The organism is Cereibacter ovatus, assembly GCF_900207575.1.
Taxonomy (GTDB): domain Bacteria; phylum Pseudomonadota; class Alphaproteobacteria; order Rhodobacterales; family Rhodobacteraceae; genus Cereibacter_A; species Cereibacter_A ovatus.
Genome location: NZ_OAOQ01000003.1, coordinates 1 through 55301, shown reverse-complemented (window position 1 = coordinate 55301; position 55301 = coordinate 1). Strand labels below are relative to the sequence as shown.

The 55301-nt window shown below is 66.2% G+C and carries 56 protein-coding genes and 3 pseudogenes (1 of these 59 running past the window's edge); 32 read left to right on the top strand and 27 right to left on the bottom strand.

The window, feature by feature from the left end; genetic code table 11:
* Nucleotides 1-577, top strand: partial view of an ABC transporter permease gene (locus CRO07_RS04710; protein WP_097029537.1) — the 3' portion only. The gene continues 332 nt to the left of window position 1, outside the view; the window shows 577 of its 909 coding nt (coding positions 333-909); its start codon lies beyond the left edge, outside the window; its stop codon occupies nt 575-577.
* Nucleotides 578-827: 250 nt separating this feature from the next.
* Here the strand turns inward: CRO07_RS04710 and purF are convergent, their stop codons facing one another.
* From purF to alr, 7 genes are all read right to left on the bottom strand, one after another.
* Nucleotides 828-2324, bottom strand: a complete 1497-nt coding sequence (gene purF / locus CRO07_RS04705; protein ID WP_097029536.1) for an amidophosphoribosyltransferase — start codon at nt 2322-2324, stop codon at nt 828-830.
* A gap of 84 nt (nt 2325-2408) precedes the next feature.
* Nucleotides 2409-2999: a CvpA family protein gene (locus tag CRO07_RS04700; RefSeq protein WP_097029535.1), complete on the bottom strand. Its 591-nt coding sequence runs from the start codon at nt 2997-2999 to the stop codon at nt 2409-2411.
* Nucleotides 3000-3017: 18 nt separating this feature from the next.
* Nucleotides 3018-4376, bottom strand: a complete 1359-nt coding sequence (gene radA, locus CRO07_RS04695; protein ID WP_097029534.1) for a DNA repair protein RadA — start codon at nt 4374-4376, stop codon at nt 3018-3020.
* 37 nt (nt 4377-4413) lie between these two features.
* Entirely contained in the window at nt 4414-4839 is a 426-nt protein-coding gene (locus CRO07_RS04690) for a paraquat-inducible protein A (RefSeq protein WP_097029533.1), read from the bottom strand.
* Nucleotide 4840: 1 nt separating this feature from the next.
* Nucleotides 4841-5587: an ABC transporter ATP-binding protein gene (locus CRO07_RS04685; RefSeq protein ID WP_097029532.1), complete on the bottom strand. Its 747-nt coding sequence runs from the start codon at nt 5585-5587 to the stop codon at nt 4841-4843.
* Complete coding sequence (locus CRO07_RS04680; RefSeq protein ID WP_097029531.1) at nt 5584-6366, bottom strand: MlaE family ABC transporter permease; 783 nt, start codon at nt 6364-6366, stop codon at nt 5584-5586. Before CRO07_RS04680 ends, CRO07_RS04685 begins: the two co-directional genes overlap by 4 nt.
* Nucleotides 6363-7412 (bottom strand): alanine racemase, encoded by a 1050-nt coding sequence (gene alr / locus CRO07_RS04675; protein ID WP_097029530.1) that lies wholly within the window; start codon nt 7410-7412, stop codon nt 6363-6365. Before alr ends, CRO07_RS04680 begins: the two co-directional genes overlap by 4 nt.
* A 318-nt stretch (nt 7413-7730) precedes the next feature.
* Here alr and fabG point away from each other — a divergent pair, with 318 nt between their 5' ends.
* The 3 genes from fabG to CRO07_RS04660 all read left to right on the top strand — a co-directional run bounded on the left by fabG (nt 7731) and on the right by CRO07_RS04660 (nt 10760).
* On the top strand, nt 7731-8468 hold the full coding sequence (gene fabG / locus CRO07_RS04670) for a 3-oxoacyl-ACP reductase FabG (RefSeq protein ID WP_097029529.1): 738 nt from the start codon (nt 7731-7733) through the stop codon (nt 8466-8468).
* Nucleotides 8469-8644: 176 nt separating this feature from the next.
* Nucleotides 8645-8878 (top strand): acyl carrier protein, encoded by a 234-nt coding sequence (locus CRO07_RS04665; protein WP_002719616.1) that lies wholly within the window; start codon nt 8645-8647, stop codon nt 8876-8878.
* 511 nt (nt 8879-9389) lie between these two features.
* Nucleotides 9390-10760 carry a site-specific integrase gene (locus tag CRO07_RS04660; protein ID WP_097029528.1) on the top strand — a complete coding sequence of 457 codons (1371 nt, stop codon included), beginning with the start codon at nt 9390-9392 and terminating at the stop codon, nt 10758-10760.
* A 17-nt stretch (nt 10761-10777) separates the two neighbouring features.
* On the opposite strand, the gene CRO07_RS18610 is transcribed toward CRO07_RS04660, so the two are convergent.
* Both CRO07_RS18610 and CRO07_RS04650 read right to left on the bottom strand, forming a co-directional pair.
* On the bottom strand, nt 10778-10924 hold the full coding sequence (locus tag CRO07_RS18610; RefSeq protein ID WP_176504489.1) for a hypothetical protein: 147 nt from the start codon (nt 10922-10924) through the stop codon (nt 10778-10780).
* Nucleotides 10925-11124: 200 nt separating this feature from the next.
* Nucleotides 11125-11865: a hypothetical protein gene (locus CRO07_RS04650; RefSeq protein WP_097029526.1), complete on the bottom strand. Its 741-nt coding sequence runs from the start codon at nt 11863-11865 to the stop codon at nt 11125-11127.
* A 511-nt stretch (nt 11866-12376) separates the two neighbouring features.
* Between CRO07_RS04650 and fabF the strand changes: the two genes are divergently transcribed.
* The 21 genes from fabF to cysE all read left to right on the top strand — a co-directional run bounded on the left by fabF (nt 12377) and on the right by cysE (nt 29966).
* A complete protein-coding gene (gene fabF / locus CRO07_RS04645) occupies nt 12377-13639 on the top strand; it encodes a beta-ketoacyl-ACP synthase II (protein ID WP_097029525.1) in 1263 nt (420 codons plus the stop codon).
* Nucleotides 13639-14811 carry an endolytic transglycosylase MltG gene (mltG, locus tag CRO07_RS04640; protein ID WP_097029524.1) on the top strand — a complete coding sequence of 391 codons (1173 nt, stop codon included), beginning with the start codon at nt 13639-13641 and terminating at the stop codon, nt 14809-14811. Before fabF ends, mltG begins: the two co-directional genes overlap by 1 nt.
* A gap of 186 nt (nt 14812-14997) precedes the next feature.
* A complete protein-coding gene (locus tag CRO07_RS04635; RefSeq protein WP_097029523.1) occupies nt 14998-15315 on the top strand; it encodes a hypothetical protein in 318 nt (105 codons plus the stop codon).
* Nucleotides 15308-16606, top strand: a complete 1299-nt coding sequence (locus tag CRO07_RS04630; protein WP_097029804.1) for a DNA-packaging protein — start codon at nt 15308-15310, stop codon at nt 16604-16606. The genes CRO07_RS04635 and CRO07_RS04630 overlap by 8 nt, the downstream gene beginning before the upstream one ends.
* A gap of 95 nt (nt 16607-16701) precedes the next feature.
* Nucleotides 16702-17880: a phage portal protein gene (locus tag CRO07_RS04625; protein ID WP_097029522.1), complete on the top strand. Its 1179-nt coding sequence runs from the start codon at nt 16702-16704 to the stop codon at nt 17878-17880.
* A complete protein-coding gene (locus CRO07_RS04620) occupies nt 17880-18083 on the top strand; it encodes a hypothetical protein (RefSeq protein ID WP_097029521.1) in 204 nt (67 codons plus the stop codon). Before CRO07_RS04625 ends, CRO07_RS04620 begins: the two co-directional genes overlap by 1 nt.
* A gap of 12 nt (nt 18084-18095) precedes the next feature.
* Entirely contained in the window at nt 18096-18659 is a 564-nt protein-coding gene (locus CRO07_RS04615) for an HK97 family phage prohead protease (protein ID WP_097029520.1), read from the top strand.
* A 36-nt stretch (nt 18660-18695) separates the two neighbouring features.
* Entirely contained in the window at nt 18696-19892 is a 1197-nt protein-coding gene (locus CRO07_RS04610) for a phage major capsid protein (RefSeq protein ID WP_097029519.1), read from the top strand.
* Between the two features lie 90 nt (nt 19893-19982).
* Nucleotides 19983-20582 carry a head-tail connector protein gene (locus CRO07_RS04605; RefSeq protein WP_097029518.1) on the top strand — a complete coding sequence of 200 codons (600 nt, stop codon included), beginning with the start codon at nt 19983-19985 and terminating at the stop codon, nt 20580-20582.
* Nucleotides 20579-20914 carry a head-tail adaptor protein gene (locus CRO07_RS04600; RefSeq protein ID WP_097029517.1) on the top strand — a complete coding sequence of 112 codons (336 nt, stop codon included), beginning with the start codon at nt 20579-20581 and terminating at the stop codon, nt 20912-20914. Before CRO07_RS04605 ends, CRO07_RS04600 begins: the two co-directional genes overlap by 4 nt.
* Nucleotides 20911-21312, top strand: a complete 402-nt coding sequence (locus CRO07_RS04595) for a DUF3168 domain-containing protein (protein ID WP_097029516.1) — start codon at nt 20911-20913, stop codon at nt 21310-21312. The genes CRO07_RS04600 and CRO07_RS04595 overlap by 4 nt, the downstream gene beginning before the upstream one ends.
* A gap of 40 nt (nt 21313-21352) precedes the next feature.
* On the top strand, nt 21353-21766 hold the full coding sequence (locus CRO07_RS04590; protein WP_097029803.1) for a phage major tail protein, TP901-1 family: 414 nt from the start codon (nt 21353-21355) through the stop codon (nt 21764-21766).
* On the top strand, nt 21766-22083 hold the full coding sequence (locus CRO07_RS04585; protein WP_097029515.1) for a gene transfer agent family protein: 318 nt from the start codon (nt 21766-21768) through the stop codon (nt 22081-22083). The genes CRO07_RS04590 and CRO07_RS04585 overlap by 1 nt, the downstream gene beginning before the upstream one ends.
* The gene (locus CRO07_RS04580) at nt 22080-22280 is read left to right on the top strand and encodes a rcc01693 family protein (protein WP_097029514.1); all 201 of its coding nucleotides are present in this window, start codon (nt 22080-22082) and stop codon (nt 22278-22280) included. The genes CRO07_RS04585 and CRO07_RS04580 overlap by 4 nt, the downstream gene beginning before the upstream one ends.
* A complete protein-coding gene (locus CRO07_RS04575; RefSeq protein ID WP_097029513.1) occupies nt 22273-22926 on the top strand; it encodes a phage tail tape measure protein in 654 nt (217 codons plus the stop codon). The genes CRO07_RS04580 and CRO07_RS04575 overlap by 8 nt, the downstream gene beginning before the upstream one ends.
* A 10-nt stretch (nt 22927-22936) precedes the next feature.
* A complete protein-coding gene (locus CRO07_RS04570; protein ID WP_097029512.1) occupies nt 22937-23569 on the top strand; it encodes a DUF2460 domain-containing protein in 633 nt (210 codons plus the stop codon).
* A complete protein-coding gene (locus tag CRO07_RS04565) occupies nt 23569-24453 on the top strand; it encodes a DUF2163 domain-containing protein (protein WP_097029511.1) in 885 nt (294 codons plus the stop codon). Before CRO07_RS04570 ends, CRO07_RS04565 begins: the two co-directional genes overlap by 1 nt.
* On the top strand, nt 24450-24890 hold the full coding sequence (locus CRO07_RS04560; protein ID WP_097029510.1) for an NlpC/P60 family protein: 441 nt from the start codon (nt 24450-24452) through the stop codon (nt 24888-24890). The genes CRO07_RS04565 and CRO07_RS04560 overlap by 4 nt, the downstream gene beginning before the upstream one ends.
* The gene (locus tag CRO07_RS04555; RefSeq protein ID WP_097029509.1) at nt 24890-28795 is read left to right on the top strand and encodes a baseplate multidomain protein megatron; all 3906 of its coding nucleotides are present in this window, start codon (nt 24890-24892) and stop codon (nt 28793-28795) included. Before CRO07_RS04560 ends, CRO07_RS04555 begins: the two co-directional genes overlap by 1 nt.
* A gap of 3 nt (nt 28796-28798) precedes the next feature.
* Nucleotides 28799-29131: a DUF7742 family protein gene (locus CRO07_RS04550; protein ID WP_097029508.1), complete on the top strand. Its 333-nt coding sequence runs from the start codon at nt 28799-28801 to the stop codon at nt 29129-29131.
* Between the two features lie 28 nt (nt 29132-29159).
* Nucleotides 29160-29966, top strand: a complete 807-nt coding sequence (gene cysE, locus CRO07_RS04545) for a serine O-acetyltransferase (RefSeq protein WP_097029507.1) — start codon at nt 29160-29162, stop codon at nt 29964-29966.
* 39 nt (nt 29967-30005) lie between these two features.
* Here cysE and CRO07_RS04540 read toward each other — a convergent pair whose 3' ends face one another.
* The 6 genes from CRO07_RS04540 to CRO07_RS04515 form a co-directional block, all read right to left on the bottom strand.
* Complete coding sequence (locus CRO07_RS04540) at nt 30006-31304, bottom strand: pyruvate dehydrogenase complex dihydrolipoamide acetyltransferase (protein WP_097029506.1); 1299 nt, start codon at nt 31302-31304, stop codon at nt 30006-30008.
* Between the two features lie 10 nt (nt 31305-31314).
* Complete coding sequence (locus CRO07_RS04535; protein WP_097029505.1) at nt 31315-32661, bottom strand: pyruvate dehydrogenase complex E1 component subunit beta; 1347 nt, start codon at nt 32659-32661, stop codon at nt 31315-31317.
* A 12-nt stretch (nt 32662-32673) separates the two neighbouring features.
* Nucleotides 32674-33663 carry a pyruvate dehydrogenase (acetyl-transferring) E1 component subunit alpha gene (gene pdhA / locus CRO07_RS04530; protein WP_097029504.1) on the bottom strand — a complete coding sequence of 330 codons (990 nt, stop codon included), beginning with the start codon at nt 33661-33663 and terminating at the stop codon, nt 32674-32676.
* Between the two features lie 251 nt (nt 33664-33914).
* Nucleotides 33915-34217, bottom strand: coding sequence for an FtsB family cell division protein (locus CRO07_RS04525; RefSeq protein ID WP_097029503.1), 303 nt, complete (start codon nt 34215-34217; stop codon nt 33915-33917).
* A gap of 114 nt (nt 34218-34331) precedes the next feature.
* Nucleotides 34332-35261, bottom strand: coding sequence for a class I fructose-bisphosphate aldolase (locus CRO07_RS04520; RefSeq protein WP_097029502.1), 930 nt, complete (start codon nt 35259-35261; stop codon nt 34332-34334).
* Between the two features lie 103 nt (nt 35262-35364).
* On the bottom strand, nt 35365-36558 hold the full coding sequence (locus CRO07_RS04515) for a phosphoglycerate kinase (RefSeq protein ID WP_097029501.1): 1194 nt from the start codon (nt 36556-36558) through the stop codon (nt 35365-35367).
* A gap of 150 nt (nt 36559-36708) precedes the next feature.
* Here CRO07_RS04515 and CRO07_RS04510 point away from each other — a divergent pair, with 150 nt between their 5' ends.
* The gene (locus CRO07_RS04510) at nt 36709-37218 is read left to right on the top strand and encodes a peptidylprolyl isomerase (RefSeq protein ID WP_097029500.1); all 510 of its coding nucleotides are present in this window, start codon (nt 36709-36711) and stop codon (nt 37216-37218) included.
* A complete protein-coding gene (locus tag CRO07_RS04505; RefSeq protein ID WP_097029499.1) occupies nt 37208-37801 on the top strand; it encodes a peptidylprolyl isomerase in 594 nt (197 codons plus the stop codon). The genes CRO07_RS04510 and CRO07_RS04505 overlap by 11 nt, the downstream gene beginning before the upstream one ends.
* A gap of 173 nt (nt 37802-37974) precedes the next feature.
* On the opposite strand, the gene tyrS is transcribed toward CRO07_RS04505, so the two are convergent.
* Nucleotides 37975-39225: a tyrosine--tRNA ligase gene (tyrS, locus tag CRO07_RS04500; RefSeq protein WP_097029498.1), complete on the bottom strand. Its 1251-nt coding sequence runs from the start codon at nt 39223-39225 to the stop codon at nt 37975-37977.
* Nucleotides 39226-39301: 76 nt separating this feature from the next.
* Here tyrS and CRO07_RS04495 point away from each other — a divergent pair, with 76 nt between their 5' ends.
* The gene (locus tag CRO07_RS04495; RefSeq protein ID WP_097029497.1) at nt 39302-40411 is read left to right on the top strand and encodes an anhydro-N-acetylmuramic acid kinase; all 1110 of its coding nucleotides are present in this window, start codon (nt 39302-39304) and stop codon (nt 40409-40411) included.
* 88 nt (nt 40412-40499) lie between these two features.
* Here the strand turns inward: CRO07_RS04495 and eno are convergent, their stop codons facing one another.
* The 3 genes from eno to CRO07_RS04480 are packed head-to-tail and all read right to left on the bottom strand — an operon-like array spanning nt 40500 to nt 43131.
* Entirely contained in the window at nt 40500-41777 is a 1278-nt protein-coding gene (gene eno / locus CRO07_RS04490) for a phosphopyruvate hydratase (RefSeq protein WP_097029496.1), read from the bottom strand.
* 34 nt (nt 41778-41811) lie between these two features.
* The gene (locus CRO07_RS04485; protein ID WP_097029495.1) at nt 41812-42696 is read right to left on the bottom strand and encodes a DMT family transporter; all 885 of its coding nucleotides are present in this window, start codon (nt 42694-42696) and stop codon (nt 41812-41814) included.
* 21 nt (nt 42697-42717) lie between these two features.
* Nucleotides 42718-43131 carry a Fur family transcriptional regulator gene (locus CRO07_RS04480; RefSeq protein WP_097029494.1) on the bottom strand — a complete coding sequence of 138 codons (414 nt, stop codon included), beginning with the start codon at nt 43129-43131 and terminating at the stop codon, nt 42718-42720.
* A gap of 567 nt (nt 43132-43698) precedes the next feature.
* On the opposite strand from CRO07_RS04480, the gene CRO07_RS04475 reads away from it, so the two are divergent.
* Both CRO07_RS04475 and CRO07_RS04470 read left to right on the top strand, forming a co-directional pair.
* Nucleotides 43699-47349 carry a vitamin B12-dependent ribonucleotide reductase gene (locus CRO07_RS04475; RefSeq protein WP_097029493.1) on the top strand — a complete coding sequence of 1217 codons (3651 nt, stop codon included), beginning with the start codon at nt 43699-43701 and terminating at the stop codon, nt 47347-47349.
* A gap of 361 nt (nt 47350-47710) precedes the next feature.
* Nucleotides 47711-48205, top strand: coding sequence for a cell wall hydrolase (locus CRO07_RS04470; RefSeq protein WP_044248613.1), 495 nt, complete (start codon nt 47711-47713; stop codon nt 48203-48205).
* 716 nt (nt 48206-48921) lie between these two features.
* Here the strand turns inward: CRO07_RS04470 and CRO07_RS04460 are convergent.
* The 5 genes and pseudogenes from CRO07_RS04460 to CRO07_RS19040 all read right to left on the bottom strand — a co-directional run.
* Nucleotides 48922-49329 (bottom strand): DUF2703 domain-containing protein, encoded by a 408-nt coding sequence (locus CRO07_RS04460; RefSeq protein ID WP_097029492.1) that lies wholly within the window; start codon nt 49327-49329, stop codon nt 48922-48924.
* 50 nt (nt 49330-49379) lie between these two features.
* Complete coding sequence (locus tag CRO07_RS04455) at nt 49380-49607, bottom strand: thioredoxin family protein (protein WP_097029491.1); 228 nt, start codon at nt 49605-49607, stop codon at nt 49380-49382.
* A 14-nt stretch (nt 49608-49621) separates the two neighbouring features.
* Entirely contained in the window at nt 49622-50620 is a 999-nt protein-coding gene (locus CRO07_RS04450; RefSeq protein ID WP_097029490.1) for a permease, read from the bottom strand.
* Nucleotides 50617-50895 carry an ArsR/SmtB family transcription factor gene (locus tag CRO07_RS04445; RefSeq protein WP_176504499.1) on the bottom strand — a complete coding sequence of 93 codons (279 nt, stop codon included), beginning with the start codon at nt 50893-50895 and terminating at the stop codon, nt 50617-50619. Before CRO07_RS04445 ends, CRO07_RS04450 begins: the two co-directional genes overlap by 4 nt.
* 219 nt (nt 50896-51114) lie before the next feature.
* A pseudogene (locus tag CRO07_RS19040) lies at nt 51115-51189 on the bottom strand (hypothetical protein); the annotation flags it as partial.
* A gap of 31 nt (nt 51190-51220) precedes the next feature.
* Here CRO07_RS19040 and CRO07_RS04435 point away from each other — a divergent pair.
* Nucleotides 51221-52159 carry an alpha/beta hydrolase gene (locus CRO07_RS04435; protein WP_097029489.1) on the top strand — a complete coding sequence of 313 codons (939 nt, stop codon included), beginning with the start codon at nt 51221-51223 and terminating at the stop codon, nt 52157-52159.
* Nucleotides 52160-52269: 110 nt separating this feature from the next.
* Here the strand turns inward: CRO07_RS04435 and CRO07_RS04430 are convergent.
* Together CRO07_RS04430 and CRO07_RS04425 are read right to left on the bottom strand one after the other, a co-directional pair.
* A pseudogene (locus CRO07_RS04430) lies at nt 52270-52494 on the bottom strand (integrase core domain-containing protein); the annotation flags it as partial.
* A 197-nt stretch (nt 52495-52691) separates the two neighbouring features.
* Nucleotides 52692-52931 (bottom strand): annotated as a pseudogene (locus tag CRO07_RS04425) (IS3 family transposase); the annotation flags it as partial.
* Here CRO07_RS04425 and CRO07_RS04420 point away from each other — a divergent pair.
* Nucleotides 52921-53484 carry a hypothetical protein gene (locus tag CRO07_RS04420; protein ID WP_235840944.1) on the top strand — a complete coding sequence of 188 codons (564 nt, stop codon included), beginning with the start codon at nt 52921-52923 and terminating at the stop codon, nt 53482-53484. The pseudogene CRO07_RS04425 and the gene CRO07_RS04420 sit on opposite strands and share 11 nt — an antisense overlap.
* 331 nt (nt 53485-53815) lie before the next feature.
* Here the strand turns inward: CRO07_RS04420 and CRO07_RS04415 are convergent, their stop codons facing one another.
* Nucleotides 53816-54847 (bottom strand): AAA family ATPase, encoded by a 1032-nt coding sequence (locus CRO07_RS04415; RefSeq protein WP_097029488.1) that lies wholly within the window; start codon nt 54845-54847, stop codon nt 53816-53818.
* Between the last annotated feature and the right edge of the window lie 454 nt (nt 54848-55301).

The window sequence follows — 55301 nt, the reverse complement described above, 5'->3', positions numbered from 1 at the left end:
GGTCGCGACTGTTCTCGGGACGGTGGCGGCGCTTGGCCTGTCGCGCCCCGAGATGCCGTTCCGCCGTGCGATCATGGCGGTCCTGATCTCGCCCATGATCGTGCCGATCATCATCACCGCGACGGGCCTGTTCTTCTTCTATTCCTCGACCGGACTGGCTGGCAGCTACCCCGGCATCATCCTGGCCCATGCGACACTGGGCATTCCCTTCGTCATCATCACGGTGACGGCAACGCTGATCGGTTTCGACCGATCGCTGACCCGTGCCGCGGCCTCGCTGGGCGCCAGCCCGACGACCACCTTCTTCAAGGTCACCATGCCGCTGATTCTGCCCGGCGTGATCTCGGGGGCGCTGTTTGCCTTCGTGACGTCGTTCGACGAGGTGGTGGTGGTTCTGTTCGTCGCCGCCCATGACCAGCAGACCATTCCGCGTCAGATGTGGAACGGCATCCGTGAACAGATCAGCCCGGCGATCCTGTCGGTTGCCACGATCCTTGTCATCGTCTCGGTGGCCCTGCTTGCCACGGTCGAGATTCTGCGCCGCCGGTCCGAGCGGCTGCGCGGTGTGACCGGCTGACCCTGTCTTCGCGGCGGATCGAACGGCGCAGGTGGCTTGTGGCGCGTGCCACAGCCACCTGTAAGGTTCCCGCCAGCCTTTGCCGGGCCATCACAGGTACGACTTTCGCGGGTCTGTCCCAAGTTCGGACTGCGGCGGATCATCAGCGACACCATGAAAAAAAGGCGTCATGTTCAGGACATGACGCCTTTTCCTTGTCTCGGCGGATGGGCCGCCAGCCCCGGATTGCAACGGCGGCCAGCCTGTCCTGTCAGCGGCCGGCGCGTTGCCGGCTTTCGCCAGACCGGGTGGCGCTACGCATCTCGAACCCCTGTTCGATCTTGTCCGACGGCGCCACGGGATAATCGCCCGAGAAGCAGGCGTCGCAGTATCGGGGCGCCTCGGGGTCGCGGCCCGCAGCTTCGCCCACTGCCCGATACAGCCCGTCAAGCGAGATGAAGCGCAGCGAGTCGACGCCGATCCATTCGCGCATCTGATCTTCGGTCATGTTGGCGGCCAGAAGTTTCGCGCGCTCGGGCGTGTCCACGCCATAAAAGCAGGGCCAGGCCGTCGGCGGCGAGGCGATGCGGAAATGCACCTCGGCGGCGCCCGCATCCAGGATCATGTCCTTGATCTTGCGCGAGGTGGTTCCCCGCACCACGGAATCGTCGACCAGGATCACCCGCTTGCCCTTGATCAGCGCCCGGTTCACGTTCAGCTTCAGCCGCACGCCCATGTTGCGGATCTGCTCGGTCGGCTCGATGAAGGTCCGCCCCATGTATTGGTTGCGGATGATCCCCATCGCATAGGGGATGCCGGACTGCTGCGAAAAGCCGATGGCGGCGGGGGTTCCGCTGTCGGGAACCGGGCAGACAAGATCGGCATCGACCGGCGCTTCTTTCGCCAGTTCCACGCCGATCTGGCGCCGCGTTTCATAGACCGAGCGGCCGCCAAGGATCGAGTCGGGGCGCGAGAAATAGACATGTTCGAAGATGCAGAACCGCGGGGCGCGGCGGTCGAACGGCTGAAAGCTTTCGATGCCGCGGGTCTCGTCGATCACCACCATCTCGCCCGGCTCGACTTCGCGCACGAATTCGGCGCCGATGATGTCCAGCCCGCAGGTTTCCGACGACAGCGCCCAGCCGTCGCCGATCCTGCCGATCACCAGCGGGCGCACGCCCAAAGGATCGCGCACGCCGATCAGCTTGGTGCGGGTCATCGCCACGACCGAGAACGCGCCCTCGACCCGGCGCAGCGCGTCCTTCATCCGTTCGGGGATGTTCTTCTGGATCGACCGCGCCATCAGGTGGATGATGCATTCGCTGTCGGACGAGGACTGGAAGATCGAGCCGCGTTCGATCAGTTCGCGGCGCAGAGCCGCGGCATTGGTCAGGTTGCCGTTATGCGCGATCGCAGCGCCGCCCATGGCGAATTCGCCGAAGAAGGGCTGCACGTCGCGGATCGCGGTCGCGCCCTTCGATCCGGCGGTGGAATAGCGCACATGGCCGATGGCGATCGAGCCGGGCAGGGTGGCCATCACCGAGGCGTCGGTGAAGTTGTCGCGGACATAGCCGAAGCGGCGGGCCGAGTTGAAACCGTGTTCGGGGTGATAAGAGACGATGCCACCCGCCTCTTGTCCCCGGTGTTGAAGCGCGTGCATTCCAAGGGCAACGAAGTTGGCCGCGTCGGTGACGCCGATGACGCCGAAAACGCCGCACTCTTCCTTCAACTTGTCTGCGTCGAAGGGGTGGCTAAGGAAAGGGCGCATATGGGGGATCCGAATCCGAGGGCGAATTGGCCCCTCATGTAGAGGCTTGTCGCGCCGCTGTCACCCTCACAAAGCCGTCACGGATCAGTTCGGTGTCGGGGTCACCGGGGCGGGCTCGGCCGGGGCGGTGCAGGTGCTGACCAGTTGTTCGTAACGTGCGACGATCCAGCCCGGCGCATCCGATGGGATCGAGGCGTCGATGTTCTGCTGGAACGAAGCGAACACCTTGGCCGCGCGCGAGTTATCGACCATCGGGATGGTGTCCGAGGCCACAGCGCGGTCATAGACGATCAGCGCCACCGCCACGAGAACGACCCCGCGCAGCACGCCGAACAGGAAGCCAAGGCTTTGATCCAGCCCCCCCAGCGCCGAATTGCGAATCGCCGAGGAAAACAGCGGCGTGAACAGCGACAGCAGCACAAGGCCCAGCGCAAAGACCACGGCGAAGGCCGCGATGATCGACAGCTCGCAGCTGTCGCCAAGGAAATCGCCCAGGACCGGGATTTCCTTGATCAGCGGTTGCGCGGCGGGCGCGAACACGAAGGCCGCGACGGCGGCGCCGATCCAGCCCGCGATCGCCATGACCTCGCGCACAAGGCCGCGCGAATAGGCGAGGATCGCCGACAGCACGATGACGGCCGCAACCACGGCGTCGATGATGGTGAAGCCTTCCATGTGCCTGCTCCTTCGGCCTTAACCTGCCCCGAACATTTCACCCACGAATGCCGCAAGGTCGGGCATCTGACGCACCCGCATCCCTTCCGCCTGCCCGGTTTTCGAGCGGCTCGGGGCGACTGCCTGCGAGAAACCAAGTTTCGATGCCTCTTTCAAGCGGCTTTCGGTCTGGGTCACCGGGCGCAGCGCGCCCGACAGGCTGATCTCGCCGAAAAGCACCATGTCGGGCGGAATTGCCACATCCTCGCGCGCGGAAACCAGCGCGGCGGCCACGGCAAGATCGGCGGCCGGTTCGTTGACGCGCATCCCGCCGGCGACGTTCAGGAACACGTCAAGGCCCGCGAAGGGGATGGCGCAGCGCGCTTCCAGCACCGCAAGAATGGTTGACAGCCGGCCAGAGTCGAGCCCTACCACCGTCCGGCGCGGCGTGCCCAGCGGCGAGGGGGCGACAAGGGCCTGAATTTCGGTCAGGACCGGGCGGGTGCCCTCGACCCCGGCAAAGACGGCCGAGCCGGGCGCCGGCGTGTCGCGATCCGACAGGAACAGCGCCGAGGGGTTCGCGACCTGCGACAGGCCCGCGCCGGTCATCTCGAACACGCCGATCTCGTCGGCGGGGCCGAAGCGGTTCTTGACCGCGCGCAGGATGCGGAACTGGTGGCCGCGCTCGCCTTCGAAATACAGCACCGTATCGACCATGTGTTCGACGACGCGGGGGCCGGCGATCTGGCCTTCCTTGGTGACATGGCCGACAAGGATCACCGCGACGCCGCGGCGCTTGGCGAAGGTGACCAGCTCATGCGCCGAGGCGCGGACCTGCGCCACCGAGCCGGGGGCGGAGTCCACCGTATCCAGCCACATGGTCTGGATCGAGTCGATGATCGCAAGGCCCGGGCGTTCGGCATCCAGCGTGGTCAGGATGTCGCGCAGGTTGGTTTCCGCCCCCAGAGCCACGGGCGCCTGCCCAAGGCCAAGCCGCTGGGCGCGCATCCGGACCTGCGCCGAGGCTTCCTCGCCCGAGATGTAGAGGCATTTCACCCCGCGGTTGGCGAAGCTGGCGGCGGCTTGCAGCAGCAGGGTGGATTTGCCGATGCCCGGATCGCCGCCGACAAGGATCGCCGAGGCGGGGACAAGGCCGCCGCCCAGCACGCGGTCCAGTTCGTCCATCCCCGACGAGGTGCGCGGCGGCGGGGCCTCTTCGGTCGCAAGGTCCGACAGCGCAATGGTGCGGCCCTTGGCCCCCAGCGCCTTGGGGCCAGAGGACAGGGGCGCCTCTTCCGCGATCGAGTTCCAGGCGCCGCAGGCATCGCAGCGGCCGGCCCATTTGCGATGGACGGCGCCGCAGGCCGTGCAGGTGAAGGTCGGGGAGGGTTTCGCCATGCCGCCTTTTGCCCGCTTGGGCCGAGCGGCGCAAGCGTCAGCGCCGCGGCGTCAGCAGCGAGATCGCAAGCGAGCCAAGGATGCAGCCGGTGAACAGCCACAGGCCCCACGCGGTTTCGACCGTGGCAAGGCCCACGCCCTTGATGATCACGATATAAAGCGCGATCAGGAAGATGTCGGCCATGGCCAGCTTGCCCAGCAGATGCAGCGCGGGCAGCGTTCTGGACGACAGAAGCCGTGCATGCAGCAGCGCCAGACCGATGGTTTTCAGGTAGGGTGCGAACAGCGCGAAGACCGTGACCAGAAGCGCAAGGGCGACATCCGTCCCCCACAGCGCCTGAAGTCCCGACATCACCGAGATTTCCGACAGGCCGAACAGCGGCAGCACGCCCGCGCGTATCAGCGGCGCGAACCACGAGATCGGGAAAAGGACCAGCAGCGCAAGATTGGCCGCGCGCAGCATGTCAGCGCAGCGCCTCGATCGGGCCTTCGGCGCGGCCGTGGATGAACTGCTGCACATAAGGGTCGGGGGTGGTGTCCAGTTCGGCCACCGGCCCGGTCCAGCGGATCTTGCCGCGGTGAAGCATGGCCACATGGTCGGCAATGGCGCGGACCGAGGTCATGTCATGGGTGATGGTCATGGCGGTCGCGCCCATTTCGGTCACGATTTCGCGGATCAGGTCGTTGATGACGCCGGCCATGATCGGATCGAGCCCCGCGGTGGGTTCGTCGAAAAAGATCACCTCGGGTTCGGCGGCAATGGCGCGGGCAAGGCCCACGCGCTTTTGCATGCCCCCCGACAGTTCGGCCGGGTAAAGGTCGGCCACCTGCGGGCCAAGGCCCACGCGGCGCAGCTTTTCCAGCGCGATGGCGCGGGCCTCGTCGCGGGGGCGCTTTTGCGCACCGCGCAGCAGGCGGAAGGCCACGTTTTCCCACACGCGCAGCGAATCAAACAGGGCGCCACCCTGAAACAGCATCCCGAAGCGGGCAAGAAAGCTGTCGCGTTCGGCCTGTTCGACATCCTGACCGTCCAGCAGGATGCGGCCCCCATCGGGGTGGACCAGTCCCAGGATGCATTTCAGCAGCACCGATTTGCCGGTGCCCGAGCCGCCGATGATGACCATCGAGCTGTTGCTGTCCACCTTCAGGTCGATGCCGCGCAGGACATGGTTCTGGCCGAAGGATTTGGTGACGCCGGAAAGCTCGATCATGAGGTGAAGAAGATCTCTGTCAGCAGGTAGTTGGCGGCGAAGATCAGAACCGAGGCCGCAACCACCGCCGATTTCGTCGCCCGTCCCACGCCTTGTGCGCCGCGGCCCGAGTTCATGCCATGATAGCAGCCCATCAGCGCCACGATGAAGCCGAAGGCCGCCCCCTTCACAAGGCCCGAGCCGACGTCCCAGAATTCAAGGAAATCCACCGTGTTCTTCAGATAGGTGGCCGAGTTGAAATCCAGCCGGTTCACCCCCACCGCCCAGCCGCCGGCGATGCCGATGGAATCGCCCACCGCCACCAGCACCGGCACTGCAATCGTGGCCGCCAGCACGCGGGGCACGGCAAGGTATTTCAGCGGATGGGTCGAAAGCGTCACCAGCGCGTCGATCTGTTCGGTGACCTTCATCGTGCCGATCTCGGCCGCGATGGATGAGGCGACACGCGCCGCCACCATCAGCCCGCCCAGCACCGGGCCCAGTTCGCGCGTCATGCCGATCGCCACGATCGAGGGCACCACCGCTTCGGCCGAAAACCGCGCGCCGCCGGCGTAGATCTGAAGCGCCAGTGCGCCGCCGGTGAACAATGCGGTCAGGCCCACCACCGGCAGCGACAGCCAGCCGATCTGGATCAGCGCGTGCAGGAACTCTTTCGGGTAGAACGGCGGGCGGAACAGGTGGCCCACCACGGCTGCGGCAAACAGCGCGATCCGGCCGACCGCGGCCAGCGCCGTGAAGCTGGCGCGGCCGACGACGGCAAGGGGGGCGGTGACGGTCACGCCGACAGCGCGCCGTAGCGGCGCTGATAACGGCGGCCGAGGCTGGTCAGGATCTCGTATCCGATGGTTCCGGCGATGTCGGCCAGATCGTCGGGCGTCTGGTGCGGGCCAAGGATATCGAGCGTTTCAGGCACTTCGGGCAAGTGGCTGACATCGACGGTGATCAGGTCCATCGACACGCGGCCCACCAGCGGGCAGGGCACCCGGCCAGCCCAGAGAGTGGCCTTGCCCGACAGCGTGCGGTGCAACCCGTCGGCATAGCCCGCCGCGACCGTGGCGATGGTCGAGGTGTGTTCGGCGGTCCAGCTGTTGGAATAGCCCACGGTTTCGCCCACCTCGACCTCGCGCAGTTGCACCACCGGCAGCGACAGGCGCACGACGGGACGGGCGGCATCGAATGGGCGGCCGCCGTAAAGGCCGATGCCGGGGCGGGTCAGTTCAAAGTGATAGTCCGGGCCCAGAAGCAGCCCGCCGGTGGCGGAAAGCGAGCGCGGGATGCCGGTGCCGTCAGTCATGGCGCGGAAGGCGCGCAGCTGGTGGTCGTTCATCGGGTGGTCGGGTTCGTCCGAACAGGCAAGATGGCTCATCAGCAGTTCGGCACCGGCCTCGATCGCCATGGGCGCCACCGCTTCCCATTCGGCCTGTTCAAGGCCAAGGCGGTTCATGCCGGTATCAAGCTGGATGCCGAACGGGTGGTTGCCCAGTGCTTCGAAATGCCGGGTCAGCTGCTCGATCGAGTTCAGCATCGGTGTCAGGTCGAAATCGCGGATCAGCGCGGTATCGCCCGCCATATGGCCGGAAAATACGCAGATCTGCGGCCCTGATCCCAGCGCGCGACGAACCTCGGCGCCTTCCTCGGCGGCGGCGACAAAGAAGCGGCGGGCACCGGCGCGGGCGAGCGCATGGGCGACCTTGGTCGCGCCGAGGCCGTAGGAATCCGCCTTGACCACGGCGCCGGTCTGGCACTCGGGGGCGGTCATGCTGTCCAGCGCGCGCCAGTTGGCGGCGATGGCGTCGAGGTCGATGGTGAGGAGTGCGGTTGCCATGGCGGTGTTTTCCCCGCCCCGCGCGCAAGGTCAAGGGGATATAAGGCGAAGGCGCGGGGGGAAGGCCGTGCCGCGCGGGGTTCCGCCGGACCGCGGGGCGGATACGGGCATGATCGCGCGTTGGCTTGCAGCCGGGGGCAGGTCGGCGGACCGCCGGGATATGCGGTGCCGCTGTCCGTTCAGCCCCGTGGCGCATAGGGGGGGCGGTCTGTCAGTCAATCCTGTCGCATCCGGTGCCCGCGCGAAAGCGCCACGCGCGGGTGGCGCGGTGTTGCGGGCGCTGTTAAAGGGCAGGGAACGCAGAACGAGGAGACGGACATGTTCGATCTGACAGGGAAAGCGGCGCTGGTCACGGGCGCTTCGGGCGGCATCGGCGGCGGCATCGCGCGGGCGCTGCACGCGGCGGGCGCCACGGTCGCGCTGTCGGGGACGCGGACCGGCCCGCTTGAGGAATTGGCGGCCGAGTTGGGAAGCCGGGCGCATGTCATCGCCTGCAACCTTTCGGATGCGGTCTCGGTTGAGGCGCTGCCGAAGCTGGCGGCCGAGGCGATGGGGTCGGTCGACATTCTGGTCAACAATGCCGGGATCACCCGCGACCAGCTTGCCATGCGGATGTCGGATGAGGACTGGGCGCAGGTGATCGACGTCAACCTGACCTCGACCTTCCGGCTGTGCCGGGGGGTGTTGCGCGGGATGATGAAGGCACGCTGGGGGCGGATCATCAACGTGACATCGATCGTGGGGGCGACGGGCAATCCGGGGCAGACGAATTACGCGGCCTCGAAGGCCGGGGTGGTGGCGATGTCGAAAAGCCTTGCCGCCGAAGTGGCCAGCCGTGGCATCACGGTGAACGCCGTGGCGCCGGGCTTCATCGCCACCGCCATGACCGACAAGCTGAACGACGAGCAGAAGGGCCGCATCATGGGCCAGATCCCGATGGGGCGGATGGGTGAGCCGGGTGACATCGCCGCGGCGGTGCTGTATCTGGCCAGCCCCGAGGCGGGCTATGTTACCGGCGCCACGCTGCATGTGAACGGCGGCATGGCGATGCTGTGAAACCTGCGCGGGATGCGGCACTTTCGGCAAGGGAAAGCGTTTGCCTTGGGCAGAGAGCCTTGCTATAGGCCCGTCAGAACTGCCGGGGGTCTGGGCCTTCGGTGCGACCGAACCAGTTGCCTGAAGGGCAAGGGACAACGAGCCGGGAACCCTCCCGCAACGAATGAGGAAGTGACATGAGCGACATCGCTGATCGCGTGAAGAAGATCGTCGTCGAGCATCTGGGCGTCGAAGAGGAAAAAGTGACCGAGAACGCCTCGTTCATCGATGACCTCGGCGCGGACAGCCTCGACACGGTCGAGCTTGTGATGGCCTTCGAGGAAGAGTTCGGCATCGAGATCCCGGACGACGCCGCCGAAACCATCCAGACCTTCGGCGACGCGGTGAAGTTCATCTCGGAAGCCGCCTGAGCTTTCGACCTGCCGATACAGCCGAAACGCCTTTGGCGTTAGGATCATGAAACCCCCGCAAGCCATCGCTTGCGGGGGTTTTGCTTTGCGCCCGTGGTTGCAAGGTCGGCGGGCGTGCGCAGGTGGTGCCGCCCAGCGGTTTTGCTTTGCGCCCGTGGTTGCAAGAGGGGGCAAGGGTTTACGGCGCCGCGATCCGGTTTGTGCTGGGGGACGTTCCGGATCGGGGGGCTGCTGTCGGGGGTGAGGGTGGCGTCAGGTGGGGTGGCGTCAGGTGGAGATGCCGTCCGCGGGGGCATCGAACCCCCGCGGACGGCCCTGCCGGGGAAGGCCGGGCGTGTGTCGCGCCGAAGGGTGCGGCTTTGGCGCGGTGCCGAAACGGTGCCACCCTTGCCGTTTTCCGTGGCAACGCCGGCCGAGGGGGCAGGATAGGGTGGACTAGAGCCAATAAATCAAGGAGAAGAGCCCCTTAGCGTCCTTCGGGGTCCACATTTGGGACCACAGGAGGACCACGATGGGGATGAACTTGACGCTGAAGCATGTGAAGCAGGTCGGGCCGGGCCGCTACGAGTTCCGCAGAAGGGTGCCCGAAGCTGTCCGGGAGGCCATCGGCAAGGGCGAGTTCAAGCGGGTCTTTGAGGCTTCCTCCCCCGCCGCCGTCGCGCGGGAACATGCGCGGGTCTCGGCCGAGTTTGATCGACTGGTCGCTTCGGCCGGTGCAGCCCTCAGGGATACCTCCCCCCGGACCCCGCGGGAGACCGCGCAGGTGAACCGGAAGCGGGCCGAGGAGTTGCTTGCGGGCGTCCGCGGCCCCGAGGACGAAGAGGCGAAGCGGGACCTTCTGGCCGATCTGCTGGCCGAGGAAGGGGCAGACCCCGCCCTTTATCGGGCCGTCAGGATGCCCGAGGAGCCACTTCCCCAGCACACGCTTGAGGATGCCCGGAAGCTTTACCTTGCGGAGCATATCCGGGCAGACGGGAAGGAGCATCGGAAGGAGGAGTTGAGCCTTGATCGGGTCTTTGACCGGCTGCGGGCTGCCCTTGGCGCGGAGGTGGTTCGCACCACTGGCCTCGGGGCGCTGCGGAGGGAGGACGCCAAGAAGGTCCGGGATTACCTCATGCGCCTCCCCAAGCGCGGCGGCGGCACCATCTCGCCCGCGACGGTGCATCGGGACTGGAAGCTGATCGTCGCCGTGGTGAACTTCGGCCTGCGCGAGTTCGACCTGATGGGGAAGGCGGCGAACCCCTTCGCCTCCATGCCCATTCCGGGCGCCACCTCCGGGGTCACCGTCTCGGCAGCCGAGCGGCGGGACGCTATGCCCGACGAGGTGGCCGCGAAGGTGCTTGAGAGGCTTCCCCCGGTGCTGGCGCTGATCTGGCGCATCCTTGCCGGAACGGGATGCAGGCCTGCAGAAGTGACCGGCCTCAGGGTCGAGGACGTGAAGCTGGACCACTCCATTCCGCATGTCTGCATCTTCCCGAACGAGGTGCGGAGCCTCAAGACCCGCTCAAGCCACCGCAGGGTGCCGCTCATCGGGGACGCGCTGGAAGCCGCACGGGAGGCCGTGGAGGCAGCCGGGGGTTCCGCCTACCTGTTCGCCACCTACGCCACCCCTCAAGGCCCGCTGGCGGTCTCATCGACGCTCATGCGGACGGTGCGGGAGGAGCGGCAGAACCCGCGGCAGACGGTGCATTCCCTGCGCCACAGGATGAAGGACCGGCTCAGGGACGCCGGGGTGGACAAGGCCGCTCAGGACCTCGTTCTAGGCCACGCTGCGGACTCGGTTGGGGAAGCCTATGGTGGAGCCGAGGGGCGGCTGAGGGTGGCCCACAGGGCGCTCTCCGCGGCTCTCCGAGGGGATGCCGAGGGCCAGCGCGAAGGCTGACCCGAGGGGTTCCATTGTCAGCGGTTCCGACTGAGCTTGAGGAAGCCCAGCCGCACGGCCAGCCGGAAAGGCATCTGCCCCGCGCCGATCTGGGACAGGTTGACAACGAGGCCAGAGGCGGAGCGGGTGAACGGAATGCCCGCCTCCGCCAATGCCGCGGCCACGCTTCCGGGGTCCTCCCCCTCATTCAGCCTCCGGTTTCCCGGCAGGAACCACGGGAGGCTTCCCCTCTGGCCGGCGCGCAAAGGTGCCCCTTCGGCTTCTTCTGGGGGCAGACCCCCACCCCACCGGGGGGTGCCGCGCACTTCCTATACCTATCTCCGGGTCTCACATTTTTGCGGTGGAATATTCCCGACCTCGTGGCTCACGCCGCCTCTAGATTGCGGAGGATTTTTTCAAGGGAACCCGGAAGGTTCCCGTAGGTGGTGCGGATGGCGAACTCGATCATGTCGAACGTCTTGGTGTCCTTCGCCGCCCGCTTCAGGGCCAGCTTGGTGACCACCCGCGACAGTTCCTTCTTGTCGGTGGGCGGTTCGGTGAACCCCCCGGCTGCACCGCTGGACTGGGCCTTGGGCTTGGCATAGCTGGGCGTCCCGATGCCGGGGCCGAAGCGTTCCTCATAGGCGTCCAGCTTCGCGCGGCACGCGGCCCGGTCACCCTCGGGCGTCGTCGGGTGGTCCGCTCGGGCGCGCATCGCCTTGGCCTTGCGGATGTCCTTCTCGGTGGGCGTCTCGTAGACCCGAGGCTTGGGCTTGGCAGCCTCCGCTTGGGCTTCCTTCCATTTGGCATGAAGGCCCCGGACGGTGCGCACCTTGGGGTTGGCCACACGGACACAGGAGAACCGCTCAAGGTCGGTGGCGGCCCAGACAGCGGCGGCCCGGTCGTTGGCGCATACCTCGAATTGCAAGTTGCAATCCGCAATCCATTGACTGAACAGGGCGTCGGCCCCCTTCGGGAACAGCTTCCGGCCTTGCAGGAGGGCGGCCCCATAGCGGAGCCACCCGTCCATCGTTCTGCCCTCCCCCTCGGCCACCATGCGGAGACCCTCGCGGGCCTCTTCGGCAATCCGATGGGCGGCGGTGAGGGTTGGGAAATGTGCGGTCATGCAGCGTCCTTGTTGGTAGTGGATGCCACCAACATAGCCGAAGACACCGGAAATTTCCATTGTTTTTCAAAGCGCTAGGAAAAGCCTTCCCTGTCATTGCAGGGGATGTTGCACCCAATGCAAAGGCCGATGTCTCAAGGCGTTAGCGCGGCGGGTGACGCGATCTGGTGACGTGTGGTGACGCAGGACAACCTCCACACGAGACCGCGGGTGATTCGAGGTCATGCTTGACGATGCCGCCCAGCGGGTCCACAAATGCGGCCACAGGAGGACCACAAGGGACGCTAGAGCGGCTCCTAACGCCTTGATTTGGAACCACATCGCCCAGCCCGAAGAACGCCGCAGCGTCGACCGAGGGGGTTCGATACCCCCGAGGACGGCACCTCCGGACATGTGCCGCCCGTATGGGCGAAGCGCCGCAAAGCCGCGGCGGCGCTTGTTGCGAAGGGCTTTTCCGGCGTGTAAGACCCGTTCCGACAAGCCCGGGCAGGGCTGACATAGGAGGCATCGCATGCGTCGAGTGGTTGTCACGGGGCTGGGTATGGTCACGCCGCTGGCTTGTGGGGTCGAAAAGACCTGGGAACGGCTGTTGGCCGGACAGTCCGGCGCGGGTCCGATCACCCGGTTCGATGCCTCGAATGTCACCACCAAATATGCCTGCGAGATCCCGGTTGGCGACGGCAGCGACGGCACGTTCAATGCCGACGACTGGATGGAGCCGAAGGATCGTCGCAAGGTCGATGACTTCATCCTTTACGGCATGGCCGCGGCCGAGCAGGCGGTGCGGGATTCGGGCTGGGTGCCCGCGACCGAGGAAGACCGCTGCCGCACCGGCGTGATGATCGGATCGGGTATCGGCGGGTTGTCAGCGATCGCGGATACTGCCGTTCTGATCAAGGAGAAGGGGCCGAAGCGGGTGTCGCCGTTCTTCATCCCCTCGGCGCTGATCAACCTTGTGTCGGGGCAGGTCTCGATCCGGTTCGGCTACAAGGGGCCGAACCATGCCGTCGTCACCGCCTGTTCGACCGGCGCCCATGCCATTGGCGATGCGGCGCGGCTGATCCAGTGGGGTGATGCGGATGTGATGCTGGCGGGCGGCGCCGAAAGCCCGATCAGCGAGATCGGGATTGCGGGTTTCAACGCCTGCAAGGCGCTGTCGACCAAACGGGCGGACGATCCCAGGGCGGCCTCGCGGCCGTGGGATGCCGACCGCGACGGATTCGTGATGGGCGAGGGCGCCGGCGTTCTGATGCTTGAGGAATACGAACACGCCAAGGCCCGCGGTGCGAAGATCTATGCCGAGGTGCTGGGGTATGGTCTGTCGGGTGATGCCTATCACATCACCGCCCCGGCCGAGGATGGCGATGGCGGGTTCCGCTCGATGACGATGGCATTGCAGCGCGCAGGGCTGGAGCCGGCGGCCATCGACTACATCAACGCGCATGGCACCTCGACCATGGCCGATGTGATCGAGCTGGGTGCGGTCGAGCGGCTTTTGGGCGAGGCGGCGGCGACTGCCACCATGTCGTCGACCAAGTCGAGCATCGGGCATCTGCTGGGCGCTGCGGGCGCGGTCGAGGCGATCTTCTGCGTGCTGGCGATCCGCGATCAGGTGGCGCCGCCGACGATCAACCTTGAAACGCCTGCGGTCGAGGCGACGCTGGATCTGGCGCCGAACGTGGCGCGCAAACGCAAGATCGACGTGGCGCTGTCGAACTCGTTCGGCTTTGGCGGCACCAATGCCTCGCTGGTGCTGGGCCGGGTGACGTCGTGATGTGGCGGGCCATCGCCTCCAACGCGCTGACGCTGTTCATCGTGGTGCTGGTGGCGGTGGCGGGTCTGCTGGCCTGGGGCCGGCAGCAGTTCACAGGGCCGGGACCGCTGGCCGAGTCGGTCTGTGTGCGGGTCGAGCGGGGGGATTCGCTGTCCGCCGTCAGCCGGAAGCTGGAAAGTCAGGGGGCGATTTCGGACGCGCGCATCTTTCGCATTGGTGCGGATTATTCCGACAAGGCGGGCGGGCTGAAATTCGGCAGCTATCTGGTGCCGGAAGGTGCCTCGATGGCGCGGATCCTGGAGATCCTGACCGCGGGGGGGCAGTCCACCTGTGGCAGCGAGGTCATCTATCGCATCGGTGTGGTGACGGCCGAGGTGATCCTGCGCGACTATGATGCCGCCGAAGGCCGCTATGTCGAGGTGGCGAAGTTCGTGCCGGGAACAGACGAGGTTCCCGCCGCCTATTCCGACGCGGCCGACGATCTGCGCTGGCGGGTGACGCTGGCCGAGGGCGTGACAAGCTGGCAGGTGGTGGACAGTCTGCGCAAGGCCGATTTTCTTGATGGCGAGATTGCCGCTGTGCCGGACGAAGGCACGCTGGCGCCCGACAGCTATGAGGTGGCGCAGGGCGATGACCGCGCGGCGTTGCTGGCCGAGATGCAGGCGCGGCAGGCGCGGATTCTGGCCGAGCTGTGGAAGGCGCGGGCAGCCGGGGTTCCTTATGCATCACCGCAAGAGGCGCTGATCATGGCGAGCATCGTCGAGAAGGAAACCGGCCTTCCGGCCGAGCGGCCGCAGGTCGCAAGCGTGTTCGTCAACCGGCTGGCGCGGGGGATGCGGCTTCAGACCGATCCGACGGTGATCTACGGCCTGACGGAAGGCAAGGGTGCGCTGGGCCGCGGTTTGCGTCAAAGCGAGTTGCGGCGGCGCACGCCTTTCAACACCTATGTCATCGACGGGCTTCCGCCGACACCGATCGCCAATCCGGGGCGGTTGTCGATCGAGGCTGCGTTGAATCCTGCGCCGACGGAATATCTGTATTTCGTGGCTGACGGCAGCGGCGGGCACGCCTTTGCCAGCACGCTGGCCGAGCACAACCGCAACGTGGCTGCCTGGCGCAAGATCGAGGCCGCGCGTGGCGCGACGCCCCCGGTGGGGATTCAGGGTGACTGAGTTCTTGACAAAAGGTTAAGGATGAGGCCGGCAAGCCTTTGATGCGATTGGTTTTTCCGCTTGACTTTGCGAGCGGTCCAAAGTATCACTTGTGACAAGCTGGAAGAGGTGGGCAAGCGGCACGGGGCAACCTGGGGCCGCTTTTTCATTGTCCAGCCGGGCCGGTAGAGGCGGAAACAGCAACGCATGACGATCGTCAACACACCCTCGCCAGTGGATCTGCTGGCGGAAACGGAAGAGCTTTACCGAGAGGCGGCCGAAGATCTGGTCCGCGCGCGGCGCAAGCTTTCGGAGGGGCGGGTCGAGGAGGTCAAGGCCGCCGTGCAGGCGGTGAAGGATCTCAAGGCCGCGCTGCAACTTGTGATGGATGAGAGGGCTCGGATTGAAAAGCTACGCAGAACCGCGGGAGGCATCGTCCATGACTTCGCCCTCGATTTCGACACGGCTCGCGCTGAGGTCGGGCGCCGGCTGGCTCGCCTCCGCGACGCCGGATGTGGTGGATGAGTTCCTGGGCGGGCTGAGCAGCAACGCACTGCTGGCGCTGCCCTGGATGTTCGAGTTCTGGGCGCTGCCGCACCAGTTGGCCCCGGAAGGCGCGTGGAAGACCTGGGTGGTGATGGGCGGCCGCGGCGCGGGCAAGACCCGCGCGGGCGCCGAATGGGTGCGCGCCGAGGTGGAAGGCTCGCGCCCTGGCGATCCGGGGCGGTCGCGCCATGTGGCGCTGGTGGGCGAGACCATCGATCAGGCGCGCGAGGTGATGGTGTTCGGCGAAAGCGGCATCCTTGCCTGTTCGGCGCCCGACCGTCGCCCGGAATGGGAAGCGGGGCGGCGGCGGCTGGTCTGGCCGAATGGGGCGGTGGCGCAGGTTTTCTCGGCGCATGATCCGGAAAGTCTGCGGGGGCCGCAGTTCGATGCGGCCTGGGCGGACGAGCTGGCGAAATGGGGCCGGGCGGAAGAGGCGTGGGACATGCTGCAATTCGCGCTGCGTTCGGGCGAGGAGCCGCGGCAGGTGGTGACGACGACGCCGCGCAACGTGCCGGTTCTGCGCCACATTCTGGACAATCCCTCGACTGTGGTGACGCATGCGCCGACCGAGGCGAACCGTGCCTATCTGGCGAAGTCCTTTCTTGAAGAGGTCCATGCCCGCTATGACGGCACCCGCCTTGGGCGGCAGGAGCTGGAGGGCGTGTTGCTGGAGGACGCCGAGGGCGCGCTGTGGACGACCGCGGGGCTGGAGGCGTTGCGGATCGACGCGCCGGGCCGGCTGAGCAGGATCGTCGTGGCGGTCGATCCGCCGGTGACGGGGAATGATACGTCTGACGAATGTGGGATCGTGGTGGTGGGCGCCCTGACTGAAGGGGCGCCGCAGGAATGGCGCGCGGTGGTGTTGGAGGATGCCTCGGTCAGTGCGGCATCGCCCGACCGTTGGGCGCGGGCGGCGCTGGATGCGGTGCGCCGGCATGGTGCGGACCGGCTGGTGGCCGAGGTCAATCAGGGCGGCGATCTGGTCGAGGCGGTGATCCGGCAGATCGATCCGCTGGTGCCGTTCCGGGGGGTTCATGCCTCGCGCGGGAAGGTGGCGCGGGCCGAGCCGGTCGCGGCGCTGTATGAGCAGGGGCGGGTCGCGCATCTGCGGGGGCTGGGCGCTTTGGAAGACCAGATGTGCCGGATGACCGCGCGGGGATTTGACGGGCGCGGTTCGCCCGACCGGGTGGATGCGCTGGTCTGGGCGCTGACGGATCTGATGATCGAGCCGTCGCGGGCGTGGGTGAACCCGCGGATGCGGATGCTCTGACAGAGTTTTGTCATCGATGGCGGAGAAGCTCTGCGGCCCTTCGGGCGGGCCGCGGAACGGCGGCGGCATGTCCGCGCGACAAGGGAGTTCAGGAGATGCTGTTCGATTTCATGCGGAAGTCCGGGGTGGCCCCCGAGGCTGTGCCCGAGCGCAAGGCCTCGGCCACGGGGCCGCTGGTGGGGTGGAGCACGGGCCGCGTGGCCTGGAGCCCGCGCGATACGGTTTCGCTGACGCGGAACGGGTTTCTGGGCAATCCGATCGCTTTCCGGTCGGTCCGGCTGATCGCCGAGGCGGCGGCGGCGCTGCCTTTGGTTTTGCAGGACAGCGGGCGGCGCTATGAAACCCATCCGGTGCTGGATCTGGTGACGCGGCCGAACCCGGTTCAGGGCCGGGCCGAGCTGTTCGAGGCGCTTTACGCCCAGCTTTTGCTGAGCGGCAACGCCTATCTTGAGGCGGTGCCGGGGGCGGGGCGGCTGCCGGGCGAGGTGCATCTGCTGCGGTCGGACCGGATGAGCATCGTGCCGGGGCCGGATGGTTGGCCGGTGGCCTATGACTATACCGTGGGGCCGCGCAAATTGCGGTTCGACATGACCGCCGGCAGCCCGATCTGCCATATCCGCAGCTTTCATCCGCAGGACGACCATTACGGCTTTTCGCCGCTTCAGGCGGCGGCGGTGGCGCTGGATGTGCATGTGGCGGCCTCGGCCTGGTCAAAGGCGCTTCTGGACAATGCGGCGCGGCCGTCGGGCGCCATTGTCTATCACGGGGCGGATGGGCAGGCGTCACTGAGTGCCGAGCAATATGACCGGCTGGTGGGCGAGATCGAGGCCAACCATCAGGGCGCGCGCAATGCCGGGCGGCCGATGCTGCTGGAGGGGGGGTTGGACTGGAAGCCGATGGGGTTCTCGCCTTCCGATATGGAGTTTCAGCAGACGAAAGAGGCCGCAGCGCGCGAGATTGCCATCGCCTTCGGCGTGCCGCCGATGCTGCTGGGGATCCCGGGCGAGGCGACCTATGCGAACTATCAGGAAGCGCACCGGGCGTTCTACCGGCTGACGGTTCTGCCGCTGGCGGCGAAGGTGGTGGCGGCGGTGTCGCACTGGCTGTCGGGGTTCACGGGCGATCCGGTGGAATTGCGGCCCGATCTGGATCAGGTGCCGGCACTTGCGGCTGAACGGGATCAGCAATGGGCGCGCGTCGCCGCTGCGGATTTCCTGACCGAGGCCGAAAAGCGGATGCTGCTGGGTCTGCCCCGCCTGCCGGAGCAGGAGTGATGGCTGGCGGCATGGCGGTTCTGTTGGGCTGCTGCCTGTGGGTGCCCTGGCCTTGCACGGGCCTTGGGCGGGGGTTCGACTTTGACGGCTGGGCGGGGCGTGTGGGCCGCGCGCTTGACCGTCTGGGGCAGCACATGGGGGTCTGGCTGGTCGCTCTGGTGCTGCTGTTGCTGTGGCAGGTGGGTCGGGCTTTGTTCAGGTGATGGAGTGATCGGATGAGGATGAAGGACGGCTTCGGTGCGCCGGAGCACAAGTTTCACCGGCCCGAGGCGGGATTGGTCCTGTCAGAGGGCGAGGTGATCGAAGGCTATGCCTCGGTTTTCGGGCGGGCCGATCAGGGTGGCGATTTGGTGGCGCCGGGCGCCTATGCCACATCGCTGGCTGCGCTGACCGCGCAGGGGCGGCGGGTCAAGATGCTGTGGCAGCACGATCCGGCCGAGGTGATCGGCGTCTGGGACGAGGTGCGCGAGGATGCCACCGGGCTTTGGGTCCGTGGGCGCATTCTGCCCGAGATCGCACGCGGCCGGGAAGCGGCGGCGCTTGTGGCGGCGGGGGCGCTGGACGGGCTGTCGATCGGCTATCGCACCATCCGCGCTGCGCGTGACGGATCGGGCCACCGGGTGCTGTCCGAGATCGAGTTGTGGGAGGTGTCGCTTGTCACCTTCCCGATGTTGCCGGAAGCGCGTGTCGCCTCGAAGGGCGAGGCGCAGGATGACCGGGCGTGGCAGGCCATCGCCCGGATCTTTGACGAGGCCCGCCAGAGCTTTGCCCGGGGCTGAGGCCCCGATCCCCGTTTCAAACCAGAGGAAGACAAGATGACCGAGACGCGTTCCCGGGCCGGGACAGGCATGTCCGCAAGCCCGGATCCGGCCGCCGAGGCGAAGACTGCCGTGGCGGGTTTCCTGAGGGAAATCAGTGCCTTTCAGGAAGAAGTGAAGACCATGTTTCAACAACAGGAAGAGCGTTTGACCATGCTGGACCGCAAAACCATGATCTACGGGCGCCCGGCGCTTGCGGCGACTGCCGAACTGGATGTGCCGCATCGCAAGGCGTTTGGCGCCTATCTGCGCACAGGCGATGACGACGGGCTGCGGGGGCTGGTGCTTGAGGGCAAGGCCATGACCACGGCGGTTGCCTCGGACGGGGGCTATCTGGTCGATCCGCAGACATCGGACACGATCCGGTCCATGCTGCTGTCGACTGCCTCGATCCGGCAGATCGCCTCGGTCGTCAATGTCGAGGCCACGAGCTTCGAAGTGCTGATCGACCGCAGCGAGATCGGCTCGGGCTGGGCGACCGAGGTGGCCGCGGTGGCGGAAAGTGCGACGCCTGTCATCGAGAGGATCTCGATCCGGCTGCATGAGCTGTCGGCGATGCCGAAGGCAAGCCAGCGGTTGCTGGACGATGCCGCCTTCGATGTCGAAAGCTGGCTGGCCGGCAAGATCGCCACGCGCTTCATGCGGGCCGAAAGCGGGGCCTTTGTCAGCGGCGATGGTGTCGACAAGCCGCGCGGCTTCCTGACGCCGGCGAAGGTGGCCAATGCGTCGTGGTCCTGGGGCAGCCTGGGCTATGTCGCCTCGGGGGCGGCGGGCGATTTCCCGGTCTCGAATGCGGCGGATTGCATCGTGACGCTGGTCTATGCGCTGGGCGCGGATTATCGCGCTAACGGCAGCTTCGTGATGAACTCGAAAACCGCGGGCACGATCCGGAAGATGAAGGATGCGGACGGGCGCTTCCTGTGGTCGGACGGGTTGGCCGCGGCAGAGCCGGCGCGCCTGATGGGCTATCCGGTGCTGCTGTGCGAGGACATGCCCGACATCGCTGCGGGGGCCTATCCGATCGCCTTTGGCGATTTCGCGGCCGGCTATACCGTGGCCGAGCGGCCGGATGTGCGCGTGCTGCGTGACCCCTTCTCGGCCAAGCCGCATGTCCTGTTTTACGCGACCAAGCGCGTGGGCGGCGATGTGACCGACTATGCGGCGATCAAGCTGCTGAAGATCGCGCTGTCCTGACGGGAACCTTCACGGGCCGCCCCCGATCCGGGGGCGGCCGGCGCATGCCGGGGGGCCGGCCTGCGCCTTGCGACGATATCGGAGTTTCCCATGATGTTGATCGAGCAGACGGCCGTTCCGGTCGAGGCATTGCCGGTGCAGGCGCTGAAGGATCATCTGCGCCTTGGCAGCGGTTTCGCCGAGGACAGTTTGCAGGACAGCCTGATCGCGACCTTCCTGCGGGCGGCGATGACGACCATCGAAGGGCGGACGGGCAAGGTTCTGCTGCCGCGGCGCTATCTTCTGGTGTTGGAGGATTGGCGCAGCGACGAGGCGCAGGCGCTGCCGGTGGCGCCGGTCGCTTCGGTGCTGTCGGTGTCGCTTTTCACGGTGGACGATCGCGAGATCCCGTTGGCCGCATCTGGCTGGCGGCTGGTGCGGGACCGGCATCGGCCGAAAATCGTGCCGACCGCTTCGGTGTTGCCGACCGTGCCACAGGGGGGGCGGATCGAGATCCGGTTCGAGGCAGGCTTTGGCCCCGACTGGGCGTCGGTTCCGGCAGATCTGGCGCAGGCGGTGATGCTGCTGGCCGCGGATTACTACGAGAACCGCTATGAACCGGGCCTTGCGGGGGCGGGGCTGCCCTGGCCGGTGGTGGGGTTGATCGAACGCTGGCGGACGGTGCGGGTTCTGGGCGGGGGCGCAGCATGAGAGAGATGCTGAACCGCCGCCTGCTGCTTGAGGCCCCGATGCGGGCCGACGACGGGGCGGGCGGCGCCGTGTGCGACTGGGCGTTGCTGGGCACACTCTGGGCGCGGATCGAGCCGGGAACCGGGCGCGAAGTGGCGGGTGAGGAATATCCCATGGGCTCGGTTCCGCTGCGGATTACGGTTCGGGCGGCGCCGATCGGATCGATGGCGCGCCCCGAGGCGGGCCAGCGGTTCCGCGAGGGGCCGCGTTGCTATGCCATTCTGGCCGTGACCGAAAAGGATGTCGCGGGGCGCTATCTGTCGTGCTTTGCCCGCGATGAGGTGCCGGCATGAGCTACGGGGCAGCGGCCGCGCTTCAGGCGGCGGTGTTCCAGCGCCTTGAGGCGGCGCCGGCGCTGACGGGGGTGTCGATCCATGACGATGTGCCCCACGGCGGCGGGCAGGGCACCTGGGTGCTGATCGGCCCCGAGGATGTGCGCGATGCCTCGGACGGGACGGGGGGCGGGGCCGAGCATCGGTTTACCGTCAGCGTGATTTCGGATGCGGCGGGGTTTCTGGCGGCAAAGCGGATCGCGGTGGCGATATCGGACGCGCTGGTGGGGGCTGATCTGGCGCTGGGCCGGGGGCGGCTGGTGGCGCTTGGGTTCATGCGCGCCACGGCCCGGCGGCTGGGCGGCCGGGGCGGCGCGCGCCGGATCGATCTGACCTTCCGCGCCCGGATCGAGGACTGAACCCGACCGCGGTCGGACAAGGACAAAGGTGGAGAACGAGATGGCTGTGCAGAGCGGCAAGGACTTGCTGGTGAAGCTGGATCTGAACGGAGGCGGGCAGTTCGAAACGATGGCGGGGCTTCGGGCCACGCGGATCAGTTTCAACGCCGAAACGGTGGATGTCACCTCGTTGGAAAGTCAGGGGGGCTGGCGCGAGCTTTTGGCCGGCGCGGGGGTCAAGTCGGCCTCGATCTCGGGGTCGGGGGTCTTTCGCGATGCGGCGACCGACGAAAAGGCGCGGGCGATCTTCTTTTCCGGTCAGGCGCCGCGCTTTCAGGTGGTCATTCCCGGTTTCGGGGTGGTCGAGGGGCCGTTCCTGATCTCGTCCATCGAATATGCCGGCAGCCATAATGGCGAGGCAACGTATGAGATCACGCTCGCCTCGGCGGGGCTTTTGTCGTTCACGGCGCTGTGATGGCGAACCCCTGGGCAGGAGAGGTGGCGATCTGGCTGGATGGCCAGCGCCATACCGGCAAGCTGACGCTGGGCGCCTTGGCCGAACTGGAGGCCACGCTGGGCGCGGGTAGCCTTGTCGAGATCGCCGAGCGGTTCGAAAGCGGGCGGTTTTCGGCCCGCGATGTGCTGGCGGTGCTGGTGGCGGGGTTGCGCGGCGGCGGGTGGCAGGGCTCGGCCGAGGTGTTGCGCACGGCCGAGATCGGTGGTGGGCCGGTCGGTGCGGCCCGCGCGGCGGCCGAGCTTCTGGCGCGGGCGTTTGCGCTGCCCGACGAATGAGCGGTCTCGACTGGCCCGCGCTGATGCGGGTGGGGCTGAACCGGCTTGGGCTTCAGCCCGATGCGTTCTGGCGGCTGACCCCGGTGGAACTGAGGATCATGCTGGGGGCGGGCGCGGTGCCGCCCCTGACGCGGGCGCGGCTGGAAGAACTGGTGCGCGCCTATCCGGATGCAGGGAAAGGGCGGGATGATGGCTGACATCGAGGCGCTGGAGGATCAGGTGGCGGCGCTGGAGGCGACGCTGGGCAGCACCGCGGGCGTGACCGCGGGCTTCGAGGCGGAACTGGCGCGGATGCGCGAGTCGATGATCTTTACCGGCCGCGAGGTGGACCGGCTGTCGAGCGGTGTCGGCACCGGGCTGCGTCGCGCGTTCGACGGGGTGGTGTTTGACGGGATGAAGCTGTCGGACGCGCTGGAGGGGCTGGCGCAGTCGATTTCTCGCACCGTTTATTCGATCGCGATGAAGCCGGTTCAGGATGCTGTCTCGGGCTTTGTTGCCAATGGCATCAACTCGGTTCTGGGGGGGCTGTTTTCGTTCGGGACGGGGGCTGCGTTCTCGCAGGGGCGGGTGATGCCGTTTGCCAAGGGCGGCGTGGTCGCGGCGGCGACCTCGTTTCCGATGCGCGGCGCCACGGGGTTGATGGGCGAGGCGGGGCCCGAGGCGATCCTGCCGCTTGCGCGCGGTGCGGACGGGCGGCTGGGCGTGCAGGCCGGAGGCGGCGGCAAGGCGGTGAATGTGACGATGAATGTCTCGACCCCCGATGTGAAAGGGTTCGAGCGAAGCCGGGGCCAGATTGCTGCCCAGATGAGCCGGGCGCTGTCGCGCGGGCAGCGGAACGGCTGAGGGGGCGAAGATGGCGTTTCACGAAGTCCGTTTCCCGGCGAGCCTGAGTTTCGGTTCGGCGGGCGGCCCGGAACGGCGCACCGAAATTGTTACGCTGGTCAACGGGTTCGAAGAAAGAAACAGCCTGTGGGCTCATTCGCGGCGGCGCTATGATGCGGGTGTCTCGTTGAGTTCGCTGGATGATCTTGAGGCGCTGATCGCCTTTTTCGAGGCGCGGTCGGGCCAGCTTTACGCATTCCGGTGGAAGGACTGGTCGGACTATCGGTCTTGTGCGGCATCCGCTGTGCCGGGGCCGATGGATCAGCTTTTGGGTGAGGGGGATGGCGAGACGCGGGTGTTTGCGTTGCGCAAGACCTATCGCTCGGGCGGCGAAAGCTATGTGCGGCCGATCGTGAAGCCGGTGGCCGGCACGGTGACAGTGGCGCTGGGCGGGATCGCGCAGGTCGAGGCGGTGAGTTGGTCGGTGGACACGGCGACGGGTCTTGTGACCTTTGCCACCGCGCCTGCGCGGGGCGTGCCGGTGACGGCGGGGTTCGAGTTCGACGTGCCGGTGCGGTTCGATACCGACCGCATCCAGATCTCGCTGGCGTCGTTCCAGACCGGCGAGGTTCCCAGTGTTCCGGTGGTGGAGGTGCGGGTCTGATGGGCGCGGCAGAGTTTCATGCGCATCTGAAGACGGGCGCCACCACGGTCTGCCGGTGCTGGGCGGTCAGCCGCCGTGACGGGCGGGTGTTCGGCTTTACCGATCACGATCTGGATCTGGAGTTTGGCGGCATCTCATTCCGGGCCCGTACCGGGCTGAGTGCCTCGGCGCTTCAGCAGACCACGGGTTTGGCGGTCGACAATGCCGAGGCGGTGGGCGCCTTGTCGGATGCGGCGGTGACCGAGGAGGATCTGGTGGCCGGCCGCTTCGATGGCGCGGCGGTGGAAGCCTGGCTGGTGAACTGGGTGCGGGTCGAGGATCGTATCCTTCAGTTCCGCGGCAGCCTTGGCGAGATATCTCATGCCGGGGGCAGTTTCCGTGCCGAGTTGCGCGGCCTGACCGAGGCGCTGAACCAACCGCAGGGGCGCGTGTTCCAACGCGACTGTCAGGCGGCTCTGGGGGACCGCAAGTGCGGCTTTGACGTGATGCGCGAAGGATATTCGGCCGAAGCGCCGGTCGATGAGGTCGAGGGGGGCCAGACTTTCCGTTTTGCTGCCTTTGGTGACTTTGCCGAAGGCTGGTTCGATCATGGTCGCCTTGTCGTTTTGTCTGGCGCGGCGGTCGGGCTTGTGGGTGTTGTCAAATCCGACAGGCTGTCCGCGGGTGTCCGCATCCTGGATTTGTGGCAGGCGCTGGGCCCCGGAATCCGGACAGGCGATCTGGTCCGGTTCGAGGCGGGGTGTGACCGGCGGCTGGACACGTGCCGGGTGAAGTTCTGCAATATCAAAAACTTTCGTGGGTTTCCGCATGTTCCCGGCGAGGATTGGCTGGGGGCTTATCCTACCTCTGCAACCAGAAACGACGGCGGGAGTCTGGCGAAATGAGGGGCGCTGATGTGGTGGCAGAGGCGCGGCGCTGGATCGGAACGCCCTATGTGCATCAGGCCTCGGTGAGGGGGGCGGGCACGGATTGTCTTGGGCTGTTGCGCGGGGTGTGGCGTGCCGTTTGCGGCGCCGAGCCCGAGGCCGCCCCGCCCTATACGCCCGACTGGTCCGAGCCCGCGGGCGATGAGGTGCTGATGGCGGCCTGCCGGCGCTGGCTGGTGGCCAAGCCGTTGCAGGACGCGGCCGCGGGCGATGTCCTGTTGTTCCGGATGCGGCCCGAGGCTGTGGCCAAGCATCTGGGGATACAGGCGGAGGTCGGCCCCGAGGCCGGGTTCATCCATGCCTTCAGCGGGCATGGGGTGATCGAAAGCCCGTTGTCAGAGCCATGGGCGCGGCGCATCGCGGCGCGCTTTGCATTTCCGGAAAGGACCGTCTGATGGCGACTTTACTGCTGGCGGCTGCCGGCTCGGCGATCGGGGCGAGCTTTGGCGGCACGCTTCTTGGCCTGTCGGGGGGCGTCATCGGTCGTGCGATCGGGGCGACCATCGGGCAGGTGATCGATCAGCGGCTGATGGGGCCGGGATCGCAGACCGTGCAGACCGGCCGTATCGAACGGTTCCGGCTGATGGGCGCGGGCGAGGGCGCGGCGGTGCCGCAGCTTTGGGGGCGAAACCGGGTGGCGGGACAGGTGATCTGGGCCTCGCGTTTCCTTGAGAGCCAAAGCGAAAGCAGCAGCGGCGGCAAGGGTGGCGGTGGTGCCAAGACGACCGTGGTCAGTTATTCCTATTCCGTCAGCGTGGCCTTCGCCCTGTGCGAGGGCGAGATCCTGCGGGTGGGTCGCATCTGGGCCGATGGCACCGAGATTTCCCGCCGCAAGCTGAACATGCGGGTCTATCGTGGCACCGAGGACCAGCTTCCTGATCCGAAGATCGAGGCGGTCGAGGGCACGGGTCAGGCGCCCGCCTATCGCGGGATCGCCTATGTGGTGTTCGAGGATCTGGAACTGGAAGGCTTCGGCAACCGCGTGCCGCAATTCTCGTTCGAGGTGTTGCGGTCGGCGCAGGGGACGCTTGCCGTGCGGATCACCAGTCTTCAGGATGTGGTCAAGGGGGTGGCGCTGGTGCCCGGCTGTGGGGAATATGCCTTGGCGACCAGCCGGCTGGCTTACAGATACGGGCCGGGCGAGAGCGGCTCGGCCAATGAACATGCGCCCTCGGGGCAGAGCGATCTTGTCACCTCGCTGTCGCAACTGACCGGAGAGCTGCCGGCGTGCCGGTCGGTCTCGCTGGTGGTGTCGTGGTTCGGAAACGACCTGCGCTGCGGCAGTTGCGAAATCCGGCCGAAGGTCGAGCAGGTGAAGTTCGATGCTGCGCGGATGCCGTGGCGTGTGTCCGGCGTTGCGCGCGTGGCGGCGCAGCCCATCGCGCGCGTCGACGGCCGGCCTGTCTACGGGGGAACGCCGGCCGATGCCGCGGTGGTCGAGGCGATCCGGGCGCTGCGAGAGCGCGACCAGAGCGTGATGTTCTATCCTTTCATCCTGATGGAGCAGTTGGCCGGAAACGGGCGTCCCGATCCGTGGTCGGGGGCTGCGGATCAGCCGGTTCTGCCGTGGCGGGGGCGGATCACCGTGTCGGTGGCCCCGGGCGTGGCAGGCAGCCCCGACCGCAGCGAGGCGGCGGCGGCCGAGGTCGAGGCGTTCTTCGGTGCGGCAGAGCCCTCGGATTTCAGCATCGATGGCGATCAGTTGCGCTATGACGGACCCGAGGACTGGCGGTTCCGCCGGTTCATCCTGCATCAGGCGTGGCTTTGCCGTCTGGCGGGCGGGGTCGAGGCGTTCTGCATCGGATCGGAACTGCGCGGGCTGACGCAGATCCGCGGTGCGGGGGACAGCTATCCGGCGGTTGCGGCGCTGAAACGATTGGCGGCGGATGTGCGCGCCATTCTGGGGGCCGGAACGAAGATCGGCTATGCGGCGGACTGGTCTGAATGGTTCGGCCACCATGTCGGGGGCGATGTCCGGTTCCATCTGGACCCGCTTTGGTCGGATCCCAACATCGATTTCGTCGGCATCGACAATTACATGCCGCTGTCGGACTGGCGTGATGGCGAGGCCCATGCCGATGCAGGTTGGGGGTCGATCCACAATCTCGACTATCTGAAGGCCAATATCGCCGGGGGCGAGGGGTTCGACTGGTATTACGCCAGCCCCGAGGATGCCGAGGCCCAACGGCGGCGGCCGATCGAGGATGGCGCCCATGGAGAGCCGTGGATCTACCGTCCGAAGGATCTGAAAAGCTGGTGGTCTCTGCCCCATCACGAACGTATCGCAGGTGTTCGGCAGGCGCAGCCGACCGATTGGGTGCCGAAGTCGAAACCGATCTGGTTCACCGAATACGGCTGTGCCGCCATCGACAAGGCCACGAACCAGCCACACTTGTTCGTCGATCCGAAAAGTTCGGAATCGGCGCGGCCCCGGGGATCGTCTGGAAGCCGCGATGACGCCATTGCGATGAACTATCTGCGCGCCATGGCGGAATACTGGGGGGATGGGCGCAACAATCCGGTCTCTCCGCTTTATGGCGGCCCCATGGTGGACATGGAAAATGCGCATGTCTGGTGCTGGGATGCGCGACCCTTCCCTGAATTTCCGGCGCTGACGGATGTCTGGGGCGATGGCGGTAATTATGTGCACGGCCATTGGCTGAACGGTCGTGCGGCCTCGCAGCCGCTGGCGGCGGTGGTGGCCGAGATCTGTGAGCGGTCCGGTGTGACGGCCGTTGATGTGTCGGGGTTGCATGGTCTTGTGCGTGGTTATGGCGTGGCCGAAGTCGGGTCGGCGCGCGCGGCACTTCAGCCTTTGATGCTCGCCTGTGGGTTCGAGGCGCTGGAACGCGATGGCCTTCTGGTATTTCGGATGCGCGACGGGCGGGCGCATGTTGCGCTGACGCGCGAGGGGCTGGTGGAAAGCAGCGAGCTTGACGGCGCGGTGGAAGTTCTGCGCGCGGCCGAGGCCGAGACAGCAGGCCGGGTGCGGCTGGGCTATCTTGAGGCCGAGGGCGACTATGCCGCGCGGCAGGTCGAGGCAGCCTTTCCCGACGAGGCGACATTCTCGGTTTCGCAGTCCGAGGTGCCGCTTGTTCTGACCGGGGCCGAAGCGCGGGGCACGGTGGAACGTTGGCTGGCCGAGGCGCGGGTGGCGCGCGACACGGTGCGTTTTGCGTTGCCGCGCTCGGCCTTGTCGCTGGGTGCGGGGGATGTGGTCGAGATGGATGGCCGTCGCTGGCGCATCGATCGGTTGGAACAGGCGGATGCGCAACTGGCCGAGGCTGTCCGGGTCGAGCCTGCGCTTTACCGCCCCGCAAACATTGCCGACACGCCGCCCGCGGCGCGCAGCTTTGCCGCGCCGGTGCCGGTCTATCCGGTGTTTCTGGACCTGCCGCTGTTGACCGGCGCCGAGATCGCCCATGCGCCGCATCTGGCTGTGGCGGCCTCGCCCTGGCCGGGGCAGGTCGCATTGTGGCGAGCCCATGAGGAGGCGGGCTATCGGCTGAACCGCCTGCTGCCGGTCGGGGCCACGCTGGGGGTGACGCTTTCGCCCCTGCGGGCGGCGCCTTCGGGAAGGTGGGATATGGGCGATGCGCTGCGGGTGCGGATGCAGGGGATGGCGTTGTCGTCGGCCTCGGATACTGCGGTGTTGAACGGTGCGAATGTGATGGCGATTGGCGACGGATCGCCCGACAGATGGGAGGTGTTCCAGTTTGCCGGGGCGGAACTGGTCGGCCCGCGCGAATGGGCGCTGACGCGCCGTCTGCGCGGTCAGGCAGGGACCGACGCCCTGATCCCTGACGTCTGGCCCGAGGGCAGTCTTGTCGTGCTGTTGAACCGGGCGCTGGTGCAGGTGGACATGCCGCTGGGCGACCGGGGACTTGTCCGCCATTTCCGCATCGGCGCTGCCGGCCTTGGCTATGACGACCCGCAGGTTGTGCATCTGACCGAGTCGTTTGCCGGTGCAGGTCTGCGTCCCTATGCGCCGGTTCATCTGCGTGCAGTGCGCCAAGGCGGCGATCTGGCGGTTGGCTGGGTCCGTCGCACGCGGCTGGATGGCGACAGTTGGGAAGCGCGCGAGGTGCCTCTGGGCGAGGCAAGCGAGATGTATCTGGTGCAGGTTCGGGTGGGCGGGCAGGTGGTCCGTCGCGCCGAGGTTGCCGGGCCGCTGTGGACCTATCCCGCCGCCGAGCAGGCCCGGGATGGCACGCAAGCGGCGGCCTTCACCATCGAGGTGGCGCAAGTCTCGGAAAGCTATGGACCGGGGCTGTTCCGCAGTCTGGACATCGACGGTTAAGCCATGCGGACGGTGCTGCTGGCGGATCTGGTGACGGTGGCGCGGACACTTGCCGCGCTGCCGGGGCAGGAAAGGGCCGCCTGTCTGGGGCGTCTGGTGGAACAGGCGCATTCGGCGCACAAGGTCTCGAAGCGGCTGGGCCATTCGCATCCTGCATGGGGCGACGGCAGTCTGGGTTCTGCCGCATCCGGGCTGCCGCGACGGCGCGAGCCGCTGGGCCTTGATGCCGATTTTCTGGACGCTCTGGCGTTGATCGCGCTGATGTTGGCGTGTCGGGCAAGGAAGCGGTCAGACAAACACCCCCTTTCGCTGTCACAAACGTCGACTATGTGCTAATTTGAAACACCATCACGAAGGATCAGCCATGGCCGAGCCCAAACCCCGCGTTTCGACCGTAGATCCGGTCTGGCAGCGTATAGTCGAAGAGGGTCATGCCGCCATTCTGACCGAACCGCTGCTGGGCGGTCTTGTTCACTCCAGCCTTCTGCATCACCCCTCGATGGAGCGGGCGCTGGCTTATCGATTCTCGTTGAAGCTTGCCTCGGGCGAGATGAGTGAGCAGATTCTGCGCGAGATCGCCGATGATGCTTATGCCTCTGACCCGGATCTGGGGCAGATGGCGCGGGCAGACATGGTGGCGGTCTATGATCGTGACCCGGCGTGTCATCGGTTCATTCAGCCGATTCTGTTCTTCAAGGGCTATCAGGCAGTTCAGGCCTATCGGGTCGGCCATTGGCTTTGGACGACCGGACGGCAGGATCTGGCCTATTTCGTCCAGATGCGTGTGTCCGAGGTATTCGGGGTCGATATCCATCCTGCGGCGCGGATCGGGCGTGGCATCATGATCGACCATGCCCATTCCATCGTGATCGGCGAAACCGCGGTGGTGGGGGACAATGTCTCGATGTTGCATTCGGTGACGCTGGGCGGCACCGGCAAAGCGGATGGCGACCGCCACCCCAAGATCGGCAACGGGGTGATGATCGGGGCCGGGGCGAAGGTTCTTGGCAATATCCATGTCGGCCATTGCAGCCGGATCGCCGCGGGTTCGGTCGTGCTGCACGACGTGCCGCCCTGCACCACGGTTGCAGGTGTGCCCGCGCGGGTCGTGGGCGAGGCGGGATGCGCGCAGCCCTCGGTCAAGATGGACCAGTTGCTTTCCGACGGCTGAACGCGAAAGGGGCGGCCGAAGCCGCCCCATCGCGTCCCGTCACGCCAGCATGGCGAGCGGGTTTTCCAGATTGTCACAGATCGCGCGCAGGAACTCGGCGCCCAGTGCGCCGTCGATCACCCGGTGATCGACCGACAGTGTCATCGACATCACAGTGGCCACCGCGATCTGGCCATCGCTGCCCACCACGGGTGTCTTGATCCCGGCCCCCACAGCCAGTATCGAGCCATGCGGCGGGTTGATGACCGCGTCAAAATTCTCGACCCCGAACATGCCCAGATTCGAGATCGCGAAACTGCCGCCCTGATATTCCTGCGGCGCAAGCTTGCGCGTCCGGGCGCGGGCGGCCAGATCCTTCATCTCGGATGACAGCGCCGACAGCGTTTTCGCCTGTGCGTCGCGCAGGACTGGCGTGAACAGCCCCCCCTCGACCGCGACGGCCACTGCGACATCGGACGGCTTCAGCCGCAGGATGCGGTCGCCCGCCCAGACGGCATTGGCATCCGGCACCTGCTGAAGCGCCAAAGCACAGGCCTTGATGATGAAATCATTGACCGAAAGCTTGACCCCGCGGCCTTCAAGCGAGGCATTCAACTGGCTGCGGAACGCCATCAGCGCATCCAGCCGCACCGAGCGGCGCAGATAGAAATGCGGGATCGTCTGCTTGGCTTCGGTCAGGCGGGCGGCAATGGTGCGCCGCATCCCGTCAAGCGCGATCTCATCGAACGCGCGATCGGAATAGAGCCTGGCAACCGTCTCGGCCGAGGCGCCGGTTGACGCTGTCGCCAAGGCAGGTTGCGCCGCGGGGGCCGGTGCGGCCACGGGTGCGCGGGCCGGTTGTGCGGTGGGCGCCTGCGGGGCCGCGCCCTCGACATCGGCCCGCACGATGCGGCCGCGCGGACCCGATCCTGTCACGGTCGACAGATCCAACCCTTTTTCCTTCGCGATGCGTCGCGCCAGTGGCGAGGCGAAGACGCGACCACCCGCCTCTTTGGGCGCCATGGTCGGCGCTGGTGCCGGTGCAGCGGTCGGGGTGGGGGCCGCGCTTGCGGGTTGCGTGGCAGGTGCCGCCGGTTTGGGCGCCTCGGCGGTTTCATCTTCTGCAACCATCAGCGCGATGGGGGTGTTGACCTTCACCCCCGCGGTGCCTTCGGCGATCAGGATCCTGCCAAGGATACCTTCATCCACGGCCTCGAATTCCATCGTGGCCTTGTCGGTCTCGATCTCGGCGATCACGTCGCCGGCGCGGACCGCATCCCCTTCTTTTTTCAGCCATTTCGCCAGCGTCCCCTCTTCCATCGTCGGAGACAGCGCGGGCATCAGGATCTCGGTTGCCATCGGGATCTCCTTAGCGGTAGCAGACGGATTTCGCGGCTTCGACAACCTCGGCCGTGGTGACCAGCGCGTGCTTTTCCAGGTTGGCCGCATAAGGCATCGGCACATCCTTGCCCGTCAGGTTCAGCACCGGCGCATCCAGCCAGTCAAAGGCCCGCTGCATGATCGTTGCCGCCAGATGATTGCCGATGGACCCCACCGGCCAGCCTTCTTCCACCGTGATGCAGCGGTTGGTCTTTTTCACGGAGTCGATCACCGTGTCGTAATCGATGGGGCGCAGGGTGCGCAGGTCGATCACCTCGGCCGAGATGCCCTCTTTCGCCAGCCGGTCGGCGGCTTCCAGCGCGTAGGTCATGCCGATGCCGAACGAGACGATGGTCAGGTCGGTGCCTTCGCGCCAGATCCGGGCCTTGCCGAAGGGGATGGTGAAATCTTCCAGAACCGGAACCTCGAACGAGCGGCCGTAAAGGATCTCGTTTTCAAGGAAGATCACCGGGTTCGGATCGCGGATCGCCTGTTTCAGCAAGCCCTTCGCGTCCGATGCGGAATAGGGCATCACCACTTTCAGGCCGGGGATCTGGGCATACCAGGCGGCGTAATCCTGGCTGTGCTGGGCGCCGACGCGGGCGGCGGCACCGTTCGGGCCGCGGAAGACGATGGGGCAGCCCATCTGCCCGCCCGACATGTAAAGCGTCTTGGCGGCCGAGTTGATGATCTGGTCGATGGCCTGCATCGCGAAGTTGAAGGTCATGAACTCGACAATGGGGCGCAGGCCACCAAAGGCCGCGCCGACCGCCATGCCGGCAAAGCCGTGCTCGGTGATCGGGGTGTCGACCACGCGCTTGGTGCCGAATTCGTCCAGCAGGCCCTGACTGATCTTGTAGGCGCCCTGATACTCGCCCACCTCTTCGCCCATCAGGAACACGGCCTTGTCGGTGCGCATTTCTTCGGCCATGGCCTCGCGCAGCGCCTCGCGGACGGTCATGGTCTTCATCGCCGTGCCCTCGGGCCAGTCGGGCGAGAGGTCACGCGGCGCGGGTGTCCGATCAATGGCTTTGGCCTGCGCGGCTTCGATACGGGGCGCAGGCTTTGGCGCAGGCGAGGGGACGGCGGTTTCGCCGTCTTCCACCAGCACCGCGATGGGGGTGTTGACCTTTACCCCTGCGGTGCCCTCGGCGATCAACAGCTTGCCGACGGTGCCTTCATCGACGGCCTCGAATTCCATTGTGGCCTTGTCGGTCTCGATCTCGGCGATGATCTGGCCGGATTTCACCGCGTCGCCTTCCTTCACCAGCCACTTGGCCAGCGTGCCTTCCTCCATCGTGGGCGACAGGGCGGGCATCAGAACTTCGGTTGCCATGGTCTTGTCCCCTCAGGCGTAAATGTCGGTCCAAAGCTCTTCGAGCGCGGGCTCGGGGCTTTCCTTGGCGAAGTCGGCAGCCTCGTTCACGATGGCCTTGATGTCGCGGTCGATGGCCTTCAGGTCGTCGTCGGTGGCGAGGTTGCCCTGCATCAGCAGATCGCGCACATGTTCGATGGCGTCCTTTTCGTCGCGCATCCGCTGGACTTCTTCACGCGTGCGGTATTTCGCAGGGTCCGACATCGAATGGCCGCGGTAACGATAGGTCATCATTTCCAGGATATAGGGCCCCTGTCCGGCTCGGCAGGCGGCAACCGCCTTTTCGCCCGCAGCCTTCACCGCCAGCACGTCCATGCCATCCACCGCCTCACCCTTGATGCCATAGGCGGCGCCGCGTTCCCACAGCGAGGGCGACCGGGTCGAGCGTTTCACGCTGGTGCCCATCGCATACTGGTTGTTTTCGATCACGAAGACGACCGGCAGACTCCAGAGTTTGGCCATGTTGTAGGTTTCGTAGACCTGGCCCTGATTGGCCGCGCCATCGCCGAAATAGGCGAAGGTCACGTTGTCGTTGCCGAGATATTTGTCGGCGAAGGCAAGGCCCGCGCCCAATGGCACCTGCGCGCCGACGATGCCGTGGCCGCCGTAGAAATGTTTCTCTTTCGAGAACATGTGCATCGAGCCGCCCTTGCCCTTGGAATAGCCGCCCTCGCGCCCGGTCAGTTCGGCCATGACGCCCTTGGCGTCCATCCCGCAGGCCAGCATGTGGCCATGGTCACGATACGATGTGATGCGTTTGTCGCCGTCCTTGGCGGCGGCCTCAAGGCCGACGACGACGGCTTCCTGCCCGATGTAGAGATGGCAGAACCCGCCGATCAGGCCCATGCCGTAAAGCTGGCCGGCCTTTTCCTCGAAGCGGCGGATGAGCAGCATCTCGCGGTAATAGCGCAGAAGGTCGTCCTTCGATGCGTTGGAGTGTTCGGGCGATTTTCTGGTGGCCATTGCGGCGCCTCCCGTCGCGACAAGTAGTTCAAAGTTAAACTACCCTTAGCTTATCGCGGCGCTGGGGGCGAGAGCAAATGTTTTGCCGGAGGGGGGCGGGTTCTTCGGGCCCCGTTGGGGCCGTCATCGCCCGCCGCTGCCGCGGAGGGGATCGGATGATGTCCGGCCAGAGAGCGGCCGGGTGTGGATATTTGGACCAGAGTGAATGGGCAGAGGGGGCGCCCGGGATCGGCGGGCGAGAAGGGATCGGATCAGCGGATCACGATCTCGTCGGCGCGGACATAGCCCAGGACCGAGCGTGCCTGTTCATCGAGCAGGTCGAGGTCGAGGTATTCGTCTGACAGGCGACGGGTCTTGTTGCGCATGTCATCCAGTTCGGTGGCAAGCTGGTCGCGTTCGGCTTGGAGGGCCTTGGCTTCGGCCTCGATCTGGACCTGACGGAACACGCCGTAATCGCCCTGCACCGCCGCAAAGGTGAAATAGGCGCCCAAGGTGAAGGCCAGCGCGAAATAGAGGCTGGCGCCGATGGCGGGACGGGAGGTTGGGACGGTCATGCTCTGCCTTTTGCGCCCCTCGTTCGGTGGGGGCGGTGGTCTGAGGATGCCAGAATTGCAGGGCTTTGGGAATCGGGAATATGGCCCTTCCCGGTGCGGGAAGGGCCGGCGGTATCAGGCGCGGCCCTTGTAGATGTCGACCAGTTTGGCCAGCATGGCGAGGGCATCCTCGCGCGAGCGTTGGAAGCTGTTGCGGCCGATGATCGAGCCGTTGCCGCCGCCGTCGCGGATCGCGCGGGCGTCGTCATAGACCGAATCCTCGCCCTTCTTTGCGCCGCCCGAGAACACCACCACGCGGCGGCCGGCGAAGGCTGCATCCATGCAGTGTTTCACCCGTGCGGCCTGGGTTGCGATGTCGATCTGTTGCGCTTCGTAGACCTTTTTCGCCTCACCCAGCATCAGGTGATCGGTGGAGAGTTTGATCTTGATGATATGCGCGCCGATCAGGGCCGCGATCTGTGCGGCATAGGCGGCCACGTCGATGGCGGTTTCGCCGTCCCTGGTGATCGCCTCGCCGCGCGGATAGGACCAGATCACCGTGGCCACGCCCTTGGCGGCGGCCTCTTTGCGCATTTCGACGATTTCCTCATACATGTCGAGTTGCGCGTCCGAGCCGGGGTAGATCGTGAAGCCGATCGCCGCGCAGCCCAGCCGCAGCGCATCGTCGACCGAGGCCGTCACCGCCTGGTTCTTGCCGGCGGTGTCGCTCATCAGCGAGTTGGCCGAGTTCACCTTGAGGATCGTCGGGATCTGGCCTGCATAGGTGTCGGCGCCGGCTTCCAGCATTCCCAGCGGCGCGGCATAGGCATTGAGGCCGGCATCGATCGCCAGTTGATAATGGTAGTGGGGGTCATAGCCTGCGGGGTTCGGCGCGAAGGTGCGGGCGGGGCCGTGTTCAAAGCCCTGATCGACTGGCAGGATGATCATCTTGCCGGTGCCGCCCAGCTTGCCTTCCATCAGCATCCGGCACAGGTTGGCCTTCACGCCGGGCGTCTCGCCTTCGTAGTTGGCAAGGATCTTCTGAACTGCTCTGCTCGCGCGCATCCCGCTGGTCCTTTCGATTGGGTCGGAAAGGGTCTAGACCGGCAGGATGCGCTTCGCAATTCTGGTGGCGCTAACACCGCGCCACCACGGGGAAATCCGCCGTTCAGACGTTCAGGGCCGCCACGCCGGGCAGCTCTTTGCCTTCCATCCATTCGAGGAAGGCACCGCCCGCCGTCGAGATGTAGGAAAAGCCTTCGGCCGCGCCGGCCTTGTTCAGCGCCGCGACCGTGTCGCCGCCGCCCGCGACCGAGATCAGTTGCCCGGCCTTGGTCAGTTGCGCAACCTGAAGTGCTGCGGCGTTGGTGGCGGCATCGAAGGGCTCGATCTCGAAGGCGCCAAGCGGGCCGTTCCAGATCAGCGTCCTGGCCGAGGCAAAGACCTCGGACAGGGCCGCGACCGTTTTCGGCCCGGCGTCGAGGATCATCGCATCGGCGGGGCAGGCGGCGGCGTCCACGGTTTCGTTCGCGGCATTGGCCTTGAACTCGCGCGCAACCACCACGTCGATCGGCAGATGGATGGTGCAGCCCGCAGCCTTGGCCTTGCCGACGATCTCGAGCGCCGTGCCAGCCATGTCGCGTTCGGCCAGCGACTTGCCGACTTCGATGCCCTGGGCGACGAGGAAGGTGTTGGCCATGCCGCCGCCGATCACCAGATGGTCGACCCGGCCCACGAGGTTGCCCAGAAGATCCAGCTTGGTCGAGACCTTGGCACCGCCCACCACGGCCACGACGGGGCGTTCGGGCTTGCCAAGTGCGGCATCCAGCGCCTTGAGTTCGGCCTCCATCAGGCGACCGGCGGCGGCGGGCAGAAGGCGCGCGATGCCTTCGGTCGAGGCATGGGCCCGGTGCGCGGCCGAGAAGGCGTCGTTCACATAGACATCGCCCAGCTTCGCCATCGCGGCCGCAAGGTCGGCATCGTTCTTTTCCTCGCCCGCGTGAAAGCGGGTGTTTTCCAGCAGCAGCACCTCGGCTGCGCCCATTGCGGCGATGGCGGTCGCGGCGGCCTCGCCCACGCAATCGGCGGCAAAGCCGACCGTCACGCCCGGCATCGCCTTCTGCATCGCCGGCAGGACCAGGCGCAGGCTCATGTCAGGATTGACCTTGCCCTTGGGGCGGCCGAAATGGGCCAGCAGCACCGGCTTGCCGCCCTTGGCCAGGATGTCCTGCACCGTCGGCACGATCTTTTCGATCCGGGTCGCGTCGGTCACTTCGCCGTTTTCCATCGGCACGTTCACATCCACCCGCACCAGCACGACCTTGCCCGCCAGTTCGATATCGTCGAGTGTTTTCCAGCCCATTCCGGTCCCTCATGTTGGCAAGTTTCCCGCTTCCAAGCCGATCCCCGGCGTTGCGTCAACCGGCGTTCGGCCGCAGGCGGGGCAAATCAGACCTTTTCCTGAGGGCCTGGCCCCACTAGGTTGCCCGCAACCGGAAAAGAGGAGGGCCCCATGGCCGAGATCAAGGATCCCGAAAACACCATCATCATGACGCTGAAGGACGGCGAGGTGGTGATCGAGCTTCTGCCCGACGTGGCGCCGAAGCACTCTGCGCGGATGAAGGAACTGGCCCGCGCCAAGGCCTATGACAATGTGGTGTTTCACCGCGTGATCGAGGGCTTCATGGCCCAGACCGGCGATGTGGCCAATGGCAATGCGGAAAAAGGCTTCAACCTGCGGCGCGCAGGCACGGGCGGGTCGGATCTGCCGGACCTGCCGGCCGAATTCTCGAAGGTGGCGCATGCACGCGGCACGCTGGGGGCGGCGCGGTCGCAAAACCCGCATTCGGCCAACAGCCAGTTCTTCATCAACTTCCGTGACAACGATTTCCTGAATGGCCAGTATACCGTCTATGGCCGGGTGATCGCGGGGATGGAATTCGTCGACAAGATCGTGCGCGGCGAGCCGCCGGCGAATCCCGACAGGATGATCTCGGTTCGGGTGGCCGCCGATGTCGTCTGAACGGTTCTTCCTTGCGGGGCTGATGTCGGTCGGCGTCGCGGTTCTGGGGGGGTATGCGCTGTCGCAGTCGGCGGTGTTCGCGCAGGACTTCGAGGATGGTCCGGGGCCGAATCTGGTGATCGAGGTTGCCGGAAAGGCGCAGGGGCAGGTGGTGATCGATCTGTTGCCTGACGTGGCACCGAAGCATGTCGAGCGGATGGTCACGCTTGCCCGGGAAGGCGCCTATGACGGGGTGGTGTTTCATCGCGTGATCGAGGGCTTCATGGCCCAGACCGGCGATGTCGAATTCGGCAAGGGTGATGCGACGGGCCGCGCGGGGATGGGCGGGTCGTCCTATCCGGACCTGCCGGCCGAATTCTCGGACATTTCCTTTGATCGCGGCATCGTCGGCATGGCGCGGGCGGCAAGCCCGGATTCGGCCAATTCGCAGTTCTTCATCATGTTCGCCCCGGGAGAGTTCCTGAACGGCCAGTATACGGTCGTCGGGCGTGTGGTGCAGGGCATGGAGGTCGTGGATGCGATCACCCGCGGCGAGCCGCCACGGACGCCGGATGCGATGGCGAAGGTCAGCGTCGTCGAGTGATTGCGCTGTCGGGCGGGGGGCTGTCTGCCCCCCGTGCCCGCCCGTGGGCGGGCGGTTCCGCCCGCCCCCCTCCGGAGGAGGGGATGCGGGCAGAACCCTTCCCCCCGAGGATATTTTGGCCAGAATGAAAGCGGTCTCCGCCGGGGTTGGGGCGCGGCCGTGCGCCCCTTGCTTCAGGCGAGGCGGACGAGTTTGTGCTTTTTCTTGCCGATCGAGACCTTCAGTTCGTCCTTGATCGTGGCCGCCGTGACGGTGGCGTTGGCGTCGGTCACAAGGTCGTTGTTGAAGCGTAGCCCGTTTTCCGCGATCAGCCGTTTCGCCTCTTTGCCTGAGGCGACAAGGCCGCTGGCCACGAGGAAATGGCTGACCGACAGCCCGTCGCCCAGCGTGGCGGCGGCAAGTTCGACCACTTCCAGTTCGCCGCCGATGCCGCCCTGTTCGAACACGGCGCGGGCGGTCGCTTCGGCGGCGCGGGCGGCGTCTGCGCCGTGCAGCAGCGTTGTCACCTCATTCGCCAGCAGGATCTTGGCGGCGTTGATCTCGGCGCCTTGCAGTGCGCCGAGGCGGTTGCATTCCTCGACCGGCAGGTCGGTGTAGAGTTTCAGGAACCGGCCCACGTCGGCATCGGTGGTGTTGCGCCAGAACTGCCAGAAGTCGTAGGGCGCCAGCATCGCCCCGTTCAGCCAGACCGCGCCGCCGGCTGATTTGCCCATCTTGCGCCCGTCCGATGTGGTCAGGAGTGGCGAGGTCAGGCCGAAGATTTCGCGGTCCAGCACGCGGCGCGTCAAGTCGATGCCGTTGATGATGTTGCCCCACTGGTCCGAGCCGCCCATCTGCAACCGGCAGCCGTAGCGGCGGTTCAGTTCCAGGAAGTCGTAGGCCTGAAGGATCATGTAGTTGAATTCCAGGAACGACAGCGACTGTTCGCGGTCGAGCCGGCTTTTCACGCTTTCGAATGACAGCATCCGGTTCACCGAGAAGTGTCGGCCGATGTCGCGCAGGAAATCGAGGTAGTTGAGGCTGTCCAGCCATTCGGCGTTGTTCAGCATCAGCGCGTCACTTGCCCCCTCGCCATAGCTCAGGTAGCGCGCGAAGACCTGTTTCATGCCGGCGATGTTCTCGTCGATCTTCTCGGGTGTCAGCAGCGGGCGTTCTTCCGACCGGAACGACGGGTCGCCCACCTTGGTTGTGCCGCCGCCCATCAGCGTGATCGGTTTGTGCCCGGTCTTTTGCAGCCAGCGCAGCATCATGATGTTCAGCAGGTGGCCCACATGCAGCGAGGCCGCCGTGGCGTCATAGCCGATATAGGCGGGCACGACCTCCTTCACCAAAGCCTCGTCCAGCGCCTGCATGTCTGTGCAGTCGGCGAGGTAGCCGCGTTCCTGCATCACGCGCAGGAAATCGGATTTCGGATGGTATGTCATCGGACCCTCGTGCCTTGATCGGTCATCGTCTGCTATGATGGCCGCGTATAGCGATGGCTTCGAGAGAGGGAAAGCCATGTTGAAGGGTGGCGCGGTCTGGGCTTTGGGCACGATGTCGGGCACTTCGCTTGACGGGGTGGATGCGGCGATGGTGCTGACGGATGGCGAGCGGATCTTCGAGTTCGGTGCCTCTGCCTATCGGCCCTACAGCAGGGCGGAACAGGATGTGCTGCGCGCGGCGTTGGGTCTTTGGCCGGGCGATGCGGGTGTCGAGGTGGCCGCCGGGATCGTCGAGGCGGCCCACGCCGATCTGCTGGTGCGGTTCCGCGGCGCGGATCTGGTGGGGTTTCATGGCCAGACGCTGGCGCATGAGCCGGGCGGGCGGGGCACGCATCAGGCCGGCTCGGGCGACAGGTTGGCGCAGGCGCTGGGGGTGCCGGTGGTGTGGGATTTCCGCTCGGCCGATGTGCGGCTGGGCGGGCAGGGGGCGCCGCTGGCGCCGTTCTACCATTTTGCCTGTGCGCGGCATGTCGGGGCCGATACGCCGGTGGCCTTCCTGAATCTGGGCGGTGTGGGCAACCTGACATGGGTCGATCCGCGTCAGGCCGCGCCCGAGGCGCCGGGGGCCTGTCTTGCCTTCGACACCGGGCCGGCCAATGCGCCGCTGAACGATCTGATGCAGGCGCGCTTCGGGCTGGCGCAGGATGAAGGCGGGCAGCTGGCCGCGAAGGGGCGCGTGGCGGAAGCGGTCATCAAGGCGTTTCTGGATCACGCCTATTTCTACCGGATGCCGCCCAAATCGCTGGATCGCGATGCATTCCCGGATCTGCTGGCGGCGGTTTCGGGGCTTTCGGATGCCGATGCCGCAGCGACGCTGACCGCCGCCGCCGCTGCCGCCGTGGCGCGGGGGGCCAGCCATTTCCCGACGCCGGTCCGGCAGGTTCTGGTGACAGGCGGCGGGCGGCGCAATCCCACGCTGATGGCGATGATCGAGGCGCGGCTTGCCGCCGAGGTGGTTCCGGTCGAGCAGGTGGGCCTTGATGGCGACATGCTGGAAGCGCAGGCCTTCGCCTTTCTGGCGGTGCGCGCGGCGCGGGGGTTGCCGACGTCGGCACCCTCCACGACCGGGGTGGCGGCCTGTGTCGGGGGGGCGCGCATCAGTCGGCCCCAGAACGCGAAAGGCTGACCGTCGTGATGCGCTGAAAAATCGTTTCGTGAAACGGGAAGGGGCGCCGTCTGGCGCCCCTGAAAAGATTTTGCGCTGACCGCCGGTCTTAGCCCTTCAGGATCGACCGGCCGGCATATTCCGCGATCTCGCCCAGCATTTCCTCGATCCGGATCAACTGGTTGTATTTCGCCAGCCGGTCCGACCGCGACAGCGAGCCGGTCTTGATCTGGCCGCAGTTCGTGGCCACCGCCAGATCGGCGATCGTCGCATCCTCGGTTTCGCCGGACCGGTGCGACATCACGTTGGTATAGCGGGCGCGATGCGCCATATCGACCGCCATCAGCGTTTCGGTCAGCGTGCCGATCTGGTTCACCTTCACCAGCATCGAGTTGCCGACACCCTGTGCGATGCCCTCGGCCAGACGCTTGGGGTTGGTCACGAACAGATCGTCGCCCACCAGCTGCACCTTGGCGCCCAGACGGTCTGTCAGCAGTTTCCAGCCTTCCCAGTCGTCTTCGGCGCAGCCATCCTCGATCGAGATGATCGGATAGTCGGCGCAAAGCGCGGCAAGGTAGTCGACGTTTTCGGCCGAGGTCAGCGACTTGCCCTCGCCCTTCATCTCATACTTGCCACCGCGATAGTATTCGGTCGAGGCACAGTCGAGAGCAAGGTAGATATCCTGCCCCGGCTTGTAGCCGGCCTTTTCGATCGCGCGCAGGATGTAGTCCAGCGCCTCGCGGGTGGACGAGATGTTGGGGGCAAAACCGCCCTCGTCGCCGATGCCGGTGTTGAACCCGCCCGCCGCCAGTTCCTTTTTCAGCGTGTGGAACACCTCGCTGCCCATGCGGATCGCGTCGCGCACGTTCTGCGCGGCCACCGGCATGATCATGAATTCCTGAATGTCGATCGGGTTGTCGGCATGTTCGCCGCCGTTGATGATGTTCATCATCGGAACCGGCAGCACGCGCGCCGAGGTGCCCCCGACATAGCGGAACAGCGGCTGGTTGGTGAATTCGGCCGCGGCCTTGGCCACAGCCAGCGACACGCCAAGGATCGCGTTCGCGCCCAGCCGGCCTTTGTTCGGCGTGCCGTCCAGTTCGATCATGGTGCGGTCGATGCCGACCTGATCGGTGGCGTCAAAGCCTGCCAGCGTCTCGGCGATCTCGCCGTTCACCGCGGCAACGGCCTCAAGCACGCCCTTGCCCATATAGCGCGCCTTGTCGCCGTCGCGCCGCTCGACCGCCTCATGCGCGCCGGTCGAGGCGCCCGAGGGCACGGCGGCGCGGCCGAAGGCGCCGCTTTCCAGCGTCACGTCCACCTCGATGGTGGGATTGCCGCGGCTGTCGAGGATCTCGCGGGCGTGAATGTCGATGATCGTGCTCATGGGCCTGTCCCTGATTGCGATGGTTGGGCGCTTCTTACTCTGCGGCCGGGCGCATGGAAAGACGGCGAAGGCGCTGCTCGCGCATGAAGCTGTAAAGGCCCGACCCGATGATCAGGCCCGCGCCCGCCAGCATCCAGCCATCGGGGCGTTCATGGAAGATCAGGCCGCCGATGATCATCGCAAAGATCAGGCGTGTGTAGCGGAACGGCACGATGGCCGACACGTCGCCCGCCCGCGTGGCCAGGATCAGGGCCCAGTAGGCGCCGAATCCGAACCCAAGCGCCCCCAGCAGCAGCCCGACCTGCCCGGGCGAGGGCCAGACCGCGCCGCCACCCAGCATCAGCATTCCCGCCCCGACCGCGGCCACCGTCAGGAAGGCCCAGGCCCCCACCTGCATGCTGGATGTCGAGGCCGCCACCCGCCGCGTCGCAAGGTCGCGCGTGGCAAGCCCCGCCACCCCCAGCACCGCCCAGAGCGAGGCCAGCTCGAATCCCTCAAGCCCCGGCCGGATCACCACCAGCACGCCCAGAAAGCCCGCCGCGATCGCCATCCAGCGCCGCCAGCCGACCTTTTCGCCCAGCACCAGCGCCGCGCCGAAGGTGACGGCCAGCGGTGTCGCCTGAAGAATGGCCGAGGCGCTGGAAATCGGCGTCAGCGCCAGCGCGGTCACGAAGGCGGCCGTGCCCACCATCTCGCCGGCGTTGCGCCACAGGATCGGGCCGGCAAGTGCTTCGCGCGACAGCACTTTCTTGCCCTCGCGCCGGGCCAGCGCCCAGAACAGCGGCGCCCCCAGCCCGCCCAGAAACAGCAGGATCTGCCCGGTCGGCATATGGGCTGCCGCCAGTTTCACAAACATGTCCTCCATGGCGAAACCGGCCATCGAGACGACCATCATCACGATGCCGCGAATGTTTTCCATGGGGGGTGTCCTTTGCGCGCTTCAGCGATTTTTCAGCGGCGTTCCGAACAGTTCCAGCCGGTGGCCGACCAGCCGGAAGCCCAGCCGCGCCGCGATCTTTTCCTGTAGGGCCTCGATCTCGGGATCGACGAATTCGATGACCTCGCCGGTCGAGACATCGATCAGATGGTCGTGGTGGTCGCGCTCGGCATCCTCATAGCGGGCCCGGCCGTCACCGAATTCCAGCCGTTCAAGGATACCCGATTCTTCGAACAGCTTCACCGTCCGGTAAACCGTCGCGATCGAGATCCGCGGATCGATGGCCAGTGCGCGGGCGTGCAGTTCCTCGACATCGGGGTGATCGGGGGCGGCACCGATCACGCGCGCCACGACGCGGCGCTGCTCGGTCATGCGCAGGCCCTTGGCCTCGCAGCGGGCGATGATCGAATCCTGCATGTCTGGCTCCGGGTCTGCCGGCCTATTTGCCGCAGGTTTAGGCGATCCGTGGCCGCTCTGCCAGTCACTTCGCGGCCGGGGCGCCGGGAATCGGCCGGATGCCGGGGCAGGGGCCAGTGCCGTGCATCCACCACGCGAAACGGCAGCGATTCCCTGCGCTTCCCTTGCCGCGCGCCGGACCCCGCTTCATCCACAGCCCAAGCTCGTGCCCGCAACCGCCGATTTGGCCAAGGCTTTCCCGGCTTGTCCCGCGATCCTTCCCGACTTGTCCACAGAATGGCCCACAGGGCGGGGATGCCTACCACCCTTCGCGGCCCCTGCGCCGTCAAGCACATTATCTGGTGTCGGATGCAAATTTGCGCGTTGCTTGATCGCCGGGTTTACGACAAATTGACGGCACGGCGCTTCCTGCCACCAGATCTGGTGGGGTTTGCGCCACCAACATCGACACAACCGCCAACATGGCGCGCCTTGTCCTGCTTTGGCGGGGCTTGAAGGCATGGCCGGTCGGTCGGGCATCATCATCGACGGGGCGCACCCCCGCGAGGGACAGGACGGAGAGGCGAGATGAAGATCGAGCGGAAGTTCACCACGGTTGACGGCGGCGCCTACGGCGGCATCGGCTTTACCACCACGGTCTCCGAGATCCGCAACCCCGACGGGACGGTGGTGTTTCGCAACGATCGCGTCGAAGTGCCCGAGGGCTGGAGTCAGGTCGCCTCGGACGTGCTGGCGCAAAAGTATTTCCGCAAGGCGGGGGTTCCGGCGCGACTGAAGCGCGTGAAGGAAAAGGGCGTGCCCGAATTCCTCTGGCGCTCGGTTGCCGATGAAGCGGCGCTGGCGGCGCTGCCCGAAAAGGACCGCATCGTGGGCGAAACCAGCGCGCGGCAGGTGTTCGACCGTCTGGCCGGCGCCTGGGCCTATTGGGGCTGGAAGGGCGGCTATTTCACCACCGAGGCCGACGCCCGTGCCTATTATGACGAAATGCGCCACATGCTGGCCCGCCAGATGGCGGCGCCGAACAGCCCGCAATGGTTCAACACCGGCCTGCATTGGGCCTATGGCATCGACGGCCCCAGCCAGGGCCACTTCTACGTCGATCCGGCCACCGGGAAACTGGTGAAATCCGACAGCGCCTATGAACATCCCCAGCCGCACGCCTGCTTCATCCAGTCGGTGTCCGACGATCTGGTGAACGAAGGCGGCATCATGGACCTTTGGGTGCGCGAGGCGCGGCTGTTCAAATACGGCTCGGGCACGGGCACCAACTTCTCGTCGCTTCGCGGCGAGGGCGAGAAACTGTCGGGCGGCGGCAAGTCTTCGGGGCTGATGGGGTTCCTGAAGATCGGTGACCGTGCGGCTGGCGCGATCAAGTCGGGCGGCACGACCCGGCGCGCGGCCAAGATGGTGATCTGCGACATGGATCACCCCGATATCGAGCAGTTCATCAACTGGAAAGTGATCGAGGAACAGAAGGTCGCCTCGCTGGTCGCGGGATCGAAGACCCACGAGGCGAAGCTGAACGAGATCTTCGCCGCGATCAAGGCATGGGACGGCGCGGCCGAAGCCGCCACCGATCCCGCAGCGAACGCCGGGCTGAAAACCGCGATCCGCGCCGCCAAGCGTGCGATGATCCCGGAAACCTACATCAACCGTGTGCTGCAATATGCGCGGCAGGGGTTCACCTCGATCGAATTCCCCACCTACGATACGGATTGGGATTCCGAGGCTTACATCACCGTCTCGGGCCAGAACTCGAACAACTCGGTGCGCGTGACCGACGCCTTCCTGAAGGCGGTGAAGGACGATGCCGACTGGGCGCTTCTGCGCCGCACCGACGGCAAGGTGGCCAAGACCTTGAAGGCGCGCGATCTGTGGGATCAGGTGGGTCACGCCGCCTGGGCCTGCGCCGATCCGGGCATCCAGTTCCACGACACGGTGAACGCCTGGCACACCTGCCCCGAAGACGGGCCGATCCGCGGATCGAACCCCTGTTCGGAATACATGTTCCTCGACGACACGGCCTGCAACCTGGCGTCGATGAACCTGCTGACCTTCTTCGAGGGCGGCCGCTTTGACGCCGATGCCTATGTCCACGCCACCCGGCTCTGGACCGTGACGCTGGAAATCAGCGTTATGATGGCGCAGTTCCCGTCCAGGGAAATCGCGCAACTGTCCTATGACTTCCGCACGCTGGGTCTTGGCTATGCCAATATCGGCGGCCTGCTGATGAACATGGGGCTGGGCTACGACTCGAAAGAGGGCAGGGCGCTTTGTGGTGCGCTGTCGGCGATCATGACCGGCGTCGCCTATGCGACCTCGGCCGAGATGGCGGCGGAACTGGGCGCCTTCGCGGGCTATTCCCGCAACGCGCACCACATGCTGCGGGTGATCCGCAACCACCGCACCGCCGCCCATGGCCACACGTCCGGCTATGACGCGGTGAACGTGGCCCCCGTGCCGCTGGATCAGACCAACTGCCCCGACGCGCGGCTGGTCAGCCTTGCCAGATCCGCCTGGGACGAGGCGCTGGCCCTGGGCGAAGCCCACGGCTTCCGCAACGCCCAGGTGACGGTGATCGCGCCCACCGGCACCATCGGTCTGGTGATGGATTGCGACACCACCGGCATCGAGCCCGACTTCGCGCTGGTCAAGTTCAAGAAGCTCGCCGGCGGCGGCTATTTCAAGATCATCAACCAGTCGGTGCCGGCGGCCCTTGAAAAGCTGGGCTACAGCGCCGCCCAGATCGGCGAGATGGTGGCCCATGCGGTCGGCCACGGCACGCTGGCCAATTGCGCCGCGATCAGCCACACCGCGCTGATCGGCCACGGCTTTGGCGTCCGCGAGATCGAAAAGGTCGAGGCCGCGTTGCCGTCGGCCTTCGATATCCGCTTCGTCTTCAACCAGTGGACGCTGGGCGAGGATTTCTGCAAGGGCGCCCTTGGCATCCCTGCCGAAAAGCTGATGGACCCGACCTTCGACCTGCTGCGTCACCTGGGCTTCACCAAGGCCCAGATCGAGGCTGCGAACGACCATGTGTGCGGAACGATGACGCTGGAAGGCGCGCCGCACCTGCGGGCCGAACACCTGCCGGTCTTTGACTGCGCCAACCCCTGCGGCAAGACCGGCAAGCGGTATCTGTCGGTGGAAAGCCACATCCACATGATGGCGGCGGCGCAAAGCTTCATTTCGGGCGCGATTTCCAAGACGATCAACATGCCGAACTCGGCCACCATCGCGGAAACGCTGGCGGCCTATGAACTGTCCCACTCGCTGGGGATCAAGGCCAACGCGCTTTACCGCGACGGATCCAAGCTCAGCCAACCGCTGGCTTCGGCACTGGTCGAGGATGACGAGGAAGCCGAGGAAATCCTCGCCACCGGCACGGCCCATGAAAAGGCCATCGTTCTGGCCGAAAAGATCGTCGAAAAGGTGATCGTCAAGGAGATCGTCCGCTCGCACCGCGAAAAGCTGCCCGAGCGTCGCAAGGGCTATACCCAGAAGGCGATCGTCGGCGGCCACAAGGTCTATCTGCGCACCGGCGAATACAAGGACGGCTCGCTGGGCGAGATCTTCATCGACATGCACAAGGAAGGCGCGGGCTTCCGGGCGATGATGAACAACTTCGCCATCGCCGTGTCGGTGGGCCTGCAATATGGCGTGCCGCTGGAAGAGTTCGTCGACGCCTTCACCTTCACCAAGTTCGAGCCGGCCGGCATGGTGCAGGGCAATGACAGCGTCAAGAACGCGACGTCGATCCTCGACTACATCTTCCGCGAGCTGGCGATTTCCTACCTCGACCGCACCGACCTTGCCCATGTGAAACCGCAGGGCGCGAGCTTCGACGACCTCGGCGGCGGCACCGAGGAAGGCAAGCGGTCGAACGTGACCGAGGTCTCCGAGGCCGCCGCCTCGCGTAGCCTTGAGGTGCTGAAGCAGATCAGCTCGACCGGCTACCTGCGCAAGCGCCTGCCGCAGGAACTGACGGTGCTTCAGGGCGGTATGGCGGTCGGGTTCGAACACGGCTCGCTGATGGGCCTTGTTGAAACCCGCAGCACGGCGCTGGCGTCGGGGACGGTGGCGATGGACGCCCGGACCAAGGCCAAGATGCAAGGCTACGAGGGGGACCCCTGCGGCGAATGCGGCAACTACACGTTGGTGCGCAACGGCACCTGCATGAAGTGCAACACCTGCGGCGGGACAAGCGGCTGTAGCTGAGCGACAGCCTTTGTGTCGCTGCGGCGAAAGTTCCTCCCAAATCGGGCAAGATTGTCCCGGTTTGGGGGGTAAAGTCTGTCCCGCGCGGTTCTTGCAGCCCCGACTTCTGGTCCTTGCCGTCGGGGAGATCTCGTGCAAGAGGCGGATAACACTGACGAAACTCGGGGTGCGACCTGTGCCCCCGGATGTTCAGAGGCGGAAGGATGCGCTTGAACCCGAGAGACGTGATCGGCCCTGCACTGATCCTCGCGAGCGGCAAGTCGGGTGCCGGCGGTTGGCGAGGACGCGAGGCGGCTCAAGGCGCTTCCGCTTGCCCTGCCGGTGGCGCCGCAGGGACGGATTGCTCGATGAGGATTTCGCGATGAACCTCTCCCGGACCACACTCCTCGCCGGTCTCGTGGCGGGCCTGCTGCTCGGGGCCTGCGGCCGCTCCCCGCAGGAGTGCATGGAGCGGGCGATGTATTTCGAATCCAACCGCTCCAGCCGCGACGGGATGGTCGCGGTGGGCAGCGTGGTCATGAACCGCGTCGAGTCAGGCCAGTATCCGAGGTCCGTCTGCGGCGTCGTCGCCCAGCGGGGTCAGTTCGCTCCCCGCATCATGTCCCGACGGATGGACTCGCGGTCCTTGCCGCTGGTGCGCGAGACGGCCCGGTCCGTCCTGCAGGGCGAGCGCCATCCGATGATCGGCAGCGCGATGTTCTTCCATACCGCCGGCCACCGGTTTCCCTACGACAACATGCACTACGTCCTCGTGACGGGCGGGAACGCCTTCTACGAGAAGCGCAAGAATTACCTCGTGACACAGCCCGTTCCACCTCAGCCAATCGAGGGCATCACGGGTTGGCGAGGCTGGTGAATGATTCTGAGGGGCTGCCGTACGGCGGGTGCAAAGGCGTTCAACGGCGGTTCAACCGCGAACCATCTTTCACACGCCAGACGTGGCAGCGCGGCCGAGTTGAGCCAGCATAATCATGCGCCAGCCGCTGATGCGAACCATGGACGGACCTACGAGGATGCACAGGAAGCCGAGGCCGGCATAAAGCGTCGAGGTCAGCCCGAAACGCGCGGCGAGCCAGCCTGCGGACAAGGTTGGTCACGATCCCCGCCAACTTGTAGAGCAGGAACAGCCAATCAGCGCCGCCAGTTCGGGCAGCCGCACGCTGTAGAACAGCGAGCAGCCCTCGCGCGTCGAGCCAGTCAGCCCCGCCACCTCCAGCTCTGCCAGATGGTGTTCGGCTTCATCCCGAGCGTCGTCGCGATCTCGGTCGGCCGCACCCCCCGCGGCGCATGCCGCAACAGCAGCCGGACGACGGCAAGGCAGCCGGCGTGGCCGAGGGCGGCAAAGTGGCGGGCGGCGGCTTCATTTTCTATATTTCGGGATTTATGGAATAGTCAGGCTGCACGTCAAGCGAAGCTTTTGTAACGGAGATCCGTCTGTGCCGCCCGCACCCTGACCAAGCGGCAGATCCCGGGTGACGGCTCAGCCGCCCGCCGGGGCATCGGTCACCGGGCTGACGCGCGCCAACGGGTACGCCCGCTGCGACAGCGCCGGCCCACTTTTGGATCGCTCGGTCAGACGCCGCCGCGGGAGGAGACCGCCAGCGCCGACGCGGCCTTCAGGGCCGCCTTCAGGATGAGGTCTTCCGGGATGACCTCATACGACCGGTCCTCCAGTTCAAGCGTGCGGCACTCGCTGTCCCCGCACTGGTCGCAGCACCGGCTGCTGCCGGTCGCACCACCCAGCCAGACATCGAGCGGCTGCCCGGCAATCAGGATCTGGTTCGACTGGAGCGTGTCGGCGGCGAAGCGCGCCTCGTCGATCTCTTTCACCTGCAACTCGGGCACGAACCCGAGCGGATCAAGCATCGCTCGGAGCCTTGCCACCGCATGGCGGACCTCCTCGCCGGTGCCGTGGCACCTCGGGCAGGTCGTGCCGTCCGCACTGACCAGCCGTTGCCAGATGATGGGAAGCGTTCGCATAGCCGAGACCTCCTGATCCGAGGGGTGAACCGTGTAGGGGCAAATGGCCCTCAAAGCAGCTTTGCAATGTCCTCCGCCGTCAGCACCTTGCCGGCCGACACCACCTTGTCGTCCACGACAAGCCCCGGGGTAGACATCACGCCATAGGCCGCGATCTCGGCGAAATCCGTTACCTTGATGATCTGGGCCTGCTTGCCCGCCGCCACGGCGGCGGCACTGGCATTCTCGGCCAGTGTCACGCATTTCCTGCACCCCGAGCCGAGGATCTTGATGATCATGGTCGCTTCCCCCTTCAGATGAACCAGTTGGAAATCGCATTGAAGATCAGGCCGATGGACAGGATGCCCGCCGTCACCACGCCCGTGAAGGTGACCAGCAGCGGCAGTCTCACCACGCGCCGCAGCAGGATCAGCGACGGCAGCGAGAGGGCCGTGACCGCCATCATGAAGGCCAGCACCGTGCCCAATCCCACGCCCTTGCCGACCAGCGCCTCGGCGATCGGCAGCGTCCCGAAGATGTCGGCGTACATCGGGATCCCCACCAGCACCGCCAGCGGGACCGACCACCACTTGTCCTGCCCGATCAGGGCCGAGACCACCTCGGCAGGGATCCAGTTGTGGATCGCCGCCCCGATGCCCACGCCGATGAGCACATAGGGCCAGACCCGCCGCACGATCTCGGCCACCTGATCACGCGCATAGGCCAGCCGCTCGCGCTGCGTCAGGCGCTCGGCCTCGCCCGAGACGGGAGCCGTCCGCACGAAGGCGGCCACCTGATCCTCCATCCCCAGCCGGCCGATCACCGTGCCGCCGACGACCGCCACCACCAGCCCGACCGCGACATAGGCCAGCGCGATCGGCCAGTTGAAGATCGAGGCCAGCAGGATCACCGAGGCAAGATCGACCAGCGGCGACGAGATCAGGAAGGAAAACGTGACCGACAGCGGCAGGCCGGCGGCGGTGAAGCCGATGAAGAGCGGGATCGACGAGCAGGAGCAGAACGGCGTCAGCGTGCCGAGCAGCGCGGCCATCGTGTTCGCGCCAAGCCCCGACCGGCCGCCCAGCAGCGCGCGGGTGCGCTCGGGCGGGGAATGGCTCTGGGCCCAGGAGATGACGAAGATCAGCACCGACAGCAGCGCGAAGATCTTGATCACGTCATAGACGAAGAACTGGACCGACCCTCCCAGCCGCGAGGCCGGATCGAGACCCACCGCCCGCACGCCGTTCTCCACAAGATCGTTCAGCCAGACCATCCGCAGGATCTGGTCGTTCATCCAGCCGAAGACGCTCATGCCCAGACCTCCTCTGAAGCCAGCACGGCATCGAGCAGCCGGGACAGGGCCGGCGGAAGGTCAGGGTTGATCCGGTAGCGCACCCACTGCGCATCGCGGCGATCGACCACGAGGCCGGCCTGCTTCAGCACCTGCATGTGCCGCGACATCCGGCTTTGCGTCGCGCCGAGCTTGCGCATCAGTTCGCAGACGCAATGTTCCGACCCATCGGCCAGAAGGCGCATTGCCGAAAGGCGGGTCGGTTCGGCAAGGGCAGAGAGGACAGTCACGATCATCAGGTTCCTCCGCAATATGCGCATTGGCGCATGAGGGGGACTGGACGCCCTGATCTGGATCAACCCGGCTGGAGAAGCGCGCCTCTGGCCCCATTCGGCCCGTCCCGGATCAACTCGCACGGCCGCTTCGCTCAGCGCGGCGGCCGGATCGGATTCGCGCGTCAGGTTGACCTCGAGGAACGGCGCTGCGCTGCGGTCCGACAGCCGATGGATGCGCCGCGCGACAAGCCCCTTGCCGGTGCCGGGCGCGCCGCGGATCACCACCGGATGATCCTGCGCCGCGATCGCGCGCACCAGCGCCTCGACCCGCCGCGCCGCCTCCGAGATGCCCAGGAGTGGCGGCAGGTCGTGGTTCGCGCGCTTCGATGTCGTCGTCCCGCCGGATCATACCTTCGGCACGATCCGCTTCCCGAAGGGCCGGCCGGACCCCAACAGAGACTTCGTGGTCAAGGATGCCGAAACGCTCGGCGGTCCGCGGGCCTTCGTCGATGCGGTAAATGCCGCCGCGGCCGACGCCCCACCTCCGCGCATCGGTGCCATGTTCATCCACGGCTTCAACACCAACTTCGCCGAGGCGCTGATGCGGCATGTCCAACTGCGGCACGATCTTGCCGCGCCCGGCGTTGGCGTCCTGTTCTCGTGGCCGTCCGAGGCGCGGCTGCTCGGCTATGCTGCGGACCGGGAACATGCGCTTTTTTCCCGCGACGCGCTGGTCGAGACGTTGCAGCTCATGCGCCGCACAAGACTGGAGCGTTACAACCTCATTGCCCATTCGATGGGGGCGTTCCTTGCCATGGAAGGTCTCAGGACGCTGGCCCTTATGGGAGACGTTGCCAGCCTCCGCAAGATTGACGCGCTGGTCCTGATCGCCGCCGATCTGGAGGTTGACCTTTTTCGTCGTCAGGCGGCAACTGTCCTGGCGATGGGCGTTCCGATCTATCTGCTGGTGTCCGACAAGGACAAGGCACTGCGATGGTCGGCGCGCCTGCGCGGAAAGGCGCGGCGTGTCGGCAACGTTCAGACGCGCGAGGAACTGGGCGGGCTGGACGTCGGCATCATCGACCTCAGCGCCGTGGACCCGGGCGAGATCACCGGACATCTCAAGGTGGGCAGTTCGCCGGACCTGATCGCCCTGGTTCGCCGCATCCGGCAGGGTCACCACAGTCTGTTCGGTCGCAACGCCGTGCTGTTCGACGAGGGGGCGACCGTTCTTCAGGGGACAGCGGGACTGGTGCTGGCTCCTCTGTTTCCGCGGAACCGATGAACGCAATGAATGGCGCCGGACCGCGGTCTATGGCGCGACGATCTTGATGAAATCGCTTCCGCATGGCGCAGATGCGCAGACCCTGGTCTTGCCCCTGTTTCACCGGACACTCAGGCGGTTGCGGTTTGGGCTGCGATGAACTCGTGGGGCGAGCGCATTTTCAGCCCTGAGTGCGGGTGGTTGTCGTTGCAGTCCTCGATCCAGACTCCGATCAATCCGAGAGCAGTCTGTGCGTCCGGCAACGGCGTCACCTGGACGTAGTCGCGCTTCAGCGTCTTCACGAAGGCCTCCGAGATGCCGTTGCTCTGCGGGCTCTGGACCGGCGTGAAGCAGGGGCTGTTGATTTCCAGCCAGAACTGATCCGGGTAGGCGCGTAATTTCCACTGAGAATTGAGCCCTGTGAACCTTTCCCGAAGCGGAGAGCGGCGGGGGCAACGGAGTGATCCACATGGGGCTTTTGAACATCATCCGACGCATGCACTTGCGGCAGAAGCTGTCGATTTGGCCTGCTGCCGGTTTCGAGGACGGGAGGTTAAGCTAGCATGGCGCGTGCCTCGAACTTCATGGGGCTGAGGTAGCCGAGTTTCGAATGGCGTCTGCGCGGGTTGTAGAAGCGCTCGATGTAGTCGAAGACGTCGGCGCGTGCCTCGTCTCGGGTGCGGTAGACCTTTCGTGCCGTCCGTTCGGTCTTCAGTGATGAAAAGAAGCTCTCCATCGCCGAATTATCCCAGACGTTTCCGGCCCGGCTCATCGAGCAAGTGATGCCGTTGTCGCGCGACGGATCGAAGTCGTGGGACTGGCTTGCCCGGACGAAGCCAGCAACGGGCAAGAAGAAGGAAGCCGCGCCAGGTCTCGCGCTCGAAACCTTCTCGGAGGGCGGCACCGTGCTCGGATCGCTGGAACTGAAGGGCAAGGCGCTGATCCTGCGCGTCAACTCGAAGGAGCGCGCCGCGCGGGGCGAGGCGATGATCATGGCCGCTGTCGGCGACCTCCTGCGGCCGCCGCTGACCACGATCCAGACCGTCGAGCAGGCGATGCGCGACCGCGCTGCTCGCGGCGAGCGCGAGGAACCGGCGGAAGAGATCCCGCCCGACGTCGCCCGCCAGATCATGCAGGACCATCTCGACCGGCACTACCGCGCAACGCTCGACCGGCCGATCCCTATGCTGGGCGGCAAGAGCCCCCGGCAGGCGGTCCGCAGGAAGGTAGTGGACTGGCTGAAGTATCTGGAGAACAGCAGCGCCCGGAACGAGGGCTCGCCGCTTGCCGACTATGATTTCCGCTGGATGTGGGAGGAACTGGGGCTGGCCGAGGAGCGCAAGTAACGGAAAGGCCCGTCCCGCAGATGCCTCGGCACCCCGCGGTGCGTGGTCGCCGTTGCAACCTCCGCCCCGGCGGAGCAGACTGCCCCTGGAAGCGCCAAGGACGGTATTGGCATGGCTCTCGAGGACGCGGTACAGAATGCATTCGAGTGGCTCGCCCAAGCGCCAGGCGCTCGCAGCGACCCTGCTCATCGTCATGCGGCCAGCAGTCGGGGCAGTCGGGCGAGGTTGTTGGCGGCCATCGTCAGGATGAAGCGGGAGCGCACCGGCTCTGTTGCACAAATCGGCTGAGGGCAAGAACTCCCCTTTCACCGGACAGACTTATCCCTTGGCCTCAGTGCTGGGTGTGCCCCTGTACCGCCGCCCAGGAGATCGCGGTGCAGACCGCGTCGATCGAGGCGTCGGAAAGACTGCGCCGCGCCCCTTCGCGCCCAGCGAACGCGACCAGATGATCGCGCGACGGCGACTCCAGCCGGATTGGCGGGCACCGGCTGAGCAAGGGTTCGGGCAGCCGGCGCCAGTCGTTGCAGGTCAGCACCCAGATGATCCAGCCCATGTCGAAGGCCACCTCGTAATAGGGGCAGGTCCAGCGCCGCGCCGACAGCGGTTCGAGGAGCGGCAGCAGCGCGTCGGTCAGCGAGAAGGTTCGTCCCTGGTGGGACCGCGCCTCGCCGGCCTTTTCGACCTCATCGACCACGATCACCGGGTTGGCGACCAGCCGGGTGAGGATCAGGTTCACCAGCCGCCCGGGCACGGCGTTGCCCCAGCCGCGCTGACTCCCAACGAGGCCGAAACTGGCATTCTCGTTCGTGGCCTCGAAGATCATCTCGGGCACGCCAATGAGGCCCGCAAGCCGCCGCGCCCAGCGGCTCTTGCCGATGCCGGGCGGCCCGTCGAGCAGCATCGGCGGCAATCGCAGCCCCGCTTCGCCGGATTGCACCGACCGCCGCATTGCGTGCAAGATTGCCTCGTTCGCCGACCCCATCCAGGGAAACTCCGCGTGCAGCGCGGCCGCGATCTCGTCCGCGCGGTGTTCGGACGGAAGGGCGACCAGATCCACGCCGTTCCGCAGCACCTCGAAGCGCTCGCGCTCCTCCCGTTTCAGGCGGGAGAGAGGCGACCGACGGTCGGCGCGCGCCGAAATACGTGCCGCCCGCCGGGCAATGCGTTCTCGCACAGTGCGCGACAGGGCGATACGCTGCTGCCACTCCTCAAGCTTGCCCTGCGCGGCGAGATGGTCGGGAATGACAAGCCCCGACTTCCGCACCTCCAGGCGCCGGGCATGGTGCGACAGCCGCTCCCGGATGGCGGACTCGCTCAAGGCGGGATCGGGGAAGATCGGCTCGGTGATCGGGATGCGGGGCATGGGGGTTCCACAGGGCATGAGAGGGCCGTCGGGCGGCCAAAGGGCCGTCCGGAAACGGGCGGGAAAATCGTGATCAGGTGGTCAGGCTGTCAGGGTGCGCGGGGTATTCGGGAGGGTCACGCGGCCTGCCGTAAGTAAGCCGGAGGGCGGTCGTTCCATCGGAAATGACTGCAATCCGAGCGGATGATTCGAGTCAAGGCACTGATTTTTCGCGGAAATCTGAAAAACGAAGAAGTGGCCCAGTATTCCCGAAACCAAGGTACAGGTGCTAACAGGCTGCTGAAGAAGTCGGCCCTTGGCCCGGTTTGAGGAACATGATTCACCCTCGGCACGGTAACGTAGGGGGCAAAGATGCGGGGGACGGACGAGACGAGCGGTTCGCTGTTCAGCTATGTCGATCTTGAGGCTCGCATCCCCGCGCGGCATCCGTTGCGCAAGGTCAGGCAGGTGGTGA

Coding starts and splice junctions, on each gene's coding strand:
- CRO07_RS04460 (WP_097029492.1), bottom strand. CDS start 49,329: ATGCGAACGCTTCCCATCATCTGGCAACGGCTGGTCAGTGCGGACGGC.
- alr (WP_097029530.1), bottom strand. CDS start 7,412: ATGGCAACCGCACTCCTCACCATCGACCTCGACGCCATCGCCGCCAAC.
- CRO07_RS04420 (WP_235840944.1), top strand. CDS start 52,921: ATGCCGTTGTCGCGCGACGGATCGAAGTCGTGGGACTGGCTTGCCCGG.
- CRO07_RS04435 (WP_097029489.1), top strand. CDS start 51,221: ATGCCCAGGAGTGGCGGCAGGTCGTGGTTCGCGCGCTTCGATGTCGTC.
- CRO07_RS04580 (WP_097029514.1), top strand. CDS start 22,080: ATGAGCGGTCTCGACTGGCCCGCGCTGATGCGGGTGGGGCTGAACCGG.
- fabG (WP_097029529.1), top strand. CDS start 7,731: ATGTTCGATCTGACAGGGAAAGCGGCGCTGGTCACGGGCGCTTCGGGC.
- CRO07_RS04470 (WP_044248613.1), top strand. CDS start 47,711: ATGAACCTCTCCCGGACCACACTCCTCGCCGGTCTCGTGGCGGGCCTG.
- CRO07_RS04625 (WP_097029522.1), top strand. CDS start 16,702: ATGCTGTTCGATTTCATGCGGAAGTCCGGGGTGGCCCCCGAGGCTGTG.
- CRO07_RS04595 (WP_097029516.1), top strand. CDS start 20,911: ATGAGCTACGGGGCAGCGGCCGCGCTTCAGGCGGCGGTGTTCCAGCGC.
- CRO07_RS04590 (WP_097029803.1), top strand. CDS start 21,353: ATGGCTGTGCAGAGCGGCAAGGACTTGCTGGTGAAGCTGGATCTGAAC.
- CRO07_RS04570 (WP_097029512.1), top strand. CDS start 22,937: ATGGCGTTTCACGAAGTCCGTTTCCCGGCGAGCCTGAGTTTCGGTTCG.
- CRO07_RS04525 (WP_097029503.1), bottom strand. CDS start 34,217: ATGACCGTCCCAACCTCCCGTCCCGCCATCGGCGCCAGCCTCTATTTC.
- cysE (WP_097029507.1), top strand. CDS start 29,160: ATGGCCGAGCCCAAACCCCGCGTTTCGACCGTAGATCCGGTCTGGCAG.
- CRO07_RS04650 (WP_097029526.1), bottom strand. CDS start 11,865: ATGACCGCACATTTCCCAACCCTCACCGCCGCCCATCGGATTGCCGAA.
- CRO07_RS04415 (WP_097029488.1), bottom strand. CDS start 54,847: ATGCCCCGCATCCCGATCACCGAGCCGATCTTCCCCGATCCCGCCTTG.
- eno (WP_097029496.1), bottom strand. CDS start 41,777: ATGAGCACGATCATCGACATTCACGCCCGCGAGATCCTCGACAGCCGC.
- CRO07_RS04565 (WP_097029511.1), top strand. CDS start 23,569: ATGGGCGCGGCAGAGTTTCATGCGCATCTGAAGACGGGCGCCACCACG.
- mltG (WP_097029524.1), top strand. CDS start 13,639: ATGTGGCGGGCCATCGCCTCCAACGCGCTGACGCTGTTCATCGTGGTG.
- CRO07_RS04475 (WP_097029493.1), top strand. CDS start 43,699: ATGAAGATCGAGCGGAAGTTCACCACGGTTGACGGCGGCGCCTACGGC.
- CRO07_RS04665 (WP_002719616.1), top strand. CDS start 8,645: ATGAGCGACATCGCTGATCGCGTGAAGAAGATCGTCGTCGAGCATCTG.
- CRO07_RS04520 (WP_097029502.1), bottom strand. CDS start 35,261: ATGCGCGCGAGCAGAGCAGTTCAGAAGATCCTTGCCAACTACGAAGGC.
- radA (WP_097029534.1), bottom strand. CDS start 4,376: ATGGCGAAACCCTCCCCGACCTTCACCTGCACGGCCTGCGGCGCCGTC.
- CRO07_RS04620 (WP_097029521.1), top strand. CDS start 17,880: ATGGCTGGCGGCATGGCGGTTCTGTTGGGCTGCTGCCTGTGGGTGCCC.
- CRO07_RS04550 (WP_097029508.1), top strand. CDS start 28,799: ATGCGGACGGTGCTGCTGGCGGATCTGGTGACGGTGGCGCGGACACTT.
- CRO07_RS04455 (WP_097029491.1), bottom strand. CDS start 49,607: ATGATCATCAAGATCCTCGGCTCGGGGTGCAGGAAATGCGTGACACTG.
- purF (WP_097029536.1), bottom strand. CDS start 2,324: ATGCGCCCTTTCCTTAGCCACCCCTTCGACGCAGACAAGTTGAAGGAA.
- CRO07_RS04450 (WP_097029490.1), bottom strand. CDS start 50,620: ATGAGCGTCTTCGGCTGGATGAACGACCAGATCCTGCGGATGGTCTGG.
- CRO07_RS04445 (WP_176504499.1), bottom strand. CDS start 50,895: ATGATCGTGACTGTCCTCTCTGCCCTTGCCGAACCGACCCGCCTTTCG.
- CRO07_RS04535 (WP_097029505.1), bottom strand. CDS start 32,661: ATGGCAACCGAAGTTCTGATGCCCGCCCTGTCGCCCACGATGGAGGAA.
- CRO07_RS04575 (WP_097029513.1), top strand. CDS start 22,273: ATGGCTGACATCGAGGCGCTGGAGGATCAGGTGGCGGCGCTGGAGGCG.
- CRO07_RS04480 (WP_097029494.1), bottom strand. CDS start 43,131: ATGCAGGATTCGATCATCGCCCGCTGCGAGGCCAAGGGCCTGCGCATG.
- CRO07_RS04585 (WP_097029515.1), top strand. CDS start 21,766: ATGGCGAACCCCTGGGCAGGAGAGGTGGCGATCTGGCTGGATGGCCAG.
- CRO07_RS04485 (WP_097029495.1), bottom strand. CDS start 42,696: ATGGAAAACATTCGCGGCATCGTGATGATGGTCGTCTCGATGGCCGGT.
- CRO07_RS04510 (WP_097029500.1), top strand. CDS start 36,709: ATGGCCGAGATCAAGGATCCCGAAAACACCATCATCATGACGCTGAAG.
- CRO07_RS04685 (WP_097029532.1), bottom strand. CDS start 5,587: ATGATCGAGCTTTCCGGCGTCACCAAATCCTTCGGCCAGAACCATGTC.
- CRO07_RS04600 (WP_097029517.1), top strand. CDS start 20,579: ATGAGAGAGATGCTGAACCGCCGCCTGCTGCTTGAGGCCCCGATGCGG.
- CRO07_RS04540 (WP_097029506.1), bottom strand. CDS start 31,304: ATGGCAACCGAGATCCTGATGCCCGCGCTGTCTCCGACGATGGAAGAG.
- CRO07_RS04610 (WP_097029519.1), top strand. CDS start 18,696: ATGACCGAGACGCGTTCCCGGGCCGGGACAGGCATGTCCGCAAGCCCG.
- CRO07_RS04700 (WP_097029535.1), bottom strand. CDS start 2,999: ATGGAAGGCTTCACCATCATCGACGCCGTGGTTGCGGCCGTCATCGTG.
- pdhA (WP_097029504.1), bottom strand. CDS start 33,663: ATGGCCACCAGAAAATCGCCCGAACACTCCAACGCATCGAAGGACGAC.
- CRO07_RS04560 (WP_097029510.1), top strand. CDS start 24,450: ATGAGGGGCGCTGATGTGGTGGCAGAGGCGCGGCGCTGGATCGGAACG.
- CRO07_RS04505 (WP_097029499.1), top strand. CDS start 37,208: ATGTCGTCTGAACGGTTCTTCCTTGCGGGGCTGATGTCGGTCGGCGTC.
- CRO07_RS04605 (WP_097029518.1), top strand. CDS start 19,983: ATGATGTTGATCGAGCAGACGGCCGTTCCGGTCGAGGCATTGCCGGTG.
- CRO07_RS04555 (WP_097029509.1), top strand. CDS start 24,890: ATGGCGACTTTACTGCTGGCGGCTGCCGGCTCGGCGATCGGGGCGAGC.
- CRO07_RS04515 (WP_097029501.1), bottom strand. CDS start 36,558: ATGGGCTGGAAAACACTCGACGATATCGAACTGGCGGGCAAGGTCGTG.
- tyrS (WP_097029498.1), bottom strand. CDS start 39,225: ATGACATACCATCCGAAATCCGATTTCCTGCGCGTGATGCAGGAACGC.
- CRO07_RS04615 (WP_097029520.1), top strand. CDS start 18,096: ATGAGGATGAAGGACGGCTTCGGTGCGCCGGAGCACAAGTTTCACCGG.
- fabF (WP_097029525.1), top strand. CDS start 12,377: ATGCGTCGAGTGGTTGTCACGGGGCTGGGTATGGTCACGCCGCTGGCT.
- CRO07_RS04495 (WP_097029497.1), top strand. CDS start 39,302: ATGTTGAAGGGTGGCGCGGTCTGGGCTTTGGGCACGATGTCGGGCACT.
- CRO07_RS04660 (WP_097029528.1), top strand. CDS start 9,390: ATGGGGATGAACTTGACGCTGAAGCATGTGAAGCAGGTCGGGCCGGGC.
- CRO07_RS04690 (WP_097029533.1), bottom strand. CDS start 4,839: ATGCTGCGCGCGGCCAATCTTGCGCTGCTGGTCCTTTTCCCGATCTCG.
- CRO07_RS04635 (WP_097029523.1), top strand. CDS start 14,998: ATGACGATCGTCAACACACCCTCGCCAGTGGATCTGCTGGCGGAAACG.